General features: G+C 71.6%; 46 protein-coding genes (2 of these 46 running past the window's edge). 22 read left to right on the forward strand and 24 right to left on the reverse strand.

The window, feature by feature from the left end:
• The 3 genes in view from FB157_RS09960 to FB157_RS09970 are tightly spaced (at most 56 nt apart) and all read left to right on the forward strand, a layout consistent with a single transcriptional unit that may run on beyond the window.
• Positions 1–946 carry the 3' portion of a sodium:solute symporter gene (locus FB157_RS09960; protein WP_145878092.1) on the forward strand. Its footprint begins 515 nt before the window's first position, so 946 of the gene's 1,461 nt are visible here — the last part of the coding sequence; its start codon lies off the left edge, out of view; its stop codon occupies positions 944–946.
• A 56-nt stretch (positions 947–1,002) separates the two neighbouring features.
• Positions 1,003–1,974 (forward strand): agmatinase, encoded by a 972-nt coding sequence (gene speB / locus FB157_RS09965; RefSeq protein WP_067131203.1) that lies wholly within the window; start codon positions 1,003–1,005, stop codon positions 1,972–1,974.
• A gap of 5 nt (positions 1,975–1,979) precedes the next feature.
• Positions 1,980–3,665, forward strand: coding sequence for a thiamine pyrophosphate-binding protein (locus tag FB157_RS09970; protein ID WP_145878093.1), 1,686 nt, complete (start codon positions 1,980–1,982; stop codon positions 3,663–3,665).
• Positions 3,666–3,689: 24 nt separating this feature from the next.
• Here the strand turns inward: FB157_RS09970 and FB157_RS09975 are convergent, their stop codons facing one another.
• The 3 genes from FB157_RS09975 to FB157_RS09985 form a co-directional block, all read right to left on the reverse strand.
• Positions 3,690–5,039 carry a VanZ family protein gene (locus FB157_RS09975; protein ID WP_261386239.1) on the reverse strand — a complete coding sequence of 450 codons (1,350 nt, stop codon included), beginning with the start codon at positions 5,037–5,039 and terminating at the stop codon, positions 3,690–3,692.
• Positions 5,040–5,205: 166 nt separating this feature from the next.
• Entirely contained in the window at positions 5,206–5,559 is a 354-nt protein-coding gene (locus FB157_RS09980; RefSeq protein ID WP_145878095.1) for a peptidase inhibitor family I36 protein, read from the reverse strand.
• A 223-nt stretch (positions 5,560–5,782) separates the two neighbouring features.
• On the reverse strand, positions 5,783–8,086 hold the full coding sequence (locus tag FB157_RS09985) for a glycosyltransferase family 39 protein (protein ID WP_145878096.1): 2,304 nt from the start codon (positions 8,084–8,086) through the stop codon (positions 5,783–5,785).
• A 130-nt stretch (positions 8,087–8,216) separates the two neighbouring features.
• On the opposite strand from FB157_RS09985, the gene FB157_RS09990 reads away from it, so the two are divergent.
• The 5 genes from FB157_RS09990 to FB157_RS10010 all read left to right on the forward strand — a co-directional run bounded on the left by FB157_RS09990 (position 8,217) and on the right by FB157_RS10010 (position 16,128).
• Positions 8,217–9,140 (forward strand): serine hydrolase, encoded by a 924-nt coding sequence (locus tag FB157_RS09990; RefSeq protein ID WP_145878098.1) that lies wholly within the window; start codon positions 8,217–8,219, stop codon positions 9,138–9,140.
• A gap of 53 nt (positions 9,141–9,193) precedes the next feature.
• Entirely contained in the window at positions 9,194–10,258 is a 1,065-nt protein-coding gene (locus FB157_RS09995; protein WP_145878100.1) for an esterase-like activity of phytase family protein, read from the forward strand.
• Positions 10,259–10,350: 92 nt separating this feature from the next.
• Complete coding sequence (locus tag FB157_RS10000; RefSeq protein WP_145878101.1) at positions 10,351–14,082, forward strand: ABC transporter ATP-binding protein; 3,732 nt, start codon at positions 10,351–10,353, stop codon at positions 14,080–14,082.
• Between the two features lie 117 nt (positions 14,083–14,199).
• Entirely contained in the window at positions 14,200–14,592 is a 393-nt protein-coding gene (locus FB157_RS10005; protein WP_145878103.1) for a hypothetical protein, read from the forward strand.
• Between the two features lie 111 nt (positions 14,593–14,703).
• Positions 14,704–16,128, forward strand: coding sequence for a S28 family serine protease (locus FB157_RS10010; RefSeq protein ID WP_145878105.1), 1,425 nt, complete (start codon positions 14,704–14,706; stop codon positions 16,126–16,128).
• 48 nt (positions 16,129–16,176) lie between these two features.
• Here FB157_RS10010 and FB157_RS10015 read toward each other — a convergent pair whose 3' ends face one another.
• From FB157_RS10015 to FB157_RS10035, 5 genes are all read right to left on the reverse strand, one after another.
• Complete coding sequence (locus FB157_RS10015; RefSeq protein ID WP_261386240.1) at positions 16,177–20,322, reverse strand: trypsin-like peptidase domain-containing protein; 4,146 nt, start codon at positions 20,320–20,322, stop codon at positions 16,177–16,179.
• Positions 20,315–20,632: a CU044_2847 family protein gene (locus tag FB157_RS10020; protein WP_145878106.1), complete on the reverse strand. Its 318-nt coding sequence runs from the start codon at positions 20,630–20,632 to the stop codon at positions 20,315–20,317. Before FB157_RS10020 ends, FB157_RS10015 begins: the two co-directional genes overlap by 8 nt.
• A gap of 97 nt (positions 20,633–20,729) precedes the next feature.
• Entirely contained in the window at positions 20,730–21,377 is a 648-nt protein-coding gene (locus FB157_RS10025; protein WP_145878108.1) for a hypothetical protein, read from the reverse strand.
• Between the two features lie 147 nt (positions 21,378–21,524).
• Positions 21,525–23,360 carry a glycoside hydrolase family 3 protein gene (locus FB157_RS10030; protein ID WP_145878110.1) on the reverse strand — a complete coding sequence of 612 codons (1,836 nt, stop codon included), beginning with the start codon at positions 23,358–23,360 and terminating at the stop codon, positions 21,525–21,527.
• A 284-nt stretch (positions 23,361–23,644) separates the two neighbouring features.
• Complete coding sequence (locus FB157_RS10035; protein ID WP_145878112.1) at positions 23,645–24,511, reverse strand: haloalkane dehalogenase; 867 nt, start codon at positions 24,509–24,511, stop codon at positions 23,645–23,647.
• Between the two features lie 108 nt (positions 24,512–24,619).
• On the opposite strand from FB157_RS10035, the gene aroA reads away from it, so the two are divergent.
• Together aroA and FB157_RS10045 are read left to right on the forward strand one after the other, a co-directional pair.
• Entirely contained in the window at positions 24,620–25,855 is a 1,236-nt protein-coding gene (aroA, locus tag FB157_RS10040) for a 3-phosphoshikimate 1-carboxyvinyltransferase (protein WP_145878113.1), read from the forward strand.
• 57 nt (positions 25,856–25,912) lie between these two features.
• Positions 25,913–26,503: an alpha/beta hydrolase gene (locus tag FB157_RS10045; protein WP_145878115.1), complete on the forward strand. Its 591-nt coding sequence runs from the start codon at positions 25,913–25,915 to the stop codon at positions 26,501–26,503.
• Here the strand turns inward: FB157_RS10045 and FB157_RS10050 are convergent.
• From FB157_RS10050 to FB157_RS10070, 5 genes are all read right to left on the reverse strand, one after another.
• Positions 26,481–27,740: an MFS transporter gene (locus tag FB157_RS10050; RefSeq protein ID WP_145878117.1), complete on the reverse strand. Its 1,260-nt coding sequence runs from the start codon at positions 27,738–27,740 to the stop codon at positions 26,481–26,483. The genes FB157_RS10045 and FB157_RS10050 overlap by 23 nt on opposite strands.
• 155 nt (positions 27,741–27,895) lie before the next feature.
• Entirely contained in the window at positions 27,896–28,696 is an 801-nt protein-coding gene (locus FB157_RS10055; protein ID WP_145878119.1) for a sugar phosphate isomerase/epimerase, read from the reverse strand.
• Between the two features lie 16 nt (positions 28,697–28,712).
• Entirely contained in the window at positions 28,713–29,642 is a 930-nt protein-coding gene (locus FB157_RS10060; protein ID WP_145878122.1) for a bifunctional helix-turn-helix transcriptional regulator/GNAT family N-acetyltransferase, read from the reverse strand.
• 216 nt (positions 29,643–29,858) lie between these two features.
• Positions 29,859–30,128: a hypothetical protein gene (locus FB157_RS10065; RefSeq protein ID WP_145878124.1), complete on the reverse strand. Its 270-nt coding sequence runs from the start codon at positions 30,126–30,128 to the stop codon at positions 29,859–29,861.
• Positions 30,129–30,292: 164 nt separating this feature from the next.
• Entirely contained in the window at positions 30,293–31,339 is a 1,047-nt protein-coding gene (locus FB157_RS10070) for a LacI family DNA-binding transcriptional regulator (RefSeq protein ID WP_145878125.1), read from the reverse strand.
• 279 nt (positions 31,340–31,618) lie between these two features.
• On the opposite strand from FB157_RS10070, the gene FB157_RS10075 reads away from it, so the two are divergent.
• Entirely contained in the window at positions 31,619–32,770 is a 1,152-nt protein-coding gene (locus FB157_RS10075; protein ID WP_145878126.1) for a Gfo/Idh/MocA family protein, read from the forward strand.
• Between the two features lie 34 nt (positions 32,771–32,804).
• Here FB157_RS10075 and FB157_RS10080 read toward each other — a convergent pair whose 3' ends face one another.
• The gene (locus FB157_RS10080) at positions 32,805–34,007 is read right to left on the reverse strand and encodes an RNA-guided endonuclease TnpB family protein (RefSeq protein ID WP_186581436.1); all 1,203 of its coding nucleotides are present in this window, start codon (positions 34,005–34,007) and stop codon (positions 32,805–32,807) included.
• Between the two features lie 29 nt (positions 34,008–34,036).
• On the opposite strand from FB157_RS10080, the gene FB157_RS10085 reads away from it, so the two are divergent.
• The 3 genes from FB157_RS10085 (at position 34,037) to FB157_RS10095 (ending at position 36,264) form a co-directional block, all read left to right on the forward strand.
• The gene (locus FB157_RS10085) at positions 34,037–34,195 is read left to right on the forward strand and encodes an Arc family DNA-binding protein (RefSeq protein ID WP_145878128.1); all 159 of its coding nucleotides are present in this window, start codon (positions 34,037–34,039) and stop codon (positions 34,193–34,195) included.
• A gap of 84 nt (positions 34,196–34,279) precedes the next feature.
• Positions 34,280–35,431, forward strand: coding sequence for a dihydrodipicolinate synthase family protein (locus FB157_RS10090; RefSeq protein ID WP_145878130.1), 1,152 nt, complete (start codon positions 34,280–34,282; stop codon positions 35,429–35,431).
• Between the two features lie 32 nt (positions 35,432–35,463).
• On the forward strand, positions 35,464–36,264 hold the full coding sequence (locus tag FB157_RS10095) for a sugar phosphate isomerase/epimerase (protein WP_145878658.1): 801 nt from the start codon (positions 35,464–35,466) through the stop codon (positions 36,262–36,264).
• A gap of 48 nt (positions 36,265–36,312) precedes the next feature.
• Here FB157_RS10095 and FB157_RS10100 read toward each other — a convergent pair whose 3' ends face one another.
• From FB157_RS10100 to FB157_RS10110, 3 genes are all read right to left on the reverse strand, one after another.
• Positions 36,313–36,783, reverse strand: coding sequence for a lamin tail domain-containing protein (locus FB157_RS10100; protein WP_145878132.1), 471 nt, complete (start codon positions 36,781–36,783; stop codon positions 36,313–36,315).
• 103 nt (positions 36,784–36,886) lie between these two features.
• Positions 36,887–37,810 (reverse strand): phosphotransferase, encoded by a 924-nt coding sequence (locus tag FB157_RS10105; RefSeq protein WP_186581437.1) that lies wholly within the window; start codon positions 37,808–37,810, stop codon positions 36,887–36,889.
• A gap of 229 nt (positions 37,811–38,039) precedes the next feature.
• Positions 38,040–38,969 carry a ribokinase gene (locus FB157_RS10110; protein ID WP_145878133.1) on the reverse strand — a complete coding sequence of 310 codons (930 nt, stop codon included), beginning with the start codon at positions 38,967–38,969 and terminating at the stop codon, positions 38,040–38,042.
• Between the two features lie 133 nt (positions 38,970–39,102).
• Here FB157_RS10110 and FB157_RS10115 point away from each other — a divergent pair, with 133 nt between their 5' ends.
• Positions 39,103–41,328, forward strand: a complete 2,226-nt coding sequence (locus FB157_RS10115; RefSeq protein ID WP_186581438.1) for an ATP-dependent RecD-like DNA helicase — start codon at positions 39,103–39,105, stop codon at positions 41,326–41,328.
• Positions 41,329–41,581: 253 nt separating this feature from the next.
• Positions 41,582–42,871 carry a citrate synthase gene (locus tag FB157_RS10120; protein WP_145878135.1) on the forward strand — a complete coding sequence of 430 codons (1,290 nt, stop codon included), beginning with the start codon at positions 41,582–41,584 and terminating at the stop codon, positions 42,869–42,871.
• Between the two features lie 624 nt (positions 42,872–43,495).
• On the opposite strand, the gene FB157_RS10125 is transcribed toward FB157_RS10120, so the two are convergent.
• The 4 genes from FB157_RS10125 to FB157_RS10140 form a co-directional block, all read right to left on the reverse strand.
• Complete coding sequence (locus tag FB157_RS10125) at positions 43,496–45,775, reverse strand: cation-translocating P-type ATPase (RefSeq protein ID WP_145878137.1); 2,280 nt, start codon at positions 45,773–45,775, stop codon at positions 43,496–43,498.
• 129 nt (positions 45,776–45,904) lie between these two features.
• Positions 45,905–46,144 carry a heavy-metal-associated domain-containing protein gene (locus FB157_RS10130; protein WP_145878139.1) on the reverse strand — a complete coding sequence of 80 codons (240 nt, stop codon included), beginning with the start codon at positions 46,142–46,144 and terminating at the stop codon, positions 45,905–45,907.
• Positions 46,145–46,218: 74 nt separating this feature from the next.
• Positions 46,219–47,169, reverse strand: a complete 951-nt coding sequence (locus tag FB157_RS10135; RefSeq protein ID WP_145878142.1) for a PrsW family intramembrane metalloprotease — start codon at positions 47,167–47,169, stop codon at positions 46,219–46,221.
• An 86-nt stretch (positions 47,170–47,255) separates the two neighbouring features.
• Positions 47,256–47,894 (reverse strand): TetR/AcrR family transcriptional regulator, encoded by a 639-nt coding sequence (locus tag FB157_RS10140; RefSeq protein ID WP_261386241.1) that lies wholly within the window; start codon positions 47,892–47,894, stop codon positions 47,256–47,258.
• A gap of 160 nt (positions 47,895–48,054) precedes the next feature.
• Here FB157_RS10140 and FB157_RS10145 point away from each other — a divergent pair, with 160 nt between their 5' ends.
• Both FB157_RS10145 and FB157_RS10150 read left to right on the forward strand, forming a co-directional pair.
• Complete coding sequence (locus tag FB157_RS10145) at positions 48,055–50,271, forward strand: MMPL family transporter (RefSeq protein ID WP_145878145.1); 2,217 nt, start codon at positions 48,055–48,057, stop codon at positions 50,269–50,271.
• 30 nt (positions 50,272–50,301) lie between these two features.
• On the forward strand, positions 50,302–51,345 hold the full coding sequence (locus tag FB157_RS10150) for a zinc-dependent alcohol dehydrogenase family protein (RefSeq protein ID WP_145878147.1): 1,044 nt from the start codon (positions 50,302–50,304) through the stop codon (positions 51,343–51,345).
• On the opposite strand, the gene FB157_RS10155 is transcribed toward FB157_RS10150, so the two are convergent.
• The 3 genes from FB157_RS10155 to FB157_RS10165 all read right to left on the reverse strand — a co-directional run bounded on the left by FB157_RS10155 (position 51,326) and on the right by FB157_RS10165 (position 53,389).
• On the reverse strand, positions 51,326–51,889 hold the full coding sequence (locus FB157_RS10155) for a GNAT family N-acetyltransferase (RefSeq protein WP_145878149.1): 564 nt from the start codon (positions 51,887–51,889) through the stop codon (positions 51,326–51,328). The genes FB157_RS10150 and FB157_RS10155 overlap by 20 nt on opposite strands.
• 107 nt (positions 51,890–51,996) lie before the next feature.
• On the reverse strand, positions 51,997–52,197 hold the full coding sequence (locus tag FB157_RS10160) for an AlpA family transcriptional regulator (protein WP_145878151.1): 201 nt from the start codon (positions 52,195–52,197) through the stop codon (positions 51,997–51,999).
• A gap of 277 nt (positions 52,198–52,474) precedes the next feature.
• Positions 52,475–53,389, reverse strand: coding sequence for a sugar phosphate isomerase/epimerase (locus FB157_RS10165; protein ID WP_186581439.1), 915 nt, complete (start codon positions 53,387–53,389; stop codon positions 52,475–52,477).
• A gap of 125 nt (positions 53,390–53,514) precedes the next feature.
• On the opposite strand from FB157_RS10165, the gene iolC reads away from it, so the two are divergent.
• The 4 genes in view from iolC to iolD are tightly spaced (at most 11 nt apart) and all read left to right on the forward strand, a layout consistent with a single transcriptional unit that may run on beyond the window.
• Entirely contained in the window at positions 53,515–54,465 is a 951-nt protein-coding gene (gene iolC, locus FB157_RS10170) for a 5-dehydro-2-deoxygluconokinase (protein WP_145878155.1), read from the forward strand.
• A gap of 11 nt (positions 54,466–54,476) precedes the next feature.
• On the forward strand, positions 54,477–55,409 hold the full coding sequence (locus FB157_RS10175) for a deoxyribose-phosphate aldolase (RefSeq protein ID WP_145878663.1): 933 nt from the start codon (positions 54,477–54,479) through the stop codon (positions 55,407–55,409).
• Positions 55,410–55,416: 7 nt separating this feature from the next.
• A complete protein-coding gene (gene iolB / locus FB157_RS10180; protein ID WP_145878157.1) occupies positions 55,417–56,232 on the forward strand; it encodes a 5-deoxy-glucuronate isomerase in 816 nt (271 codons plus the stop codon).
• A protein-coding gene (iolD, locus tag FB157_RS10185; RefSeq protein WP_145878159.1) for a 3D-(3,5/4)-trihydroxycyclohexane-1,2-dione acylhydrolase (decyclizing) crosses the window boundary here: on the forward strand, positions 56,229–57,671 show its 5' portion. The gene runs 477 nt beyond the window's last position; only the first 1,443 of its 1,920 coding nucleotides appear in the window; its start codon is at positions 56,229–56,231; the stop codon falls past the right edge of the window. Before iolB ends, iolD begins: the two co-directional genes overlap by 4 nt.

Genomic DNA, 57,671 nt, shown 5'->3' on the forward strand with positions numbered 1-57,671 from the left:
CACGCTGACCGACATGGTGCAGTTCGTCGTCAAGACCGTCGGTGTGCTGCTCCTGCTCCTGCCCATCGCGGTGGTCAAGGCCGGCGGCTTCTCCGAGATGAAGGCCAAGCTGCCCACGTCGTACTTCGACCCGCTGGGCATCGGCGGCGAGACGATCTTCACGTACGTGCTGATCTACACCTTCGGCATGCTGATCGGCCAGGACATCTGGCAGCGCGTGTTCACCGCCCGCGGCGACAGGACCGCGAAGTGGGGCGGCACGGTGGCCGGGACCTACTGTCTGGCCTACGCCCTCGCCGGCGCCGTCATCGGTACGGCCGCCAAGGTCCTCTACCCCAAGCTCGGCAGCCCCGACGACGCCTTCGCGACCATCGTCAAGGACGAGCTGCCCGTGGGCGTGCGCGGCCTGGTGCTGGCCGCCGCCCTCGCCGCCGTGATGTCCACGTCCTCCGGCGCCCTGATCGCCTGCGCCACGGTCGCCAACAACGACATCTGGTCCCGGCTGCGCGGCGCGGTGCGCCCTGACGGCGAAGCGCACGACGAGGTCAAGGGCAACCGCGTCTTCATCCTGGTCATGGGTGTCGCGGTGATCGGCACCGCGATCGCGCTCAACAACGTCGTCGAGGCCCTGACGGTCGCCTACAACCTCCTGGTCGGCGGACTGCTCGTCCCGATCCTCGGCGGCCTGCTGTGGAAGCGCGGCACCGTGCAGGGGGCGCTGGCCTCCGTGACCGTCGGCGGCCTCGCCGTGATCGGCCTGATGGCGGGCTACGGCATCCTCGCCAACGAGCCCGTCTACTACGGCCTGCTCGCCTCCCTCGCCGCCTACGTCGCCGTCTCCCTGGTGACCAGGCCCACCGACGAGGCCGTCCTGACCACCTGGCGCGAGCGCCTGGCCGGACGATCTGCCGAACTCGCGTCCGAACCGGTCCCGGCTCACCAGTAGAGTCATATGGAAAGCAGTACATGCGCGACAAAGCGCAAGAAGGAAGGCATTTCACTATGAGCAGCAACGAGACGCCCCGCGGCCCCGTCGACTCCTCCCGCATCCCGCGGTACGCCGGACCCGCGACCTTCGCCCGGCTGCCCCGCCTCGACGAGGTCGGCACCGCCGACGTCGCCGTCGTGGGCGTGCCGTTCGACTCCGGCGTCTCGTACCGGCCGGGCGCCCGCTTCGGCGGCAACGCCATCCGCGAGGCGTCCCGGCTGCTGCGCCCGTACAACCCGGCGCAGGACGCCTCCCCCTTCGCTCTCGCCCAGGTCGCGGACGGCGGCGACATCGCCGTCAACCCGTTCAACATCAATGAGGCCGTCGACACCATCGAGGCCGCGGCCGACGAGCTGCTCGGCACCGGCGCCCGCCTGATGACCCTGGGCGGCGACCACACCATCGCCCTGCCGCTGCTCCGCTCGGTCGCGAAGAAGCACGGCCCGGTGGCCCTGCTCCACTTCGACGCGCACCTGGACACCTGGGACACCTACTTCGGCGCCGAGTACACCCACGGCACCCCGTTCCGCCGCGCGGTGGAGGAGGGCATCCTCGACACCGAGGCGCTCTCCCACGTCGGCACCCGCGGCCCGCTGTACGGCAAGCAGGACCTGACCGACGACGAGAAGATGGGCTTCGGCATCGTCACCTCCGCGGACATCTACCGCCGCGGCGCCGACGAGGTCGCCGACCAGCTGCGCCAGCGCATCGGCGACCGCCCGCTGTACATCTCCATCGACATCGACTGCCTGGACCCGGCCCACGCGCCCGGCACCGGCACCCCGGAGGCGGGCGGCATGACCTCCCGCGAGCTGCTGGAGATCCTGCGCGGGCTGGCGTCGTGCAACCTGGTCTCGGCGGACGTCGTCGAGGTGGCCCCCGCGTACGACCACGCGGAGATCACGTCGGTGGCGGCCTCCCACACGGCGTACGAACTGACCACCATCATGAGCCGCCAGATCGCGGCGGCGCGGAAGGACGCGTAAGCGCAGTGACTCACGACCACGACCTGGTACTCCGCCCGACGGCGGCACAGATCTCGACCGCTCTGAACCCGCCCCCCGGGCGCAACGGCGGAGACCTGGTCGTGGAGACGCTGGCCGGGCTCGGCGCGACGACGGTCTTCGGGCTGCCCGGCCAGCACGCGCTGGGCATGTTCGACGCCCTGCGCCGCTCGTCCCTGCGGTATGTGGGCCTGCGGGTGGAGAACAACGCGGGCTTCGCGGCGGACGCGTACGGCCGCGTCACCGGCGAGGCGGCCCCGCTGCTGCTCTCGACCGGCCCGGGCGCGCTGACCTCACTGGCCGCGCTGCAGGAGGCCGCCGCCGCCTCCGCCCCCGTCCTGGCGATCAGCAGCCAGATCCCGACGCCGGGCCTGGGCGGCGGCCGCCACGGCTACCTGCACGAACTCCCGGACCAGGCGGCCTCGTTCCGGGGTGTGGTGAAGTCGGTCCACACGGTGCGCACCCAGTCCCAGATCCCCTCGGCCATCGCGGCGGCCTGGCAGTCGGCGCTGACCGCCCCGCACGGGCCGGTGTGGGTGGAGATCCCGCAGGACGTGCTGCTCGCCGAGACCGCCCTGCCGGTGGTGACGGCGATGGACGCGACTCCGGAGGACCTGGTCCCGCGCCCCGAACTGACGGCGGTGGCCGCGGACCTGCTGTCCCGCGCCGCGCGCCCGGCGATCATCGCGGGCGGCGGAGTCGTGCGCTCGGACGCCTCGGGGAAGCTGAAGGCGCTGGCGGAGAAGCTGGACGCCCCCGTGGTCACCACCTTCGGCGGCAAGGGCGCCTTCCCCTGGAACCACCCCCTCTCCCTCCAGTCCTGGCTGGAGGACCGCCACACGACGGACTTCCTGGAGGACGCGGACGTCCTGCTGGTGGTCGGTTCGGGCCTCGGCGAACTCTCCTCGAACTACCACACGTTCAAGCCCCGGGGCCGGGTCGTCCAGATCGAGGCGGACCTCGGCAAGCTGGAGTCCAACCATCCGGCCCTCGGCATCCACGCGGACGCCCGGCTGGCCCTCCAGGCCCTGCTGGAGACGGTGGAGGAGCGCACGGACGCGTCGGCGCCGGAGCGCGTACGTGAGGTGCTCTCCCGGGTCGCTTCCCGCATCGCCGCCCAGGAACTGACCCTGGAACAGGACGTGTTGGCCTCGGTCCGGCGCGCCCTCCCCGCCGGCTCCCCGTCCTTCTGGGACATGACGATCCTGGCCTACTGGGCATGGTCCGCCTTCGACGCGCAGGGCCCGAACACCATGCACTCCGCACAGGGCGCCGGCGGCCTCGGCTACGGCTTCCCGGCGGCGCTCGGCGCGGCCGCCGCGGACCCCGGCCGGCCGGTCCTGGCGGTCTCGGGCGACGGCGGAGCCCTGTACTCGATCGCCGAGCTGGCCACGGCGAGGCAGTACGACCTCCCCGTGACCTGGCTGATCGTCGACGACGGTGGCTACGGCATCCTCCGCGAGTACATGACCGACGCCTTCGGTGAGGCGACGGCCACGGAACTGACCCGCCCCGACTACGTCGCCCTCGCCGAGTCCTTCGGAGTCCCCGGGGTCCGCACGACGCCGGAGAGCCTGGAGGAGGACCTGACGAAGGCACTCGCGTCCCCCGGTCCCTCGGTCGTCGTGCTCCCCGCCGTACTGCGGATGTTCGCGCCTACGCACCTGGGCTAGGGCGCCTGCGGCCCGGAGGGCGTCTCACTCGTCGTAGATCTCCCCGGTACCCGCGTCGAGGACCGTGTTCATCGGGTCGCAGCCGCTGCTGTCCTTGTCGGGCTTGCAGCCGGTCTCCAGGACACTCACGGACCACACCACGTGCCAGGGGCCCTGCCAGCCCTTGGCGCGTTCGGTCCGCAGCTCGTCGGCGTGGATCCTCAGAGTGTGGAGATCGGCACCGTTCTTCTTCCACTGCCTGGCGGCGATCGCCTCGGCCTGCTTCGCCGAGAGCAGCCGGGCCGGAAGGTCCACCTGCTTGGGGCCGAAGTCGGCCAGCAACTGGGAGACGTGGCCGGCGCGGTTGATCTGCACGTCGAGGATGCGCGGCATCGCCACCCCGCGCTCCTTGAACCGCCATGACGTGCGCCAGCCGAACTCGGCTTTCCGGCCGACCGGTTGCGTCTCGTGGAAGGAAGCCGCACCGGCCCAGGGGTAATGAGCCTGCATGTAGGAGCGGGCGATGCGGTACGCGTCCTGGGCGTCGTGGGGCGTGCCCGCGCCGGGGACCGGGAAGCTCGCCGACGTCGGCGGCTCGGAGTCCTCGAAGCTCACGTTCAGCCGGCGTCCGCCGGGCCACATCAGCTCCGCGGGGTACGTGCCGGCGATCTGTATGGACATCCAGCCGTTGTAGCCGTCGACGCCAGGGCTGACGCGTACATCGCCCACGTGGTACCGGTCGCCGAAGGCCGCACGGATGACGCGCTCGGCGGTCTCCCGCTCGTCGCCGTGCGCGTCACGCACGCTGGAACCGTCCACGTGGTTCGCGGTGATCGCGGTCTGGAAGACGACCGGCCCGGCCACGGCGCACACCACGGCCACGATCAGCGTGGGCGTGGCCCACGCACGCCACGCGACCCGGCCCCGCACCAGCACCAGCCCGGCAGCCACGCCCAGGACGCCGCCACCGGCGTTCATCTCCACGTCGGCGCTGTCACAGATACCACTCACGAACGGGGCGAGGGCCTGGGCGAGTTCGATGAGACAGGGCAGTGCGAGGACACCGACGAGCACGGGAAGCGGACGCCGCAGCGCCAGGACACCGAACAGGCCGAGCGGGACGAACATCGCCAGGTTCCACAGACCCTGCGTGGTGTACAGCGGCTCGGTGATCTCGTGGTTGATCACACACTCGGCCCGTCCCGCCTCGCCACCACGTAGCGCGAGGGTGACGCCGAGGACACCGGTCAGACAGAACGCCAGTGGCAGCCACCACACCGCGTGATCCACTTCGCGGCGCCGGGCCACAGCCCACACGGCCAGCCCCATGACAGCGGCGACGACGGTGAGTCCGGCAAGGAACCCCATGTCGTCGCCGAAGACAGCTTCGAACAACTTGCTCTTCCCCCGTGAAGCGCCACCGGTCCGGCCGGTGGCGCGCGCTCCGGCGACCTGGTCAGGGTGTCGGGCGGCGAATTGACCAGACTTTCGAAATCGACCCTACCTTGCAGTAGTTGTCGCCGGAGCGCCTGAGCGAAGGGGTGGGGCTGGTGGCCCGGGATCAGCAGGCGCCGGGGCCCACCCCGTCGATGCGGCCGCCGAAGTCTCCGTAGTACTGGGAGCGCCAGTCGCCGTTGAAGACGTCCCGCTTCTCGGTCGGGTCCCAGTTGATGAAGCAGGCACGGGTGGAGGCGACGAAGGAGCCCACGTTGTCATGGAGGTTGGGCGGCATGTCGCGGTAGCCGCTGCGGGCCGTCCACTCCCAGTAGTCCCCGCCGAAGCCCTCTCCGCTCCAGAAGCACACCGAGCCGTCGGGGCAGGAGGGAGCGGCGGCCTGGGCCGCGGCGGTCTGGGTGGGCAGGAGGAGGGCGGTCAGGGCGAGAGCGGCGGCCAGGGACCAGGAGCGAAACTTCACGGGCCTCTCCAGAAAAGGGAGTTGGGATACCTCGGCGGTCGTGCCGAGCTGCCGCCATGCTCCTGTTCCGGGACGGGGACACGCCCGGGCCCAAGATCGACATCACTGGTGTGGGCGAACAAATAGGACTATTGGCACTGTACGTTTTTCCGGCTCGGCCGAACGGCCCCCTGACCGGGGGACGGTCAGGGGGCCGTTCGACTGTGGAGCCGTGCCGCTCGTGTCAGCTGACGTCCGACGGGTCCAGGCGGTACAGCGTCGCCCGGTCACTCTGCGAGGAGGACTTCGAGGACGCGGAGTTGGCGGACGAGGAGCTGGAGGACGACGACTTCGATGCCGTGCTCCGGCCGTACGCGCTCTCCTTCACCGCCGTACCGTGCTTCTTCACCCACTTCGTCACCTCGGAGCTGAGGCTGCTGCCCCCGCCGGGCCCGCCGCCCATGCCGCCGCCGATCTGGACGTAGTGCAGTTCGCCCTTCTTCACCAGCTCCTTGAGCTTGGCGACGGTCATCGCGTTGTCGGAGCCGGTGAAGCCCCACATGGAGATGACGGGCACGTTGCTGCTCAGCTCGATCTGCGCGGCGCTCTGCGAGTTGGACACCGCGAGCAGCCACTCGGCGCCGTCCCGGTGCTTCTTCAGGTACGAGATCAGCTCGCTGTCCGCCCCGCCCATGCCGCCGCCGGGCCCACCGCCCATGCCGCCACCGCCGAATCCAGCGCCCCCGCCGGGCAGTTCACCCTGCCCGGCGCCGCCCTCGGCCGGGCCGCCGCTCGTACCGGGGCCGCCCGGCGGCATACCGCCCATCTGGCCGTTGCCCCCAGGAGCCTGGCCGCTCTGGCCGTTCTGCCCGCTCGGGGCACCGGGCAGCTCGCCGTTCCCGCCGCCGGGCATCATCTCGCCGCCGCCCGGGAAGCCGCCGCTCGCCCCGCCGTTCCGGCCGCCCTGCTGAGCGCCGCCGCCCGGCAGCTCGCCGTTGCCGGGGCCACCGTTGCCGCCCCCGCCCGGCCCACCGCCGAAGCCGCTCCCCGTCGACGGTCCCGCCGTCGGGTTCGTACCGCCCATGCGGCCACCGCCCGAACCCGCCGGCACCGACCAGGCGTACGCCGCCGGACCGGCCACCGCCGCGACGACCGCAGCGACGACGGAAGCCGCGAGCAGCCGCGCCCGGTCGCCGCTCCGGAAGAGGAACAGGCCCACGATCGCCGCCGCCATGACCGCACCGGTCACCGGCCACAGCCAGGTGTTCCAGCCGGCGGCCCGGCGCAGCAGCACGATCGCCCAGACGGCGGTGACGCCGAGCGCGACCGGGAGCACCCACGCCCACCGCCTGTCGTCCCGGAACGCCCGCAGCAGCATCACGCCGCCGCCTCCGCACAGCGCCGCGATGCCGGGCGCGAGCGCGGTCGTGTAGTACGGGTGCATGGTGCCCTCGGCCATGCTGAAGGTAAGGAAGTGCAGCACGGTCCAGCCGCCCCACAGCACCAGCGCAGCGCGGGTGAGGTCGGTGCGCGGGGCGCGGCCGCACAGGAGCAGGCCGGCGACGAGCGCGACCGCGGAGAAGGGCAGCAGCCAGGAGATCTGCCCGCCGAGGATGTCGTTGAACATCCGGCCGAGGCCCGCGGAGCCGGAGAAGCCGCCGCCTCCGCCGCCCCCGCCTCCGCCGTTGCCCTCGCCGCCGAGGACCCGGCCGAGGCCGTTGTAGCCCATGATCAGGTTCCAGGCCGTGCCGTCCGTCGAGCCGCCGATGTAGGGGCGCTCGGAGGCCGGGACCAGGGAGACCGCCGCCGCCCACCAGAAGCTGGACACCGCCAGGGCCACAGCCGCGAGCAGCAGGTTGACGATCCGCTTCACCAGCGGGAGCCGGGCCGCGTACAGGTACACCGCGAAGACCGCGGGCAGCGCGATGTAGCCCTGCAGCATCTTGGTGTTGAAGGCGAGGCCGAAGCAGACCGCCGAGCCGAGCAGCGGCAGCAGCCGGCCGCCCGTCACCGCGCGCAGGGCCAGGGCCGCACCGCCGACCATCAGCAGGACCAGCAGCGTGTCCGGGTTGTTGTCCCGGTTGATCGCCACGGTGATGGGGGTCGACGCCAGGACCAGCGCGGCCAGTGCGGCCGCTCCGTGCCCCCACACCCGCTTCACGGACGTGTGCAGGATCCAGATCGTCGCCAGCGCGGCCACGATCATGGGCGCCATCATCTGCCAGGTGCCGAAGCCGAAGACGCGGCAGGACAGGCCCATGACCATGAGGGCGAGCGGTGGTTTGTCGACGGTGAGGAAGTTGCCCGCGTCCAGCGAGCCGAAGAACCACGCCTTCCAGCTCTGCGTACCGCTGAGCACGGCCGCGCTGTAGAAGCTGTTGAGGCTGGAGCCGGAGAGGTTCCAGGAGTAGAGCACCGCCGCCAGGATCATGATCGCGATCAGGGCGGGCAGTGACCAGCGCGGCGCGGCGGCCGCAGCCGCGGTCGCGGGCGGAGGTTCGGCGGTCACGGCCGTCGGGTGGGCGAGGGGATCGGTGGCTGAGGTCACGGCCGCATCGTGCCGAGCGGGGGTGGGTGCGCGCTGTGCCGGACCTGGCTCCTTCCTGTGAATAGGCAAAGGGCGGGTCAACCCCGAACGCGTGTGCAACTTTCGGTCGCCTCTGCGTGTCAACAGGGGTATGAATCCCCGCACATTCAGTCGCGTCGGCGCGCTCGCAGCCGCTCTCGGCGCCGTGGTGCTCATACCGGCCGTCACCGCCGCCGTCCCGGCCGCGGCGGCGCCGCCCGCCGTCAGCTGCACGTCCAGCAAGGCGGGCCTCGCCACCAAGCTGCAGAAGGACATCACGGCGGCGCTCGCGAACCGCAAGGGCACCGTCGCGGTCGGCCTGTACGACCGCACCACCAAGACGACCTGCACCCTGCGCGCGACCAGCGCCTACGACTCGGCCAGCACGGTCAAGGTCACCGTCCTCGCCACGCTGCTGTGGGACGCGAAGAAGCACGACCGGTATCTGACGAAGACCGAGCAGTCGCTCGCCACGGCCATGATCACCCAGTCGGACAACGCCGCGACCAGCACGCTGTGGAAGCAGCTGGGCCTGACGAAGATCAAGGGCTTCCTGTCCGCCGCCGGTATGACGAAGACCACGCCCGGCGCGGACGGCTACTGGGGTCTGACCCAGGAGAACGTCACCGACGAGCAGAAGCTGCTCAAGCTCGTCACCGCCAAGAACACCGTGCTGAGCGACAACTCCCGTGCCTACATCCTGAAGTTGATGGGCCAGGTCATCTCCGACCAGCGCTGGGGCACGCCCGCCGGTGCGCCGTCCACCGTGTCCGTGCACGTCAAGAACGGCTGGCTGCAGCGCTCCACGCACGGCTGGCGGGTCCACAGCCTGGGCACCTTCAACGGCGCCGGCCACGACTACATGATGAGCGTGCTGACGCAGGACAACAGCACCATGGACTACGGCGTCACCACCATCCAGAACGTCGCCAAGGCCATCCACAAGGACCTGGTGCCGACGACGTCCGGCATCGCCCGCTACACCCCGACCAGCACGCCGAGCGAGGCGTTCGTGGCGGCGCCCCCGCGGGGCTGACGCTTCACGAGGCGGTCTCCCGCCGGTCACCGGTCCGCCCTACGGTGGCGCCCATGCGCCTGAGAACCGTACTCGCGACCCTTACCGCCGGCCTGGCGGCGGTCACTTGCCTGACCGCCGCCGGGCCCGCCGGTGCCGCCAACTCCACGGACGGCCACGCCTGTTCGCCGACCGTCTCCATCGACCGCTTCTCCGACGCGCTCGACAAGACGACGTACCAGGGCACGTTCGTCGGCAACTTCTCCGCGCTCGCGGTGGACCGGGACGGCTCCCTCGCCGCGCTGGAGGACCGCTCCTCCCTCTTCGGCCTGGACCCGAAGACCCTGCAGCCGGTCTCGGCCGTCCACCTCGCCGACGAGAAGGGCGCCGACCTCGACTCCGAGGGGCTCGTCATCGACCTCCCCCACTCTCGGCCTCGCTCGAGCGGGGGGACCCCCATCGGCACCCTGCTGATCTCCTCGGAGACCGAGCCGTCCGTCCGCCGCTACTCCCGGGACGGGAAGATCCTCGACCGCCTCCCGGTCCCGTCCTCCCTCCTGGTCGCCCCGGCCGGCCGCGCCACCGCCAACCAGACCTTCGAGGGCCTGACGATGCTGCCCGGCGGCCGCACCCTGCTGGCCTCCATGGAGTCCTCGATCTCGGGCGACACCGCGGGCATCGTCCGCTTCCAGACCTGGACCCGCCACCACGGCGGCTTCCGGCTCGCCGCCCAGTACGCCTACCGCACCGACGCCGGCCTCGGTGTCCCGGAGGTCCAGGCCACCCCCGACGGCCGCCTCCTCGTCCTGGAGCGCGGCTTCACCCCGGGCGTCGGCAACACGGTCCGCCTCTACGAGGCCGACCTGCGCCACGCCACGGACACCAGCACCGTCGAAATCCTTACCGGCCAGCCGGACGTACAACTGATAAGGAAGACTCTCCTCGCGGACATCGCCACCTGTCCGGCCCTCGGCGCGACGGCGAAGCAGCCCCAGCCGAACCCCCTCCTCGACAACATCGAGGGCATGACGATCACGGGGCGTGACCACACCGGCCGCCTGAAGGTCCTGCTGGTCAGTGACGACAACCAGAACCAGGCCCAGACGACCCGGTTCTACTACCTGCGGGTACGTGCCTGACGTGCGCCGTCGTTTTGTTGCAGCGGGATGAAATCCGTCCCTGTTGACGTTGGAGCCTTCCGGAAGAGCAGATCTCAACGGGAGGCACCGGCGTGGCAGTGCAACGGGGATGGGCACGACGTCTGGCGGGCTATGCCTGGCGGTATCCGAAGGACGTGCTCCTCGCCCTCGGGTCCTCCCTGGCCGGTATGGCCGTGCTGGCCGTGGTCCCGCTGATCACCAAGGTGATCATCGACGACGTCATCGGTGACCGCAGCCGCTCCATGGGCCCGTGGGCCGGAGCGCTGGTCGGTGCCGCCGTCCTCGTCTACGCCTTCACCTACATCCGCCGCTACTACGGCGGGCGGCTCGCCCTCGACGTCCAGCACGACCTGCGGACCGAGATGTACGACACGATCACCCGCCTCGACGGCCGCCGCCAGGACGAGCTGTCCACCGGGCAGGTGGTCGGCCGGGCCACCAGCGACCTCCAGCTGATCCAGGGCCTGCTCTTCATGCTCCCGATGACCATCGGGAACGTCCTGCTCTTCCTGATCTCCCTGGCGATCATGGCCTGGCTGTCGCTGCCGCTGACCCTGGTCGCCCTGGCCGTGGCCCCGGCCCTCGGCTGGATCGCCCGGCGCAGCCGCAGCCGGCTCCATCCCGCCACCTGGTACGCCCAGGCCCAGGCCGCCGCCGTGGCCGGTGTCGTCGACGGCGCCGTGAGCGGCGTACGCGTGGTGAAGGGCTTCGGGCAGGAGGAGCAGGAGACCGGGAAGCTGCGCGAGGTCGGGCGGCGCCTGTTCGCCGGACGGCTGCGGACCATACGCCTGAACAGCAAGTTCACCCCCGCCCTCCAGGCCGTCCCGGCCCTCGGGCAGGTCGCCATGCTGGCCCTCGGCGGCTGGCTCGCGGTCCGCGGGCACATCACCCTCGGCACCTTCGTCGCCTTCTCCACCTATCTCGCCCAGCTGGTCGGACCGGTCCGCATGCTCGCCATGGTGCTCACCGTCGGCCAGCAGGCCCGCGCCGGCACCGAGCGCGTCCTGGAGCTGATCGACACCGAGCCGACCCTGAAGGACGGCACGAAGACCCTCCCCGCCGACGCGCCCGCCACCGTCGAGTTCGACGAGGTGTCCTTCGGGTACGCGAGCGCGCCCGGCAGGACGAGCCCGGTGCTCGAAGGGCTCAGCTTCGAGATCCGGCCGGGGGAGACCCTGGCCGTCGTCGGCTCCTCCGGCTCCGGCAAGTCCACCCTCTCCCTGCTCCTGCCGCGCTTCTACGACGTCACCCACGGAGCCGTCCTGATCGGCGGGCACGACGTGCGCGAGCTGACCATGGACTCGCTCCGCGCGGCGATCGGGCTGGTGCCCGAGGATTCGTTCCTCTTCTCCGACACCGTCCGCAACAACATCGCCTACGGCCGCCCGGACTCCACCCAGGAGGAGATCGAGGCCGCCGCCCGCGCCGCCCAGGCGGACCGTTTCATCGCCGAGCTGCCCAAGGGCTACGACACCAAGGTCGGCGAACAGGGCCTGACCCTCTCCGGCGGCCAGCGCCAGCGCCTCGCCCTCGCCCGCGCCCTGCTCACCGACCCGCGCCTGCTGGTCCTGGACGACGCGACCTCGGCCGTGGACGCCCGCGTGGAGCACGAGATCCACGAGGCGCTCAAGCACGTCATGGAGGGCCGCACCACCCTTCTCATCGCACACCGCCGCTCCACGCTGGGCCTGGCCGACCGCATCGCCGTCCTGGACGGCGGCCGGCTCGCCGACCTCGGCACGCACGAGGAGCTCCAGGAGCGCTCCGCCCTCTACCGCCGTCTGCTGACCGACCCGGACGAGCTGGGCGGGGTCTCCCCGGGCCACGCCCGCCCGGTCCAGCCGCAGGAGGACATGTCCGTCCGCGAGGAGCTGGACGCCGAGTTCGACGCCGAGCGCGGGGTCACCCCGCGGCTGTGGACCGGTGACCGCGAGCCCAAGGACCTGGCGCTCTCCGGCACCCCGGCCACCCCCGAACTCCTCGCCCAGGTCGAGGCACTGCCCGCGGCCACCGACACCCCCGACATCGACGAAGCGCGCGCGGTGCGCCCCGAGAAGTCGTACGGCCTGCGCCGTCTGCTCCGCGGATTCGGCACCCCCCTTCTCGTCAGCCTGCTGCTGGTCGCCGTGGACGCGGGTGCCGGCCTGCTGCTGCCGGTGCTGATCCGGCACGGCATCGACCAGGGCGTCACGAAGGCGGCCCTCGGCGCGGTGTGGGCGGCCTCCCTGCTGGGCCTGTTCACCGTGCTGGTGCAGTGGGCCGCGCAGATCGGTGAGACCCGGATGACCGGCCGTACCGGCGAACGCGTCCTGTACTCGCTGCGCCTGAAGATCTTCGCCCAGCTCCAGCGGCTCGGCCTCGACTACTACGAGCGCGAGCTGACCGGCCGGATCATGACGCGGATGACGACGGACGTCGACGCCCTCTCGACCTTCCTGCAGACCGGCCTGGTCACGGCGTTCGTCTCGGTCGTCACCTTCTTCGGCATCATGGGCGTCCTGCTGGTGCTCGACGTCCAGCTCGCCCTGGTCGTCTTCGCCACCCTGCCCCCGCTGATCGTGGCCACCTTCTTCTTCCGCCGGGCGAGCGTGAAGGCGTACGAACTCGCCCGTGAGCGGGTGTCGTTGGTCAACGCCGACCTCCAGGAGTCGGTGGCCGGGCTCAGGATCGTGCAGGCGTTCCGGCGCGAGCGGGACGGCGGGCGGCGGTTCGCCGAGCGCAGCGACAGCTATCGCCAGGCCCGTATCCGGGGCCAGTGGCTGATATCGGTCTACTTCCCGTTCGTGCAGCTGCTGTCGTCGGTGGCCGCGGCGGGCGTCCTGATCGCGGGTGCGGGCCGTATCGAGGCGGCCACGCTCACCACCGGCGCGCTGGTCGCCTACCTCCTCTACATCGACCTGTTCTTCGCCCCGGTCCAGCAGCTCTCCCAGGTCTTCGACGGCTACCAGCAGGCCACGGTCTCGCTGGGCCGCATCCAGGAGCTGCTGCGCGAGCCGACCTCCACGGAGTCCGCCGACGAACCCCTCGAGGTCCGCGCCCTGCGCGGCGACATCGCCTTCGAGGACCTGCACTTCGCCTACGGTGACGAGGAGGAGGCCCTGACCGGCATAGACCTGACGATCCCGGCCGGCCAGACCGTCGCCTTCGTCGGCGAGACGGGCGCCGGCAAGTCGACCCTGGTCAAGCTGGTGGCCCGGTTCTACGACCCCACCTCCGGCCGGGTCACGGCCGACGGCACGGACCTGCGCACCCTGGACCTGACCTCGTACCGGCACCGCCTCGGTGTGGTCCCGCAGGAGGCCTACCTCTTCCCGGGCACCGTCCGCGACGCCATCGCCTACGGCCGCCCCGACGCCACCGACGCCGAGGTCGAGGCGGCGGCACGGGCGGTCGGCGCGCACGAGATGATCGCCACGCTCGAGGGCGGCTACCTCCACGAGGTCGCCGAGCGCGGCCGCAACCTCTCGGCCGGCCAGCGCCAGCTGATCGCGCTCGCCCGCGCCGAACTGGTCGACCCCGACGTCCTTCTCCTCGACGAGGCCACGGCCGCCCTGGACCTGGCCACCGAGGCCCTGGTCAACCAGGCCACCGACCGCCTGGCGGGCCGCCGTACGACCCTGGTGGTCGCCCACCGGCTGACCACGGCCGCCCGCGCCGACCGGGTGGTGGTCATGGACCACGGCCGGGTGGCGGAGGACGGCACCCACGACGAACTCCTCGCTCTCGGCGGCCAGTACGCCGAGCTGTGGCGGACCTTCGTGGGCGAGTCCGAGCCGGAGGAGCCGGTGGGAGTGGCGCACTGAGGCAGGCATCCGGTCGCCCGTCCTTCTGACGGCCGTGCAACCATCCGACACATGTCGTGCGTCCGTACATCAGTACGGTCATCGGCCATGCATGACGGCGGTACGGGGAGGACGACAGTGGACAGTGGTGCGATACGCCGACGCCTGGCGATGGGTGCGGCCGTGCTGGCCGGGTCCATCGGGCTCGCACTGGCGGTGCCCGGCACCGCCAGTGCGGCCGTGGACGGGTCCTGCGCCGGGCGCGAGGTGAGAACCCTGCCCTTCAGCACCGGCACCGTGCACGTCTTCAAGCGCAACGGCTACGTCTGTGCCGTCACCATCGCCCGGAAGCCCGGCGTCAAGCGCGTGATGTCGGTGAGCGTGCAGGCCCGCGGCAACCGCCCGGTCGTGGACAAGGGCCGGTACAAGCACCGCGCGGGCCCGGTGACGGTCCACGCGGGCGAGCGCTGCGTGTGGGTGAAGGGCACGGTGAGCGGGGATTCGGTCAGCTCTGGCTGGATCCTCTGCTGACCGCGTACCGAAATCCTGTGCTGATCGCGAACACCACCCAATACCCCCTGGTGTGACGGAAGTTGCTCCGATAGCTTCCGGCGCACATCTGTCTCACAGGGGAGAGTGCGCATGCGCAAGGCGCTCAGATGGCTGCTGGCGCTCACGGTGTTCATAGGCACGCTGAGCACAGCGGGCGCGGCCACCGCCGCACAGTCCGAGCCCACCGACATCAAGGACCGGCTCCTGTCGATACCCGGCATGAGCCTGGTCCAGGAGAAGCCGTACCCCGGGTACCGCTACTTCGTCCTGAACTACACCCAGCCGGTCGACCACCGGCACCCGGACCGCGGGACCTTCCAGCAGCGCATCACCGTGCTGCACAAGGACGTTTCGCGCCCCACGGTCTTCTACACCAGCGGCTACAACGTCTCCACGAACCCGTCCCGCCGCGAGCCCACGCAGATCGTGGACGGCAACCAGGTCTCACTGGAGTACCGCTTCTTCACGCCCTCCCGCCCCGACCCGGCGGACTGGTCCAAGCTGGACATCTGGCAGGCGGCGAGCGACCAGCACCGCGTCTACGAGGCGCTGAAGCCGGTCTACTCGGCCAACTGGCTGGCCACCGGCGGCTCCAAGGGCGGCATGACGGCCACCTACTACGAGCGCTTCTACCCCCGTGACATGGACGGCGTGGTGGCCTACGTGGCCCCCAACGACGTCGTCAACGACGAGGACTCGGCCTACGACCGCTTCTTCGCCAAGGTCGGCACCAAGGAGTGCCGGGACCGCCTGAACGCGGTCCAGCGCGAGGCGCTGGTACGCCGGGAGCCGCTGGAGGCGAAGTACGCGAAGTTCGCCGCTGACGGGGGCTACACCTTCGACACCATCGGCGGCCTGGACAAGGCGTACGAGGCGGTCGTCCTCGACTACGTCTGGGGCTTCTGGCAGTACAGCCTGCTGAAGGACTGCGACTCCGTCCCGGCGAACGCGGCGACCGCGACGGACGACGAGATCTGGAACTCGGTCGACACGATCTCGGGCTTCTCCGCCTACACCGACCAGGGCCTGGAGCAGTACACCCCGTACTACTACCAGGCGGGCACCCAGTTGGGCGCTCCGACGATCCACTTCCCTTACATCGAAGGGAAGTTGATTCGCTACGGCTACCAGCCCCCGCGCAACTTCGTACCCCGCTCCATCCCGATGCGCTTCCAGCCCGGGGCGATGCGGAACGTCGACACGTGGGTCCGCCACCACGCGCACCACATGCTGTTCGTCTACGGCCAGAACGACCCCTGGGGCTCGGAACGCTTCCGCCTCGGCAAGGGTGCCCGTGACTCGTACGTCTTCACGGCCCCCGGGCTGAACCACGGGGCGAACGTGGCGGGCCTGGTGCCCGAGGAGAAGGCACTGGCTACGGCACGGATCCTGGAGTGGGCGGGGGTTGCGTCGACCGCGGTCGAGAAGGACCCGTCTGCGGCGAAGCCGCTGGCGCGGTACGACGCGAAGCTGGATGCGCGGGGTGTGGAGCGGGAGCCCGCTCTGCGCCCCTGACCGGCGCTCCACCAGCCGCGACGGCGGAGTTCTGCTTCGTCGTCGCGGCTATTTCCTGGTCGGGCAGACATGGCCCACTGAGTGACCGGGCAGATAGGCGGTGTGTTCCTCCGGGGTGAGGTCCCGGTTGACGACGCGGCAGATCTGGTGGATCGCCGCGGAAGGTGCCAGGAGGTTCGTGTTCCACAGGCGGGCAGTCTTGTCGGCGCTGCCCGTGGCGACGGTCCTGCCGTCCGGGCTGAACGCAACGGACTGCACGGTGTTCTCGTGTCCGTACTCGGTCGCGCGTGGTTCTCCGGTGGCCACGTTCCAGAACATCATGGTCCAGTCGCTGCTGCCCGTGGCGAGGGTGCGGCCGTCGGGGCTGAACGCAACGGAGTTCACCCAGTCGTCGTGCCCGATCAGGGTGCTGCGGGGCTTTCCGGTCGCCACGTTCCACAGCCGGGCCGTGTAGTCGAGGCTGCCCGTGGCCAGGGTGCGGCCGTCGGGGCTGAAGGCCACGGCGTAGACCTGGTCGTTGTGGCCTTTCAGGATGGCCCGGGTCTTGCCGGTGGTGGTGTCCCACAACCGTGCCGTGGCGTCGGCGCCGGCAGTGGCGAGGGTGTGGCCGTCGGGGCTGAAGGCCACGGCGTAGACCTGGTCGTTGTGGCCTATCAGGATCGTGCGGGTCTTGCCGGTGGTGATGTCCCACAGCCGTGCCGTGCGGTCGACGCCGGCGGTGGCGAGGGTGTGGCCGTCGGGGCTGAACGCCACCGACTGCACGCCGGAGGGGTGCTTCAGGACGCCGCGAGCCCGGCCGGTGACGGTGTCCCACAGCCGGGCCGTGGTGTCACCGGCGGTCGCGACGAGGCGGCCGTCGGGGCTGAAGGCCACGGCGTTGACCTGGCTGTCGTGGCCTTTCAGGATCGTGCGGGTCTTGCCGGTGGTGATGTCCCACAGCCGTGCCGTGCGGTCGACGCCGGCGGTGGCGAGGGTGTGGCCGTCGGGACTGAACGCCACCGACGTCACCCCGTTGGTGTGGCCGATCAGGGTGGTGCGGGTTGCACCGTGCGTGCTCCACAGCCCCACGGTGTTGTCGCGGCTGCCGGTGGCGAGGGTGTTGCCGTCGGGGCTGAACGCGACCCCGTACACCATGTTGGTGTGCCCGACCAGCTCGAGCCGGGTCGCACCTGTGGCGACGTCCCACAACCGGGCCGTGCGGTCGACGCCGGCGGTGGCGAGGGTGCGGCCGTCGGGACTGAAGGCCACCGCGTACACCAGGTCGCTGTGTCCGGACAGTACGACGAGTGCCTTTCGGGTCGACACGTCCCACAGCAGCGCCGTGGTGTCCCAGCTGCCGGTGGCCAGGGTACGGCCGTCGGGGCTGAAGGCCACCGACTGCACCGCGTTGGTGTGTCCCCTCAGGATGCCGCGCTGCTCGCCCGTGGCGACGTCCCAGAGGCGGGCCGTGGCGTCCCAGCCGGCGGAGGCGAGGGTGTGGCTGTCCGGGCTGAAGGCAACCGACCACACCTGGTCCGTATGCCCATTCAGGATTCTGCGGGTCTTCAGGGTGGCGATGTCCCACAGCCGAACGGTGTGATCGCTGCTGCCCGTGGCGAGGGTCCGGCCGTCGGGGCTGAACGCCACCGAGGTCACCCAGCTGGAGTGTCCCCTCAGGATGCCGCGGGTCCTGCCGGTGGCGACGTCCCACAGCCGTGCCGTCGCGTCGGTGCCGGCGCTGGCGAGGGTGCGGCCGTCGGGGCTGAACGCCACGGAGGTCACCGAGTCCGTGTGCCCTCTCAGGATGGCCCGGGTCCTCCCCGTGGCGACGTCCCACAGCCGAACGGTCCTGTCGCTGCTGGCGCTGGCGAGGGTGCGGCCGTCGGGGCTGAACGCCACGCTCGACACCAAGTTGGTGTGCCCGGACAGGCGCCGGTGCAACGGTAGATCGGCGGCGGAGCGCAGGCTGGCGAGGGACTCGGGCGTAGGGCTGATCCGGTATGCCTCGACGGCCAGCAACGAGGAAAGTTCGGGATTGGTCGCGGACAGCGTGTCGGACTGCGTGGCCAGCTGCCGGGACAGCGCTGCCTGCCGTTCCGCGACGGCCGTCCGCCACTGCCAGAGCGCCCCCGCGCCGCCCAGAAGCGCCAGTACCAGCAACGTCGCCAGCACGGTGATGAGGCGTCTGCGCCGCTGAGCGATCGCGCCTTGGCGCTGCCGGCTCGCGCTGAGGAACTCCGTGATGTCGTCCGGCAGACCACGACGCTGCGACCACTCCAGGCCCTCGGCGAGCGCCGTCCCGGCGAGCAGGTCTCCTGGATCGTGCTTCTCGGCCCAGTGGAGCTGGCGTTCACGGGTGCGTTCGAGCCACTCGTGGAAACGGTGATCCTGGCGTACCCACTCCCGCAGGGCACCCCAGTCGCGGATGAGGGCGTCGTGAATCAGCTCCGCCACCGGCTCACCCGGTGGGGCATCGGGGCGATGAGGGTCGCGGAGCGTCTGTGTGGTGATGATGCGATGGCGGGCGAGAGCGGCGATGACGGTGCCGACGTCGCCGTCAGGGGCATTGTCCGGGCCGGCCGCGAGGTCGCGCAGCTCGTCGAGCGGCACCTGCGCACGGACGGCGGGGATACGGCGTCCGGGGTCCGCCGGGTGCACCAGCGAGGTGAGGATGCGCCGGGCGATCTGCTGCTGATCGGCGGACAGCTTGTCCAGGGCGCTGTCGCACCACGTGGTCAGACTTCCGGTGACCGCCCCGATGCGCCGGTACGCCTCATGGGTGAGGTAGCCGTCCTTCCGGCGCGACCACAGCTGCTTGAGTGTCAACTCCAGCAGCGGCAGCACGGTGACCGGAGCCAGCCGAGCAGCCATCGCTTCGGGGCTGCTCTCCAGGACGTCACTGATGATCTGTTCAGGCAGCCCCGGCTGGAAGCGGAGTCCCGCTTTCTCGGCGGGGAGCACGATGATGTCGTGCAGGTCGCGCTGGGTCAGCGCGCCCGGCACGTTGAGCAGCCCGGGTGTCGCGGTTTCCAGCAACTTGGGTGCAAGCGCTGCCAGTTGGGGATAGAAGTCGTCGCGCATGACCAGGATCACGCTGAGCCTGGTGGGCGCGTCGGCGGCCGCGGCGATGTCGTCGATGACGGCCAGGAAGTCCTGCGGCCGGCCGTCGGTGCTCTGGACCAGAAGTTCTTCGAACTGGTCGATGACCAGGAGAATGCGCTCGTGGTCAGGCTCGCTCGCCAGCTTCTGTTCGACCGCCGCCGTGATCCCGTCACTCGCCGCCCCGGGCAGCCCGGCACGCTCGATCTCCGTCGGCAGATCCTGCCGGGGCCGCGCCAGCACCGGCAGCCACCGGTCGCTCCCCACCACCTCCCCCTCCGCCAGCGCCCGCAGCACACCCGCCTGGATCAACGACGACTTGCCCGAGCCGGACGGCCCGAGCAGCAGTGTCAGCCGCCGTCCCAGGGCCAGGTTCGCCACGACCTGCCGTACCGCGTCCCCGCGCCCCTCGAACCACTGGGCGTGCTGCGCGGTGAACGGCTCCAGCCCCCGGTACGGGCAGACCTCCTGCGCCGCCAGCTCGGGCCGGACCTCCCGTAGGACCTCGGTCGGGGTGGCGTACGCGATGTCCTGTCCCCGCCCCCACTCGTCGGGCGCCGTGATCTCGGTGAGCATGCCGATGACCAGGCCGGTCACCTTGTCCAGAACGGGCCCGCCGCTGAACCCGGTGGTGAGGTCGTTCGCGTCGGTCAGCTGGAGATGCGCGCCCCTGCCCGCCGAGGCCGGCAGCAGATCGGCCACCTCGCCGCGGCCCCAGTGCCCCTCCCGCGGAGCCTGGGCGGGGAAGCCGAACGACCGGACCTGATGCCCGCCGCACCCCTCCGCCGAGCCCAGCGGCAACACCCGTGTGCCAGGCGGCGCGCCGCTCAGCCGGACGAAGGCCACGTCCTCGTCCTCCGGTGCGCGCCACGAGTCGGGGAGGACCTGTCCTTCCAGGCTGTCCGCACCACCCGCCGCACGAGGGAAGGCCAGTAGCACCCGCTCGCCCGGCCCGGAGTTCGCCGCCCGCACCACGTGCGCACACGTGACCAGGACATCCTCGGCCACCAGGAAAGCCGCCCCCGCCACGCTCCCGTCCGGCCCGAGGATCTGCGCCACCGCCCTGGGCAGATCCGAGGACGGGCCCGCGTCCGCCCCGCTCCCGGAGCTAGCCACCGTTGCCCGTCCACGCCACGGTCACCTGCAGATGGCAGTTCGCGCTGCTCTTGGTGATCACCGCCCCGGCCTCGACCGCGAGGTTCACGCCGAACTCGACCGTGATCGAGTCGGGCCGGGCCTTGCGCAGTTGGTCGAGGGCGACCTGCGCCACCCGGGTGACCGGCTCCAGAGCGTCCTGCAGAGTCTCCGGCACCTCGCGGATGGCGTCCCCGACGCGCCCGGCCTTCACCGGCCCGTCCACCCCGGCCGCCCCCTCGACCAGCACCCAGCCCCCGCCCTCCAACGGAATCCGGGTCAGAGGTGTCACGCCTCCTCCTCCGCTCGCGCGCCCACCAGGGATCACAGCCAGCATCCGGCACCGGTGGCATATGCCGCAGCTCGAGCTGGGCCGTACGAAGGAGACGTCACACCGGCCGGGCGCACCCCACCGGCCGCCTCCCGCCCAACTCGACGTAGAGCACCGTCGGCGCAGGGCACTCGGACCGCTCGGTGACCGCCTTCGCGACCTCGTACTGCGGCTTCCGGTGTCCCGACCCGTCGCACGCCGTCTCCCGCACCTGGCCGCCGCCGGAGTCGTAGAGGCAGTCGCCGGGGATCGTGCGGGGGCCGCCGCCGGCGCCCGGGTCGCCGGGGTGCGGGGGCTCCAGGTTGCGCATGCAGGCGTAGCCCTGAGGGATCGCGCCGTCGCCGTCCTCGTCGTCCCGCGGTCGCTGTTCGCTGATGTGCAGCACGAAGTCGGTGGTCGGCGGGCACAGCGGGCCGTCGGCGGTCGTGCCGTCGTAGCGGGCGACGACCCGGGCGGCGGCCCGCTCGCCGGTGCAGGGGACCTCGGTGAAGCTGGTGGTGCCGAAGGAGCTGCACTCGCCGACCGCGAGGAACTGGGCGCCGTAGCCGGAGGGGAGGGCGGTGGCGGGCCGGGCGTTGCCCACCGGGGCGTCCGCGTGGCCCTGGCAGCCGCTGAGCAGGCTGGTCAGGACGGCCGCCAGGACGGCGAGGGCAGGGGTGGGTGGCAGGAGGCGGTACGCCGTCCGTGCGGCACCCTTCCCGCGCATCGCCAACCCCCCCCAGACACCCCCCTGTCCGGGCACTGCCAACCCCCAGACACCCCCGCCCAGCGTGGCCCCGGCGCTGGGGCCACGTCAGGCGAACAGTAGGGTTTCAGCCCTTTGGGTGCGTTGTGCCCCGTGTGCGACGTACGTCTAGTACGTCAGCCCGTGGCCGAGGGGGTACAGCACCTGGGTCGGATCGTCCGCCCGCTGCACCGGCACCGGGAGCCTGCCCCGCGGGTTCACCCGTCCGGCGATCACCCGCGCGGCGGCCCGCAGTTCGACGTCGGTCCAGGAGTAGGTCGCCAAGTAGGCCTTGGCGGAGGGGAGCTGGGCCACGTCGTAGGGGTTGCGGATGGCGACGGCCGCCACCGGGGTACCGGTGGCGAGAAGTTGCTCGGCCAGGGTCTGCTGGGTGCTGCCCGCCGTCACGTTGTACGTCCCGACGACCACCGCGTCCGCGTCCCGCGCCGCCGCCACCGCCTTGGCGATGGTCGTCGCGGAGGGTGCGGTCCCGGTGGACAGGGCCGTGGCGGCGAAGCCCAGTTCGGTGAGGGCGGTGGCCAGGACCGAGGTGGGCGGGCCGGTGGTGCCGGACGGGGAGGCCGGGTCGGCGCCGACGACCAGGATCCTGTGCTGGGTGCGGGGGTCCAGCGGGAGGACGTCGTCCTCGTTGACCAGCAGGGTCGTGGTTCGTTCGGCGATCCGGTCCGCCGTGGCCAGGTGGGATGCGGTGCCCACCGTGCGGTCGACGGCGGACCGGGGGACGTACGCGCCGTCGAGCAGTCCGAGGTGGGCCTTCAGGCGGAGGATGCGAAGGATCGATTCGTCCAGCCGGGTCTCGGTCAGCTCGCCGTCGCGGACGGCGTTCAGCACCGCGTGCCAGGCCACGTCGATCGAGGGCGGGTTGAGCAGCTGGTCGACGCCGGCCTTCAGGGCCAGCACCGGCACCCGGTCGTCACCGTACTTGGTGCGCACGCCCTCCATGCCGAGGGAGTCGGTGACCACGACCCCGTCGTAGCCGAGTTCGCCGCGCAGGATGCCGGTGAGGATCGGGTGGGACAGGGTCGCCGGGTCGCCGGAGTCGTCGAGCGCCGGGAACTGGATGTGGGCCGTCATGATCGAGTCGATGCCCGCGGCGATCGCCGCCCGGAAGGGGACGGCGTCCAGCTTCTCCCACAGGTCACGGCTGTGCGTGATGACCGGGAAGCCGGTGTGGCTGTCGACGGCGGTGTCGCCGTGTCCCGGGAAGTGCTTGGCGGTCGCCGCGACCCGGGAGGTCTGATAGCCCCCCACCTCGGCCGCCACCAGGGCCGCCACCGCGTCCGGGTCGGCCCCGAAGGACCGTACGCCGATGACCGGGTTGGCCGGGTTGACGTTCACGTCGGCATCGGGGGAGTAGTCCTGGTTGATGCCCATGGCGCGCAGCTCCGCACCGGAGATGCGGCCGAGGGTGCGGGCGTCGGAACGGGAGCGGCCCGCGCCGATCGCCATCGCGCCCGGGAACAGCGTGGCCGGCTTGCCCACCCTGCACACTATTCCGTGCTCCTGGTCGGTGGCGATGAGCAGCGGCAGGCCGCGGGGCAGCTCCAGGGAGGCCTGCTGGATGCCGTTGGACAGGTCGGCGATCTGCCGGGGGTCGCGGGTGTTGTGGGCCCAGGTGAAGTAGATGATCCCGCCGACCCGGTACTTCTCGATCAGTTCGGCGGCCGTGCGGACGCCGAGCTCCTTGAGGTTGGCGTCGATGTCGGCCTGGTCGGGGGCGGTGGCGGAGTGGCCGTAGACCCGCATCACGAAGAGCTGGCCGACCTTCTCCTCCAGGCTCATGCGGGAGATCAGGGCGCGCAGAGCGCGGTCGTTCGAGGTGACGGCGTGGGCGGCGCCGGCCGGTACGGTCAGCGCGGCGGTGAGGCCCGCGGTCGCGGCGAGGACGGCCCGTCTGGACGGCCGTGCGGTGTTTCCCGTGCTTCCCGTGCTGGTGTGGTGCACGTGCGCTCCTTCCAGAGGAGAACCGCTGAAGGAAACTTCCGAGGAGTCACCAATATCCGGGAAGTTTCTTTCCGTCAAGGGACTGCACAGTAAGCCAGGATGAGGCCGCCATCGGCGCTTGGGAGGGGGGCGCGCCGATGGCGGTGGGCTGTCGGGCGTGATGCGGCGGAGAGGGTGCGTCGGCGTTCGCGGCCTGCGGCGAGGGCCGACACCGCACCACGGACTCGTCCGGCAGCTCGCGGGTTGGACGGGTGCGGGCGGCGGTGGGTTCCCCTGACGGGAGGTCAGCGCAGTCCGTGCCGGTCGGCCCAGGAGGAGACGGCCGCCGCGATCTCGGCCGGCCGGTCCTCCGTGGCGTGGTGGCCGGCCGGGCCGCAGTGCACCGTCTCCAGGCCCGCCAGGTGGGTGGCGCACCACCCGGCGGTCTCCGGGCCGATCAGCAGGGTCGGTGAGCCCTCGAAGGTCAGCAGCAGCTTGGGCGTGTCGGGGCTCTTGGCCAGCCAGGCGTCGTAGGCCTCGATGCGGGCCACGAGGTCGGCGGGTTCGCCGCCCAGCGGCAGCTGGCGCGCCCACGAGAGCAGGGGGCGGCGGCTGTCGGGGGTGGGGTAGGGCGCGAGGTAGGCCTCCACCTCGGCTTCGGGCAGAGGGGTGAGGACGCCGCCGGAGTAGGCCTGCCGGACGAAGAGGTTCTCGTCCAGCATCCGCTCGCCCTGCGCCGAGCGGATCGTCTCGGCGCGCCTGCGGGCCTGCGGGCTCAGCTCCTCCCAGGCCATCGGCTTGACGATGGTCTCGAAGAAGGCGATGCCGCGCACCCGCCCGGGGTGCCGCGCGGCCCAGTCGAAGGCGAGCGCGCCGCCCCAGTCGTGGCCCACCAGGACCACGTCGTCCAGGCCGAGCGCGTCGAACCAGGCGTCCAGGTAACGGGCGTGGTCGGCGAAGCGGTGAGTGATGTCCGGCTTGCCCGAGCGGCCCATGCCGATCAGGTCGGGGGCGAGCAGGCGGCCGGCGCCGATGCCGGGCAGCACCTTGCGCCAGGTGTGCGAGGAGGCGGGGTTGCCGTGCAGGAAGACGAAGGGAGTACCGCTTCCGGACTCCTCGTGATGGATGGCCGAGTCGAGGACTGGAGTCGTGGGCATACGAATACCGTACATGGATATTATGTCCATGGCTATTATCTGGCGAGGGCTGCCCGCGACGCGCGCGGTCCACCCCCTGGACATTCCGCCCATCCGCCCGCGCGACGGACCATCATGACGGCCATGCCCGCAGTCGACATCCCCGGTTCCAAGTCCATCACCGCCCGCGCGCTCTTCCTCGCGGCCGCCGCCGACGGCGTCAGCACCCTCGTACGGCCCCTGCGCTCCGACGACACCGAGGGCTTCGCCGAGGGCCTGGTCCGGCTCGGCTACCGGGTGGGCCGCACCCCGGACGCCTGGCAGGTGGACGGCCGCCCGCAGGGCCCGGCGCTGGCCGAGGCCGACGTGTACTGCCGCGACGGCGCCACCACCGCCCGTTTCCTGCCCACCCTGGCCGCCGCGGGCCACGGCACCTACCGCTTCGACGCCTCCCCGCAGATGCGCCGGCGCCCCCTCGGCCCGCTCACCCGGGCCCTGCGCGACCTCGGCGTCGACCTGCGGCACGAGGAGGCCGAGGGCCACCACCCGCTCACCGTCCGGGCGGCCGGGGTCGAGGGCGGCGAGGTCGTGCTGGACGCCGGCCAGTCCTCCCAGTACCTCACCGCGCTGCTCCTGCTCGGCCCGCTGACCCGGGGCGGCCTGCGGATCCGGGTGACCGACCTGGTCTCGGTGCCGTACGTGGAGATCACGCTGGCGATGATGCGGGCGTTCGGCGTCGAGGTGGTCCGGGACGGCCAGGTCTTCGACGTCCCGGCCGGCGGCTACCGGGCCACCACCTACGCCATCGAGCCGGACGCCTCGACCGCGAGCTACTTCTTCGCCGCGGCGGCCGTCACCCCGGGCCGCGAGGTGACCGTGCCGGGCCTCGGTTCGGGGGCACTCCAGGGCGACCTGCGGTTCGTCGAGGTGCTGCGCCGGATGGGCGCGGAGGTGGACGTGGCCGCGGACCGGACGACCGTACGCGGCACGGGAGTTCTGCGCGGTCTGACCGTCAACATGCGGGACGTCTCCGACACCATGCCGACCCTCGCCGCGATCGCACCCTTCGCCTCAGGACCGGTCCGCATCGAGGACGTGGCCAACACACGGGTCAAGGAGTGCGACCGGCTGGAGGCCTGCGCGGAGAACCTGCGCCGGCTCGGCGTGGACGTGGCGACCGGCCCCGACTGGATCGAGATCCGGCCCGGCACGCCCCTGCCGGACGTCGGCATCAAGTCGTACGGCGACCACCGCATCGTGATGTCCTTCGCGGTGACCGGACTGCGCACGCCCGGGCTGTCGTACGACGATCCCGGCTGCGTACGGAAGACGTTCCCGGGCTTCCACGAGGCGTTCGCGGAACTGGCCGCGACCACCTGACGGGACGGTGGCCGTCTTCGCTGGACCGCGGGGAAGGGCTCGGAAATCATCGGACGCATGACCACGCGCTCGTATCTCGTCCTGCACGGCTGGCAGAACCGCCGGCCCGGGGGCCACTGGCAGCACTGGCTCGCCGACCGGCTCACCGCCCTCGGGCACCGGGTGACCTACCCGCAGCTGCCCGACCCGGACGACCCGGACCTCGAGGCGTGGCTCGGTGAACTGGCCCGGCACCTGGAGGAGCTGGACGAGTCGGGCGAGCGGGTCGTCGTGGCGCACAGCCTTTCCGCCGTGCTGTGGCTGCACGCCGCGGCCCGGGGAATGAAGGAACAGCGGTACGCGGACCGGGTGCTGCTCGTCGCGCCGCCGTCCGCATCCGTTCTCGTCCGGTACCCGGAGGTGGCTGGCTTCGCGCCGCCCGTCCCCGGCTTCGTCCTGCCCGGCCGGACCCGGCTCGTCGCGGGCGACGACGACCCGTACTGCCCCGAGGGCGCCGGCCCCGCCTTCGGTGCGCCGCTCGGCATCCCCACCGACATCGTCCCGGGCGCCGCACACCTCGACCTGGACGCCGGTTACGGCTCCTGGCCGGCCGTGCTCGACTGGTGCCTGGGCGACCCGGCACCGCTCACGGCACGTCCACAGCAGTAGGACCGTCCGCCGGCCCGGCTTCCCCGGAGCGCAGTTCCGGGGTCGACGCCGCGACCGCGCCCACCGCCAGGACGCACATCAGGCCGCCGGTGACCAGGGCGGTCGCCCCCGAGCTCCAGCCGGCGACCAGGCCGCCCCGGACGTTGCCGAGGCTGGGGCCCGCCTGGCCGACGATCGCCTCGGCCGCCGTGACCCGGCCGAGCAGCGCGTCCGGGGTGAGGGTCTGCACGATCGTGGACCGGGAGACGACCGACGTGGCGTCCGCCGCCCCGGCCACGACGAGCAGGGCGACGCCGATCCAGGGGTTGTCCGACAGACCGAAGGCCACCAGGGCCGCACCCCAGGTGCCGGACGCGCACAGCATCACCGCGCCCGGGCGGCCGTGCCGGGTCAGCGAGCCGGACAGCGCCGTGGCCGTGACACCGCCCACCGCGAGGGCCGACAGGAGCAGGCCGAGGGTGCGCGGACTGTTCCCGAACCGCTCGGCGTTGACCAGCGGGAACAGGCTGACCGGGAAGGACAGCACGGTGGCCGCGAGGTCGGTGATCAGCGCGCCCCGCACCACCCGGTGCCCGGCCAGGAACCGCAGCCCGTCCAGCACCCCGTGCAGCCCCGCCCGCGACGGCTCGCCCTCCGGCGGCAGCGCGGGCAGCCCGAAGGCGCCGTAGAAGGCGACACCGAAGCTGAGCGCGTCCAGCAGATAGCAGGCGCCGATGCCCAGCCAGCCCAGCAGCACACCGGCCAGGGCCGGGCCGAGCAGGAACATCGTCTGGCCGGTGATCTGGTTCAGGGCGAGACCGGCGGCCACCTGGTCCTTGGGCAGCAGCCGCGGCACGAAGACCCCGGCCGCCGGGGCGCCGAGCGCACCGAAGCCCGATTGGACGGCGACCAGTGCGAGCACCGCCGCCACCGGGACATGTCCGGTGAAGCCCTGCACCGCCAGCAGCAGCGAGCAGACGGACTGGCCCACGGTGGCCGTCAGGTAGATCCGCCGCCGGTCGGCGCGGTCCACCCGGGCCCCCGCGAACAGCCCGAACACCACCAGCGGCAACGCCTGCGCCAGCCCGACCGCACCGGTCCACGCCGTGCTGCGGGTCATGTCCCACACCTGGTACATGACCGTCACCAGAGTCATGGACCCACCGAGCAGCGACACGGTCCGCCCGGCCAGCAGCCGCCGGAAGACGGGCGAGGTGCGCAGCGGCCGCACGTCGATGAGCGAGCGGGCGAGGCTCATGAGAGGGAACGCGGGCAGGCGAGGGCACGGAGCGCGGGCTGCGGAATCACCGGGGGAGGGTATGCGGGCGCCCTCCGGCCCGGCCAGCGAATTATCCGGCCCGGCCCGTCAGGACACCGTTGCCCGGATCCGGTCCCCCCGCTGCGCCGAACAGGCTAAGCAGCCTCTCCCAGCAGCCGTACGAGGTGGTCCCGGCCCGCGCTCAGCAGGCCCGGAAGCGGGGCCGCCGACTCGTACCACCGCTTCTCGTACTCCCAGCACAGCCAGCCGTCCCAGCCGTGGCGGGAGAGGACGTCCACGCACTCGGTGAGCGGGAGGACGCCCGCGCCGAGCGGCAGCGGGGCGGTGTCCTCGGCCGAGGCGATGTCCTTGACCTGGACGTATCCGAGGTGCGGGGCGAGGGCCGCATAGCTTTCCGAGGGCTGCTCGCCGCCCAGCCAGGTGTGCATCACGTCCCACAGCGCGCCCACCTGCCGGTGGCCGACCGGGCCGAGGACACGGATCGCGTCGGCGCCGGTGCGGTGCGAGTCGTGGGTCTCCAGCAGGATCCGCACACCGAGCGCGGAGGCGTCCTCGGCGGCGGCGCCCAGCCGCCGGGCCGCGACGGCGTCGGACTCCTCGCGGGGCCGGTCCGGGTCGGCGCCGGGGAAGACCCGGACGAACGGGGCGCCCAGGTCGTGCGCCAGCTGGAGGAGTTGACGGATCTCGTCGAGGACGGGGGTGTCGTCGCCGGGCGCGGCGACGCGCGTGTACCCGGCGAGGCTCAGCACCTCGACCCCGGCCCCCTTGAACAGCGCGGCCGTCTCGGCCCGCTCGGCGGCGGTGAGGCCCGGGTGCACCGGCTCCTCCGGATGGGCGCGCAGTTCGATGCCGTGGTATCCGTGCGCGGTCGCGAGCGCCAGGACCTCAGGGACGGGCAGGCCGGGGACACCGAGAGTGGAGAACGCCAGCTTCATGCTCGGACCCTACTCGTCACACGCCCGATCCGTGCAGATCCAACCGCCAGTCCTGCCCCAGCAGATCCTTGCCGAAGGAGCGGTGCGGCCGCTCGGCGACGAGCACGAAGCCGTGCCGCTGGTAGAGGTGCCGGGCGCTGCTGAGCACGTCGTTGGTCCACAGCACCAGGTCGCGGTAGCCGACCCCGCGCGCGAAGTCGACCACGGCCCGCACCAGCCGGTCGCCGATCCCGTGCCCGCGCGCGTCGGGCTCCACCAGGAGCAGCCGCAGCCGAGCGGTGGCGGGCACGTCGTCCCGCACGCAGATCACGCACCCCACCGGCCGCCCCTCCAGCTCCGCGATCCACACCCGCTCCAGATGCGGGTCGTGGTCCTGGGCGAAGTCGGCGACGATCTTCGCCACCAGTCCCTCGTAGTCGGCGTTCCAGCCGTACTCGGCCGCGTACAGGGCGGCGTTTCGCTGCACGATCCAGCCGAGGTCACCGGGCTCCGGCTCCCGCAGGACGACCTCACCCGGCGTCGCCTTCCCGCCCCCGAGGATGTCCCGGACGGTCCGCATCGCCTCCGCCAGCCGCGGCCGGTCCTCCGGGGCCACGGTGTCCAGCAGCGCCCGCACCGACTCCTGCGCCCGCTCGTCCAGCAGTGCGGCGGCCTCGCGCCCGGGCGCGGTGAGCGTGACGCTCCTGCGGCGCGGATCCGCCGCGGAGGTCCCGCGCTCGATCAGCCCCGCCTCCTCGAACTTGTTCAGGATGCGGCTCAGATAGCCGGCGTCCAGCGCGAGCCGGGCGCGCAGGTCGGCCGCGTCCAGATGCCGCTCGTGCGCGAGTTCGTACAGGACCCGGGACTCGGTGAGGGTGTACGGCGCGTACAGATGACGGCCGTAGTCGAGGGCGCCGATGACGCCCGTGTAGAAGCGGTTGAAGGCGCGGACGTCCTGGACGGTCATGATCGCCCCCGGATACTTGACTCAGTCAGAGATACCGTCCTCCGAGGCTAAGCCCACAACACGGCGCCGTCCACCAGCCCCGGCCCGATCCAGCCCCGCGGCAAAGGCACCGCCGACCACCTCGGGACCGCCGACCATCTCGGGACCGCCGAGCACCTCGGGACCGAAGAAGAGGCGCTCCTGCCGCGGAAGCTCATCGGCGCGCGCACGCCGGACTCACAACGGTGTCTCCCGTACCGCGACGGCGTCGACCCCCGCGGCTCGCAGCTGCCGCGCGAGCAACTCGGTCTCCGCAAGCGTGCCGCCGTACTCCCCGGCCACCACCTGCTCGACGAGGGCCCGGATCTCCGTCAGCCCGACGCCGAGCCGCTCCCGGGCACGCGCATGACGGCCGGCCTCCGCGCCGAGGGCTCCAGGCGCAGAACGGCCCGCCCGTGCTCCGTGAGCATCCGCTCCCGCATCCCGGCCGGAAGTTCCCTCCCGCACGCGGCCATCCCGCTCCCGCAGGCCGGGCACGCCGTCCCGGTGTCCCACCGCGGCGTGTCGTCGTCCAGCAGTACCTGCACGCCGTGCCACTGTGCGGTGGCACGGCAGGACGTGCAGGGCACCGAGCCCTCGAGTGATTCGACGATCACCGGCGCCCTCCGCGCTCAGCCCCGCGGCACGCCGGTGGAACCCCGCACCATCAACTCCCCGCGCACCGAGGCGATCCCGCCCGGCGGCGGCTCCTCGCGGCCCATCGCGATCCGTCCCGCACGGGCTCCCGCCTCGGACAGCGGCAACCGCACCGTCGTGAGAGAGGGCACCGCGTCGATGGCGAACGGGAGGTCGTCGAAGCCGGCCACGGACACGTCCTCGGGGATCCGCAGCCCCGATTCGCGCAGTGCGGCACACGCGCCCAGTGCGACGGAGTCGTTCGCGGCCACGATCGCCGTCAGGGAGGGGTCCCGGCGCAGCAGCTCCAGTGTGGCCTCGTGTCCGGACCGGCGGTCGTAGCGGCCGTGGACCGTCCAGCGAGGGTCGTTCTCCATGCCCGCCGCCGCCAGCGCGGCCCGGTGGCCCTCCAGGCGGTGCCGGGTGGTGGTCCGCTCCTCGGGGCCCGCGATGTAGCCGAGCCGGCGGTGGCCGAGGCCGATGAGGTGGTCGGTGAGTGCGCGGGCGCCCCCGCGGTTGTCGAAGGTCAGCGCGATGGCCCCGGTGTCCGGCGCCGGCGGCCGCCCGCACAGCACCACCCGGGTCCCGGCCTCAGCCAGCTTCCGCAGCTTCGCCGCCACCGCCTCCGCGTGCGGCGCGTTCTCCACGGCCCCGCCGGTCAGCACCACGGCCGCGGCCCGCTGTCGCTGCAGCAGGGTCAGGTAGGTCAGTTCACGCTCCGGCGAACCTCCGGTGTTGCAGACGACCGCGAGCCGTTCGCCGCCCGCCCGGCCGCCCGGGCCCCCGATCTCCCCCTGGATCGCACTCGCCATGATCCCGAAGAAGGGGTCCGCGATGTCGTTCACGAGGATGCCGACGAGGTCGGAGGTGGCCGCGGCGAGTGCGCTGGCGGGGCCGTTGAGGACGTAGTCCAGCTCGTCCACGGCCCGCAGCACCCGCTCCCGCGTGGAGGCGGCCACCGGGTAGTTCCCGTTCAGCACGCGCGACACCGTCGCGGGGGAGACCTGCGCGCGGGCCGCCACATCCGCCAAGGTCACCGTCATCTGTCGTCCTCCGGTCGCGCATCTGATCGCGCATTGGTGCTCATACGTCCACGTAGACAGGCCGCGCCCGGCCACGGTTCCGTGCGGTGTCGAGCAGACCCTAAGGCCAACCAGCCGAGTTGTTCGCCCCCTCGAACAACTCGAAGAGGACACGGTCTTGTACGGACCACGGTCCAGAGGCTAGCTTCTCCGGATAGAAAGCGCTTGCTGCCGTGTGTTGGACGCTGACGACGCTGCTGATGCCGACCCGGGCGCCCGTCGCCCACGAAGGGGACTGACGTGACACGCAAGACGGTGCGTATCGCCATGAACGGCGTGACCGGGCGCATGGGCTACCGCCAGCACCTCGTCCGGTCGATCCTCGCCCTGCGCGAACAGGGCGGCCTCGACCTCGGCGAGGGCACCGTGCTGTGGCCCGAGCCGGTCCTGCTCGGCCGCCGCGAGCACGCCCTGCGGGAGATCGCCGACCGGCACGGCCTCGAGCACGTCTCCACCGACGTGGACGCGGTCCTCGCCGACCCGGCCGTCGACATCTACTTCGACTCCCAGGTCACCCCGGCACGGGAGGAGTCGGTCAGGAAGGCGATCGCGGCCGGCAAGCACATCTACACCGAGAAGCCCACCGCCACGGGACTGGAGGGCGCCCTGGAGCTGGCCCGGCTGGCCGACGCGAAGGGCGTCAGGCACGGCGTGGTCCAGGACAAGATCTTCCTCCCCGGCCTCCGCAAGCTGAAGCGCCTGATCGACGGCGGCTTCTTCGGGCGGATCCTGTCCGTCCGGGGCGAGTTCGGCTACTGGGTCTTCGAGGGTGACTGGCAGCCGGCCCAGCGCCCCTCGTGGAACTACCGCGCCGAGGACGGCGGCGGCATCGTCGTCGACATGTTCCCGCACTGGGAGTACGTGCTCCACGAGCTGTTCGGGCGGGTGACCTCCGTCCAGGCCCTGGCCACCACCCACATCCCGCAGCGCTGGGACGAACACGGCAAGCCCTACGACGCGACCGCCGACGACGCCGCCTACGGCGTCTTCGAGCTGGAGGGCGGCGCGATCGCCCAGATCAACTCCTCCTGGGCGGTCCGCGTCAACCGCGACGAGCTGGTGGAGTTCCAGGTGGACGGCACCGAGGGCTCGGCCGTCGCCGGCCTGCGCAACTGCCGCGCCCAGCACCGCAGCGCGACCCCCAAGCCGGTCTGGAACCCGGACGTCCCCGCCACCGAGGTCTTCCGCGACCAGTGGCAGGAGGTGCCGGACAACGCCGAGTTCGACAACGGATTCAAGGCCCAGTGGGAGCTGTTCCTCAAGCACGTCTACGCCGACGCCCCGTACCACTGGGACCTCTTGGCCGGCGCCCGTGGCGTCCAGCTCGCCGAGCTGGGCCTGAAGTCCTCGGCCGAGGGCCGCCGCATCGACGTACCGGAGATCTCCCTTTGACCGCTCCGCTCCCAGAAGGGAGGGGATTCCTGGCTCAGGCTGCCTCCGGGAGCAGCGCTCCCGGAGGTCTTATGCCCTCGACACCAGCCGGGTTCAGACCTGCCCGGATGAGCATCACGCGGGCGGAGTTCTTGTCTCTGGGGGAGACGGCTCCGCACGCGGTGCAGGTGTAGGTACGTTCCGAAAGAGGAAGTGCGTGCTTGGTTCTCGCTCCGCACGATGCGCAGTCCATGGTGGTGTGCGCGGGGTGCACGAGTCGGATGTGCCGTCCGTGCTTGCGCCCCATCTCGATCAGGGCGCGCTTGGTGGCGCCGATAGCGGCGTCGGCGGCCTTGCGGGCCAGGGAAGACTTGGCGAGGAACTTCGGGCGGAAGTCCTCGACGGCGATGGCGTCGTGGTCGGTCACGGCCCTCTTCGCCCACTTGCGGCCCGTGTCCTGCCGCTGCCGGGCGATCTTCGCGTAGGTCTTCGCTCGCCACTTCTTCGCCTCGCGGTAGCCCTTCGAGGCGGCCTGGCCCTTCTTGGGTTTGCGGCGGGCCATCATCCGGTCGTACCGGGCCAGTTTCTTGTGGGCCTTCTTCCCGTGCTCGGGGTGCGGGAGGTCGTGGGCGTCGGAGGTGGTGGTCGCGGTCTGCTTCACGCCCCAGTCCACGCCGAGCACCCGGCCGGTCTTGGGCAGCGGCTGCACCACGGTGGGGACCACGAACGAGCAGTACCAGTGCCCGACGCCGTCCTGGTACACGCGCACCGAGGAGGGCGCGGCGGGCAGGTCCCGCGACCACACCACAGTCAACACGACCCCGCCCGACAGATGCAGACGCCCGCCCTTCAGCCGGAAACCGCGCTTCGTGTAGTTCAGTGTCGGCAAGGCTTCGTGCTTCTTCTTGCACTGCGGCATCCCTGCCCGGCGGTGCATCGGCAGCCGTTCCTTGATGTCCCTCTGTGCCTTCGCGCGGGACTTGCCGAAGTCCCGGATGAGCTGTTGCTGCGGTACCGAAGAACCCTCAGCCAACCATGGTGTCGTCGAGCGGGCCTCGGTGAGCATCTTGTCCAGTCGGGCCGGGCCGCAAGTCTCGCCCTCTGCGTAGGCCTTCATCGACCGGGCCACGCACTCGTTCCAGAGCCACCGGCACCGGTCCCACTCCGCGCGAAGGGCCGCGCGAGCTGTCGACGACGCACGAAGCCGGTAGGTGTACCGGACGTGCCCAGCCTCCCCTACCGTCAGTGGTGTCATCATGACACCACGCTAGCACTACAGTTGAGGTCATGGACCATGAAGTACGCATCACGCTCAGACTGCCTGCCGACATTCACGAATGGCTCGTCGCTCAGGCCAAGTCCGCCCGTCGCTCACTCAACTCCGAGATCGTGTACCGCTTGGAGGGGGAGCGCGCCTCTGGTGAGGCGGACAGTGAATCGCCCTGACGGCAACCCGCCTTTCCCTGCTTTGCCCCACACGGGTCCGACTCCCACCCGGCCTGAAGGCCGGACCATCCTGGGGGGTTCCCTGTGACCATCCAGCTCCCGGACTCCAAAGGAACGTTGAGGACGTACGAGCCCCGCCAGGAGCCGCTCGCCCTCACTCCCGGCACCCCCTTCACCTCCCGCACGGTCTTCTCGGCGGCCCACGTCGTCGCCGACCCGTACGCCGACGTGTCCCCCGACTCACCCGCCGCCGTCGACTGGGACGCCACCCTCGCCTTCCGCCGCCACCTGTGGTCCCACGGGCTGGGGGTCGCCGAGGCGATGGACACCGCCCAGCGCGGGATGGGCCTGGACTGGGCGGGCGCGGCCGAGTTGATCCGCCGGTCCGCGGCCGAGGCGCACGGCGTGGGCGGCCGGATCGCCTGCGGCGTCGGCACCGACCAGATCGCCGGCGGCACCCTCGCCGAGATCCGCGCCGCCTACGAGGAGCAGCTGGCGGTCGTGGAGGAGGCGGGCGCGCAGGCCGTCCTGATGGCGTCGCGGGCACTCGCGGCCGCCGCCCGCGGCCCCGAGGACTACCTGGAGACCTACGGCCATCTGCTCCGCCAGGCCGCCGAGCCGGTGATCCTGCACTGGCTCGGCCCGATGTTCGACCCCGCCCTGGAGGGCTACTGGGGCTCACCGGACCTCGACGCGGCCACCGGCACCTTCCTGGAGGTCATCGCCGCGCACCCGGACAAGGTCGACGGCATCAAGGTCTCCCTGCTGGACGCCCGGCGGGAGATCGACCTGCGCCGCCGCCTCCCGCAGGGGGTGCGCTGCTACACGGGGGACGACTTCGACTACCCGGAGCTGATCGCGGGCGACGAGTCGGGCTTCAGCCACGCCCTGCTCGGCATCTTCGACCCGCTGGGCCCGCTGGCGGCCGAGGCGGTGCGGGTCCTGGACACGGGGGACACGGGCGGCTTCCGCGCGCTGCTCGATCCGACGGTCGGCCTGTCCCGCCACCTCTTCCGGGCCCCGACCCGCTTCTACAAGACCGGAGTCGTGTTCCTGGCCTGGCTGGCGGGCCACCAGTCCCACTTCGCGATGGTCGGCGGCCTCCAGTCGGCCCGCTCCCTGCCGCACTTCGCCCGCGCCTACGAACTCGCCGACGGCCTCGGCCTGTTCCCTGACCCGAAACTGGCCGAGGAACGCATGAAGAACCTGCTGTCGCTGTACGGGGTGAACCAGTGAGCACCGGACTCGAACGCTTCTCCATCAACCAGATGACGGTCAGGCAGCTGTCCCTCCCCGAACTGGTGGACGCCTGTGCGCAGTCGGGCGTGCCCGGGGTCGGGCTGTGGCGCGAGCCGGTCCGGTCGTACGGCGTGCCGAAGACCGCCAAGCTCGTCCGGGACGCGGGCCTGTCGGTGACGACCCTGTGCCGGGGCGGTTTCCTCACGGCGATCGACCCGGCCGAGCGGGGGCAGGCCCTGGCCGACAACCGCCGGGCGATCGACGAGGCGGCCGTGCTCGGCACGGACACACTCGTCCTGGTCTCGGGCGGCCTGCCCGCCGGCTCGCGCGATCTGCACGGCGCCCGCGAACGCGTCGCCGACGCACTGGCGGAACTGGGCCCTCATGCCGAATCCCACGGCGTACGCCTCGCCATCGAACCCCTGCATCCCATGTACGCGTCCGACCGCTGCGTGGTCTCCACCCTCGCCCAGGCCCTGGACCTCGCCGAGCGTTTCCCGGCGCATCAGGTGGGCGTGGCCGTGGACACGTACCACATCTGGTGGGACGACCGGGCCCCCGCCCAGATCGCCCGCGCCGGCGCGGGCGGCCGCATCCACACCTTCCAGCTCGCCGACTGGACCACCCCCCTGCCCGAGGGCGTCCTCAACGGCCGGGGCCAGATCGGCGACGGGTCGATCGACATGCGGGAGTGGAAGGGCTACGTGGAGGCGGCCGGTTACACCGGACCGATCGAGGTCGAGCTGTTCAGCGAACGGTTGTGGGCGCGGGACGGGCGGGAGGTGCTGGCGGAGACGGCGGAGCGGTTCGTGACGCACGTCGCCGGTTGAGCGCCGAGGGACCCCCGCCGGGGTGGCAGGGGTCCGGCCCGGCGGTTCTCAGCTCTCGTTGTGGCAGTTGTACGGGTTGGGATCGTCGAAGTCGTGCCCGGCGAAGCAGCTCTTGAAGTCGTAGCCGTTGGGCTTGAACAGGAACGCCATGTCCTGGGTGTTGTTCCAGATGTAGTTGCCGCTGCCCCAGTACAGGTGGCCGGCGGTGTTGGTGCCTCGGCCGGTGTGCAGCTTGACCGTCCTGCCCGCGCCGATCCTGTACGACGGCAGCACGTAGCGGTGCCCGGCCGTGTCCTCGACCGACCAGCCCTTCAGCTGCACCGCGGAGGAGGTGCCGTTGTGGATGTTGATCCACTCGTTGTTCAGACTCGTGTTCGAGCGGGTGTCACTGCCCGGGCTGTCGTACTGCCAGCCGCCGAAGTGAACGGTCTTCGGATCGGTGGCGGCATGGGCCGGAGCGGTGGCAAGGGCACCGGCGGCCACGACTGCAGCGGCGACCAACACGGGGTACGTCTTCATGGGGTCCCTCCCTGAGCATCCAGAAACCCCTGCTCAGCGTTGCGACGCGCGGGAGCTGGGGCGGCTGACATGGTGACACACACCACCCACGTGATCCCATGGGTCACACCGTGCCGAACCACGCCTCGGCGAGCGAGGGCAGCGTCTCCCCGGCAGGTACGGGCAGTTCCTTCAGGTACCAGGGGAGATCGCTGTACACGTGCAGCAGTGTGTACGCGAGCAGTTGGGACGGGTCGAAGGTGTGGCCGTACGCCCCGGCCAGCCGGGCCAGCAGGCCGGGATCGGCGCGGGTGACGAACAGGCCGACGCCCACGAAGTCGTACGCACGGTCACCGATCATGGCCGGTTCGAAGTCGAAGAGCCCGGTCAGGCGCCAGCCGTCGGGATCGACGAGGAAGTGCTGCCGCATGACCTCGGTGTGCAGCAGGGAGGGGTGCGGGGCGCGCGGCAGGCAGACCGAGGCGAGGAAGTCCGGGATCTGCTCCAGCCAGGCGTCCGGCAGCCGTCTGGCGCGCTGCCGTGCCACGGCGTCGGCGGTACGGCGGTCCACGAAGGCGCCCCAGTCCCCGGGGCCGAGGACGTCCGTGAGGGGACCGGGGCCGAGGGAGTGCAGCACCGCCAGGGTCTCGCCGATCTCGGCGACGAGCCGCTCGCGGTGGCTCCGCGGCACCCGGTCCCACACCTCGGCCAGGTTCTCACCACGGAGGCGGGACATCAGGACGTACCGCCAGCCGTTCTCGTACGCGCCGAAGCCGCGCACCTGCGGTGTCGGCACCGGCAACCGGCCCTCGAGGTGGGTGAGGACGCGCCCTTCGGCGACGCCGTCCCCTGCGGATGCTCCGGGGAACAGCTTGAGAACATGCTCTTCACCCACGGCGTAGACGGGCAGCGAGCCGTCCGGGAACCGGGTCAGCGGTGCGCCGGCCAGACCGAGGCGGGCGCAGAGGTCCTCCGCTCCCGGGCGCATCACCGTCTCGTCGGGGACGACCGCGTCCCGCTCCTCGTCCGTTTCCACCGGAGGCAGCATGACCGCGACCGTAGGCGGGCGGGTCCCGGGGAGCAACGGGATTCCAGGGTCCCGGCAGGGCGGAAAAAATCTCGCGGGGTCGTACAACCCTTTCCCCACATGGTGTGTCGTACCGTGCGTCAGGACTTCTGGGGGGGGGATTCCGGGGGGGATCCGGGGGGTTCTGATACGGAGGGGAAAGCCGAGGGGGCGTACCCGGTCGACGGACCGGGTACGCCCCCTCGAAAAGTCAGCCGGGGGTCCGGGCGCCGGCCCGGCGCAGCGAGCCGACCTCCGCGGCCGTCGGGTACGACCCCTGGGCGCCCCGCTTCGTCACCGCCGTCGCACCGACGCGGGCCGCGTAGGCCGCGGCCTCGGCCAGGGCGGAGCCCGAGCCCAGCTGCCAGGCCAGGGCCGCCGTGAACGCGTCGCCCGCCCCGGTCGTGTCCACCGCGTCCACCTGCACCGACGGCACCCGGGTCACACCGGAGGAGTCGGCCACCAGCGCCCCCTGCGCGCCCAATGTCACGACCACCGAGCGCGGGCCCCTGGCCAGCAGCAGCCGCGCCCAGTCCGCGGGCTCCTCGCTCACGCCCGGGTCGCCGAGGAGCACCCGCGCCTCGTGCTCGTTGACGATCAGCGGGTCGCATGCGGCCAGCACCTCCGTGGGCAGCGGGCGCGGCGGGGACGGGTTCAGCACGAACCGGCTGCCCTCGGGGAGGTTCCGCACGACCTCCACGACCGTCTCCAGCGGGATCTCCAGCTGCGCCGACACCACCCGCGAGCCGAGCAGGAGGCTGACGGCGGCCCGGACGTCGGCCGGGGTCAGGCGGGCGTTGGCGCCGGGGGACACCACGATGCTGTTGTCCCCGGAGGGGTCGACGGTGATGAGCGCGACGCCCGTCGGCGCCCCGCCCACCAGCACGCCCACCGGGTCCGCCCCGGCCGCCCGCAGTGAGTCGAGCAGCAGCCGGCCGTGGTCGTCGTCGCCGACCCGGGCCAGCAGCGCCGTACGCGCCCCGAGCCGGGCGGCCGCGACCGCCTGGTTGGCACCCTTGCCGCCCGGGTGGACGGCGAGGTCGCCGCCGAGCACCGTTTCGCCGGCGGCCGGCCGCCGCTCGACGCCGATCACCAGGTCGGCGTTGGCCGAACCCACGACCAGGAGGTCGTAGTCGTACATCAACTGTCTCCCAACACGGGTGCGTTCGAATGTCATGAGCCGGGACTCGGACGGACGACCGTGGAGTCGGCGGCCCGGTAGGGGGTGTCCACGAGTTTTCCCCACTGTCGGAGCCGGGCGGTAGCGTCGGATCATGTCCAATCTGGCGGTGGTCGAAGGGGTCCTGGAGCGGATCACGTACGCCAACGAGGAGAACGGCTACACGGTCGCCCGGGTCGACACCGGCCGGGGCGGCGGCGATCTCCTCACGGTGGTGGGTGCGCTGCTCGGAGCCCAGGTCGGCGAATCCCTCCGCATGGAGGGCCGCTGGGGCTCCCACCCCCAGTACGGCAAGCAGTTCACGGTGGAGAACTACACGACGGTCCTGCCGGCCACCGTCCAGGGCATCCGCCGCTACCTCGGATCCGGTCTGGTCAAGGGCATCGGCCCGGTCTTCGCCGACCGCATCACCCAGCACTTCGGCCTGGACACCCTGCAGATCATCGAGGAGGAGCCGAAGCGGCTGATCGAGGTCCCCGGCCTCGGCCCCAAGCGGACGAAGAAGATCGCCGACGCCTGGGAGGAGCAGAAGGCGATCAAGGAGGTCATGCTCTTCCTCCAGACCGTCGAGGTCTCCACGTCCATCGCGGTGCGGATCTACAAGAAGTACGGCGACGCGTCGATCTCGGTCGTGCGGAACGAGCCCTACCGGCTGGCCGCAGACGTCTGGGGCATCGGCTTCCTCACCGCCGACAAGATCGCCCAGTCGGTCGGCATCCCGCACGACAGCCCGGAGCGGGTGAAGGCGGGCCTCCAGTACGCGCTGTCCCAGTCCGCCGACCAGGGCCACTGCTTCCTGCCGGAGGAGCGGCTGATCGCGGACGCGGTCAAGCTGCTCCAGGTCGACACCGGGCTGGTCATCGAATGCCTCGCCGAGCTGGCCGAACCGGCCCAGGAGGGCGCGGATCCCGGGGTCGTGCGGGAGAAGGTGCCCGGCCCCGACGGGGAGGCGGAGCCCGTCACCGCCGTCTACCTCGTGCCCTTCCACCGTGCCGAACTCTCCCTCTCCGCCCGGCTGTTGCGCCTGCTGCGGACGCCGGAGGACCGGATGCCGGCCTTCCGGGACGTGAACTGGGGCAAGGCGCTTGGCTGGTTGAGGTCCCGCACCGGAGCCGACCTCGCCCCCGAGCAGGAGGCCGCCGTCCGGCTCGCGCTGACCGAGAAGGTCGCCGTGCTCACCGGCGGGCCCGGCTGCGGCAAGTCCTTCACGGTCCGCTCGATCGTGGAACTGGCCCGCGCCAGGCAGGCCAAGGTGCTGCTGGCCGCCCCCACCGGCCGCGCCGCCAAACGGCTCGCCGAACTGACGGGCGCCGAGGCCTCCACGGTCCACCGGCTGCTGGAGCTGAAGCCCGGCGGTGACGCGGCCTACGACCGGGACCGCCCGCTGGACGCCGACCTGGTCGTCGTGGACGAGGCGTCCATGCTGGACCTGCTGCTCGCCAACAAGCTGGTGAAGGCGGTGCCGCCGGGGGCCCATCTGCTGTTCGTCGGGGACGTCGACCAGCTGCCCAGCGTCGGCGCCGGGGAAGTGCTGCGCGACCTGCTGGCCGAGGGCGGCCCGGTCCCGGCCGTGCGGCTCACCCGGGTCTTCCGGCAGGCCCAGCAGTCCGGGGTGGTCACCAACGCGCACCGCATCAACGCCGGGCAGCATCCGCTCACCGACGGCCTGAAGGACTTCTTCCTCTTCGTGCAGGACGACACCGAGGAGGCCGGCCGGCTCACCGTGGACGTGGCCGCCCGGCGCGTTCCGGCCAGGTTCGGGCTCGACCCGCGCCGGGACGTCCAGGTGCTCGCGCCCATGCACCGCGGCCCGGCCGGTGCCGCCACCCTCAACGGCCTGCTCCAGCAGGCCATCACGCCCGGCCGGCCCGACCTGCCGGAGAAGCGGTTCGGCGGCCGGGTCTTCCGCGTCGGCGACAAGGTCACCCAGATCCGCAACAATTACGAGAAGGGCAAGAACGGAGTCTTCAACGGCACCGTGGGCGTGGTCACCTCGCTCGATCCGGTCGAGCAGCGACTGACGGTGCTGACGGACGAGGACGAGGAGGTTCCGTACGAATTCGACGAACTGGATGAACTGGCTCACGCGTACGCGGTGACGATCCACCGTTCACAGGGGAGTGAATATCCCGCCGTGGTGATCCCCGTCACCACGGGGGCATGGATGATGCTTCAGCGGAACCTCCTGTACACGGCGGTGACACGGGCCAAGCGACTGGTCGTCCTCGTCGGTTCACGCAAGGCGATCGGGCAGGCGGTGCGCACGGTCTCGGCCGGACGGCGCTGCACGGCACTGGATTTCAGGCTCAGGGGCTCCTGACCGGCCCCTGAGCAGGGGCGGCGGCAGGGATGGAGAGTCGCGTCACAAAAAATGATCGATCAAACGAGTCGCAAAGGTCACAGAGCACTTCCAGATGCCGGTCGGAGGGGGCAGGATGAGCAGGTTGGCGGCACTGAGTGCCGCCAATAGGCCCAATGGTCGACCCCGAGTGCACTCTCCTGAGCCAAATGGGGGATGGTAGAGACAGTCAGGGCACCTCGAAGATGAGGCACTACGTCGGGTGAGGGAAGACGTGAGCGACAACTCTGTAGTACTGCGGTACGGCGACGGCGAGTACACCTACCCGGTGGTCGACAGCACCGTCGGTGACAAGGGCTTCGACATCGGGAAGCTCCGCGCCCAGACCGGTCTGGTGACTCTGGACAGCGGTTACGGCAACACGGCCGCCTATAAATCCGCCGTCACCTACCTGGACGGCGAAGCGGGCATCCTCCGCTACCGCGGCTACCCCATCGAGCAGCTCGCCGAGCGCTCCACCTTCCTCGAGGTGGCGTACCTGCTCATCAACGGTGAACTCCCGACCGTCGACGAGCTGAGCACGTTCAAGAACGACATCACGCGGCACACCCTGCTGCACGAGGACGTCAAGAACTTCTACAGGGGCTTCCCGCGCGACGCCCACCCGATGGCCATGCTGTCGTCGGTCGTCTCGGCGCTGTCCACCTTCTACCAGGACAGCCACAACCCGTTCGACGAGAAGCAGCGCAACCTCTCCACGATCCGCCTGCTCGCCAAGCTTCCGACGATCGCGGCGTACGCGTACAAGAAGTCGATCGGTCACCCGTTCGTCTACCCGCGCAACGACCTCGGCTACGTCGAGAACTTCCTGCGCATGACCTTCTCGGTCCCGGCGCAGGAGTACGACCTGGACCCGGTCGTCGTCTCCGCGCTCGACAAGCTGCTGATCCTGCACGCGGACCACGAGCAGAACTGTTCGACCTCCACGGTCCGCCTGGTCGGCTCCTCGCAGGCCAACATGTTCGCGTCGATCTCGGCCGGCATCTCCGCCCTGTGGGGCCCGCTGCACGGTGGCGCCAACCAGTCCGTCCTGGAGATGCTCGAGGGCATCCAGGAGGCCGGCGGCGACGTGGACTCCTTCATCCGCAAGGTGAAGAACAAGGAGGACGGCGTCCGCCTGATGGGCTTCGGCCACCGGGTCTACAAGAACTTCGACCCGCGCGCCAAGATCATCAAGGCCGCCGCGCACGACGTCCTCTCCGCTCTCGGCAAGTCCGACGAGCTGCTGGACATCGCGCTCAAGCTGGAGGAGCACGCGCTCTCCGACGACTACTTCGTCTCGCGCAGCCTCTACCCGAACGTGGACTTCTACACCGGCCTGATCTACCGCGCCATGGGCTTCCCGACCGAGATGTTCACGGTCCTGTTCGCCCTCGGCCGCCTGCCGGGCTGGATCGCCCAGTGGACCGAGATGATCAAGGAGCCGGGCTCCCGCATCGGCCGCCCGCGCCAGATCTACACGGGCGTGGTCGAGCGCGACTTCGTTCCGGTCGAGGAGCGCTGAACGTACTGAGTGTGAGGGCCTGCTCGTCGGGCGGGCCCTGAACCAGTGCTGAGCGGGTTGCGAGGCAGGTCGCTGCCGAGCAGGAGAACAGCAGAAGGCGCCCTGAGCCGTCAGTCCCCCCACGGGCCGACGACCAGGGCGCCTTCCCATGTCCCGGTGCGGATTCCCCCCACGGGATCCGGCCGGGCGCTCGGAGAGGACAGCGCCTGAATCGCTGTCTGAGCACAACGAGCAAAACCCGTCGTACTCCAGTGATGCGGTGCGATCTGCCGGGACAACGCACGCTGGGAGGGCCGCTCAAAGCTTCCCGGTGTGCGTGCCCCGGCAACGCATCTCTGAGGAAGTCCCCCAAGACATCCCCAGATGCCAGTCAGCGCCCCCCAAGACGCTGTTCTGACATCGCCAACTTAGACCTTCGAACCCCTTCGATGGTTACGTTCGCGTCACTGTGATCTGCGTCTCTTGCATATGTCCCTTAGGTGCGCAAGAGCCCCGATACGACGATCGAGGCCCAAGCGTAAGGAAGATGCGCGAGCCTTGTGAAGAGCTTATGTGAGGCTCGCGCCCGACTCTAGAGGCACTCTTACTTCAGCTCCACCTAACCCCCGGTAACACCGGTGGGCTTCAGCGGAACCGGCGCAGTCGCAGGCTGTTGGTCACCACGAAGACCGAGGAGAAGGCCATCGCCGCCCCCGCGATCATCGGGTTCAGCAGGCCCGCGGCGGCCAGCGGCAGCGCGGCCACGTTGTAGCCGAAGGCCCACACCAGGTTGCCCTTGATCGTGGCGAGGGTGCGCCGGGAGAGCCGGATGGCGTCCGCGGCCACCCTGAGGTCCCCGCGGACCAGGGTCAGGTCGCCGGCCTCGATCGCCGCGTCCGTCCCGGTGCCCATGGCGAGCCCCAGGTCGGCGGTGGCGAGCGCGGCCGCGTCGTTGACGCCGTCGCCGACCATCGCCACGGCGCGTCCCTCGCGCTGCAGCCGCCGTACGACGTCCACCTTCTCCTCGGGGAGCACCTCGGCGATCACCTCGTCGATGCCGACGGTGCGCGCGACCGCCTCGGCGACGGTCCGGTTGTCCCCGGTGAGCAGCACCGGCGTGAGCCCGAGGGCGCGCAGCTCGCGCACCGCCGCGGCGCTGGTCTCCTTGACCGCGTCGGCGACGGCGAGGACTCCGCGGGCCCGCCCGTCCCAGCCGACCGTGACGGCCGTACGGCCGTCCTGCTCGGCCTGGCGCCCGGCCCGGGCCAACTCCTCCGGGAGGACGTCGAACAGCCGCCCCACGGCCACCTCGCGGCCTTCCACGCGCCCGCGTACGCCCCGCCCGGGGACGTTCTCGAAGTGTTCGACCTGGGGGAGCGTGCCGGCCCTCCCCGGCTCTCGGCTTCGCTCGAGCGGAGGGATCCCCGTCTCGGCGCCCGCTGCGATCGCCCGCGCGACGGGGTGCTCGGAGGCGTGCTCCAGGGCCCCGGCGAGCCTCAGCACCTCCTTCTCGTCCTCGCCGTCGGCGACGTACACCGCCTGGAGGGTCATCCGGCCGGTGGTGACCGTGCCGGTCTTGTCCAGGACGACAGTGTCGACGCGGCGCGTGGACTCCAGCACCTCGGGTCCCTTGATGAGGATGCCGAGCTGGGCGCCGCGGCCGGTGCCGACCATCAGCGCCGTCGGCGTGGCGAGGCCGAGCGCGCAGGGGCAGGCGATGATCAGCACGGAGACGGCGGCCGTGAACGCGGCGGAGGTGTCCCCGGTGGCCGCCAGCCAGACGCCGAACGTGCCGAGCGCGATGAGGATGACGACGGGGACGAAGACGGCGGAGATCCGGTCGGCGAGCCGCTGCACCTCGGCCTTGCCGTTCTGTGCGTCCTCGACCAGCTTCGCCATCCGGGCGAGCTGGGTGTCCGCGCCGACCCGGGTCGCCTCCACCACCAGCCGGCCGCCCGCGTTGACCGTGGCGCCGGTGACCTGGTCGCCGGGGCCTACGTCCATCGGCACCGACTCGCCGGTCAGCATGGCCGCGTCCACCGCGGAGAGGCCCTGGACGACCCTGCCGTCGGTGGCGATCTTCTCCCCGGGCCGCACCACGAACCGGTCGCCCACGGCCAGTGAGGCCACCGGCACACGCACCTCGCGCCCGTCCCGCAGGACGGCGACGTCCTTCGCGCCCAGCTCCATCAGGGCCTTCAGGGCCGCGCCCGCGCGACGCTTGGAGCGGGCCTCCAGATAGCGGCCGAGGAGGATCAGCGCGACGACTCCGGCGGCGACCTCCAGGTAGATGGTGGAGGCCGCGTCCATCCGCGAGACGGTGAGGCGGAACTCGTCGTGCATGCCGGTCATGCCCGCGTCGCCGAAGAACAGCGCCCACAGCGACCAGCCGAACGCGGCCAGCGTGCCGACGGAGACGAGGGTGTCCATCGTGGCGGCACCGTGCCGGGCGTTGGTCCAGGCGGCCCGGTGGAAGGGCAGGCCGCCCCAGACGACGACCGGCGCGGCGAGCGTGAGCGAGAGCCACTGCCAGTTGTCGAACTGCAGCGCCGGGATCATGGCGAGCAGGACGACGGGGGCGGCCAGCAGCACGGAGACGAGCAGGCGGCGGCGGAGGGCGGTGAGTTCCGGGTCGCGCCCGGCGGCTTCCCGGACCTCGGGTTCGGGCTCCGGCGGCGCGGGCTCCTCGGCGGTGTAGCCGGTCTTCACGACGGTCGCGATCAGGTCGGAGACCTGGACGCCCTCGGCGTAGCTGACCTTCGCCTTCTCCGTCGCGTAGTTCACGGTGGCGCTCACGCCGTCCATGCGGTTGAGCTTCTTCTCCACCCGTGCGGCGCAGGAGGCGCAGGTCATCCCGCCGATGAGCAGCTCGACCTCGGACGTGCTGCCTATCTCGCTCGCTGTCTGTGTGGTGGTGCTGGTCATGTCCGGACTCCAGACATCGGACCGGACCGTGCGGATCCAGTATCAGCTGGTCGGCACGGCCCGGTCGGTGAAAGTTTTCGGGGCTCGCGCCCGGTGTGAGGGGCGGGCCCGGTCGCTCGGGTCGTGCGCTCAGGCCCTGCCGGCCAGCTCGAAGCCCGCCTCGTCCACGGCGGCACGGACGGCCTCGTCGTCGAGCGGGGCCTCGGAGACGACGGTCACCTCGCCGGTCGACGCGACGGCCTTGACCGAGCTGACGCCGGGAATCTGGGAGATCTCGCCGGAGACGGAACCCTCGCAGTGGCCACAGCTCATGCCGGTCACCTTGTAGACAGCGGTGACGGAGCCCGAAGTGTCGGTCTGGGCGGTCATGTCGTTACTCCTCGTCGTGGCGTGTGCGGCCGGTGGGGCCCACGGGGGAGTCCCACGTTTCTCAGACTATACCCCTAGGGGGTATTTCTCCAAGAGGTGCCCCGGTGTGCCAGTGACCGCACCCAGGCGATGCCGGCCACGGCGACGAGCATCAGACCGCCGACCGAGAACAGGGTGAACAGGTGCTCCTGCACGGCGCTGGGCCGCGGGATGTACCCCTGTGCGAACAGCTCCGGTGCCAGGCCGGTGCCCGACAGCCGGGCCACCAGCCAGATCGCGATGCCGTGTGTGGCGTCCCACAGAGCGTGCAGCACGGAGACGCCCAGCCAGGCACCGACGACCGGCGCGGCGAGCCGGAAGTGCCCGTTCGGGCGGCGGCGGGCGAGCAGGGCACCGCCCGCGATCGCCGTCCACAGGCCGTTTCCGAAGGGGGCGAGCACCCCGCGCAGGATCTCCGTCTCCAGCAGCGTCCTGAGGTCGATGCCGTCGGCGGAGACGGCCGCGGCGAACGCGTACCCGCAACTCTCCAGGGCCGCGAAGCCGAAGCCGACGGCCGCGCCGAGCACCAGCCCGGCCCGCATCCCGCGGATGCCCGGCTGCCGGCGCAGCACGAACGCCAGCGCGCCGAGCTTGGCCGCCTCCTCGGTCAGACCGGTGACGGTGAACATCCCCGGGGAGGGGCGGAGCAGGTACGACTCCGTCAGCGAGGCGCCGAGCACGCCGAGCCCGCCGCCCGCCAGTGCGCAGCCGAGGATCGCGCTGACGCCCAGGTCCCGGCCGTGCCGCTCGTACGCCCACAGCACGAACACGACGGGGACCAGGAAGCCGCCGAGCAGGATGAGGGTCGGCAGCGGTGCGGTGTTCCGGGTCGCGTACGTCACCAGCGCGGTCAGCGCCCACAGGGTGAGCCCGCCGCCCAGGCAGCGCTTCCACAGGCCGGCGCCGATGCGCGGGTACGGCGGCGGGGGCTGCTGGGGGCCGGGAATGCGGGCCCGGGGCGTACCGGGCGGCGGCGAGTGGGTCACGTCGGTCCCCTAGAGCTCCTGCTGGGCGATTTATCCGCACTCTAGGCAGATGTTCCCAGGGGTGCAGTCCGGGGACCGCCGCGGGGTCACGCGCTGCCGAGCCGGTCGCCCACCAGGGGCTGCAGGTAGCGGATCAGGACGTCCTTGATCTCCTGGACGTAGGCCGCACGCTCGGCGCCCTCGTGGGCGAGGACCAGCTCCAGGCCCGCCTTGTAGATGCCGAGGCAGACGTGGGCCGTGCGCGTGACGTCGGCCGGGCCGGCCTCGGGCAGGAGGGAGCCGAGCAGGCCCTCGATGCGGCCGATCACGGTGGCGTGCAGCTGGTCGTGGGCCTCTGCGATCCTGCCGGGCACGTCGGGGCCGTGCATCAGTGCGAAGAAGACCGGGTGCTCGGTGTTGAAGGTGATGAACCGGTCGACGGCCGCGCCGATGGCCTCCTCCAGGGAGGTGGCGGGGTCGACCGGGGTCAGCACCTCGCCGTACGTCTCCTGCATCTGGTGCATGAGCCGGTCGCCCAGCTCGACGGCGAGCGCTTCCTTGTTCGGGAAGAACTGGTAGAGCGTGCCCGGCGAGACACCCGCCTCGCGGGCGATGGCGTTGGTGCTGGCGGCCGTGTAGCCGGTGGTGCAGAAGACCCGGGCGGCGGCCTGGAGCAGCTGCGCGATACGGCGTTCACCGCGTGCCTGACGACGGCGCGGCTGCTCCTTCTCCGAGGTGTCGGACACGCGATATCCCCAGCCCTTCGAAGGCGATTGACAAACGCGAGCGGTCGCTCGCATTCTTGAGAAACGCGAGCGATCTCTCGTGTTTGCCAGTTTATGGCAATGACCGATCCATGCTGCCTGCCTGCACAGACATGGGTCAGGGTGAAGGGGACACCGCACGATGACCGAAGTCAACAAGGCGCCGCACCCGGGGGACGGACCGCCCCGCGTCGGGGGCTGGACACGTTTCGTGACTGCCCGCCCGCGCCTGTCGTTGCTGGTGGCCCTGGTGCTCACCGCACTCGCCGTGGTGGCCGGCAGCGGTGTCGCGGACCGTCTGGGCAGCGGCGGCTGGGAGGACCCGGCCGCCGAGTCGACGTACGCGACCAAGGCACTGGAGCGCGAGTTCCCCGACTCCCAGCCCAACCTGCTGCTCCTGGTGGACTCCGGCCGCGCCTCCGTGGACGACCCGGCGGTCGCCGCCCGGGCCCGCGCCCTGGCCGAGCGGCTGGCCACCGAGCAGGGCGTGACCGGCGTCGGCTCCTACTGGCAGTCGAAGTCGCCCGCCATGCGCGCCAAGGACGGCCACGAGGCGCTCATCGCCGCCCGCATCACCGGCGACGAGAACGCGATGGGCAAGACCCTGGACCGCATAGCGCCCCACTACCGGGGCACGCACGGCCCGGTCCGGGTGAAGGTCGGCGGCATCGTCGCGGTACGGCACGAGATGCAGACGATCATCAAGGAGGACCTCACCCGAGCCGAGATGATCGCCCTGCCCATCACCCTGATTCTGCTGGTGATGGTCTTCGGCAGCGCGATCGCGGCCCTGCTGCCGCTGGGCATCGGCATCGTCGCCATCCTCGGCACGAACGCGGTGCTGCGCGGTCTGACGTCCTTCACCGACGTCTCCGTCTTCGCGCTGAACCTCACCACGGCCCTCGGTCTCGGCCTCGCCATCGACTACGCCCTGTTCATCGTCCGCCGCTACCGCGAGGAACTCTCCACCGGAGCCGACCCGCTGACCGCCGTGGGCACGACCCTGCGCACGGCCGGCCGCACGGTCCTGTTCTCCGCCCTCACCGTCGCGGTCTCCCTGGCCGCCATGATGGTCTTCCCGCAGTACTTCCTGCGGTCCTTCGCCTACGCCGGCATCGCCGTGGTCCTGCTCGCCGCCGCAGCCGCGCTGATCCTGCTCCCGGCCGCCCTGCTCCTGCTCGGCCACCGGGTCAACTCCCTCGACCTGCGCCGCCTCCTGAGCCGCGGCCGGGAGCCGAAGGCCGCAGGCACCGAAGGCACCGCCTGGGCCCGCGCCGCCACGCTGGTGATGCGCCGCGCCCCCCTCTTCGCGCTCGGCACGACCGCCCTGCTGGTACTCCTCGGACTGCCCTTCCTGGGCGTGAAGTTCGGCACCGCCGACGACCGTCAGCTGCCCTCGGGCGCCGAGTCGCACGTGGTGCAGCAGCACCTCCGGGACGGCTTCCCGGGCACCCCCGGCGGCGGTCTGGAGATCCTCGCCGAGGGCAAGGCCGACGAGACCCAGTACGCGGACTACAAGCAGCGGGTGGCCGCCCTGCCCGAGGTGGTCCGCGTCGACGGCCCGCTGGTCAAGGGCTACACGGCCTACTTCACGGTGCAGCCGAAGGGCGAGGCCGTCGACACCGCCGCCCAGAACCTGGTCGGCGACCTGCGCTCGCTCAAGGCTCCCTTCGACACCAAGGTGACCGGCACGGCGGCCGTCCTGGTCGACTCCAAGCACGCGATAGGCCAACGCCTGCCCTGGGCGGGTGCGTTCATCGCGATCGTCACCCTGCTGCTCGTCTTCCTGCTCACCGGCAGCGTGCTGATACCCCTGCAGGCGGTCGTGCTCAACGCGCTCAGCCTGACCGCGATGTTCGGTGCGGTGGTCTGGGTGTTCCAGGACGGCCACCTCTCCGGAGCGCTCGGCTTCACCAGCCCCGGCTCGATCGAGACCACCCTGCCCGTCCTGATGTTCTGCGTGGCCTTCGGCCTCTCCATGGACTACGGCGTGTTCCTGCTCTCCCGCATCAAGGAGGAGTACGAGCGCACCGGAGACCACAACGAGGCGGTCCGCCACGGACTGCAGCGCACCGGCGGGCTGATCACCGCGGCGGCGGTCATCCTCGCGGTGGTGATGGTCGCCATCGGCACCTCCCGGGTGACCAACACCAAGATGCTGGGCCTCGGCATCGCCCTCGCGGTGCTGATGGACGCGATGGTCGTCCGCAGCCTCCTGGTCCCGGCGATCATGCGGCTCACGGGCCGCGCCACCTGGTGGGCCCCGGCCCCGCTGCGCCGCTTCCACCAGCGGTTCGGACTCAGTGAGGGCGAACCGGCCGTGCCGGCAGAGGAGGAGAAGGAGCCGGCGGGGGTGTGAGGCCCGTGGCTTCCATGTCAGGGTGAGCGCATGAGAGCCGTGGTGTTCGAGCAGTACGGAAAGCCGGCCGAGGTGCGGGAGGTGCCGGACCCGGAGCCCGCCGAGCACGGGGTGGTGGTGCGGGTCGAGGCGACCGGGCTGTGCCGCAGCGACTGGCACGGCTGGATGGGGCACGACCCGGACATCACGCTCCCGCACGTGCCGGGGCACGAACTCGCCGGTGTCGTGGAGGCGGTGGGGACCCGGGTCACCGGCTGGCGGCCCGGCGACCGGGTCACCGTGCCGTTCGTCTGCGCCTGCGGCACCTGCCCCTCCTGCGCGGCCGGCGACCAGCAGGTGTGCGAGCGCCAGACCCAGCCCGGCTTCCACCACTGGGGCTCCTTCGCCCAGTACGTGGCCCTCGACCACGCCGATGTGAACCTGGTCGCCGTCCCGGACGGGATGACGTACGCCACGGCCGCCGCCCTCGGCTGCCGCTTCGCCACCGCCTTCCGCGCGGTGGTGCGGCAGGGCCGGGTGGCGGCGGGGGAGTGGGTCGCGGTGCACGGCTGCGGCGGGGTCGGGCTGTCGGCGGTGATGATCGCCGCGGCCTCGGGGGCGCGGGTGGTCGCCGTCGACGTGTCGCCCCGGGCCCTGGACCTGGCACGGAAGTTCGGGGCGGCCGAGTGCGTGGACGCGACCCGCGTGCCCGGCACCGCGGCCGCCGTCCAGGAGCTGACCGGCGGTGGCGCCCATCTCTCCCTCGACGCCCTCGGCTCGCCCGCCACCTGCGCGGCCTCCGTCGACTCCCTGCGCCGTCGCGGCCGGCACGTCCAGGTGGGCCTGCTGCCGTCGGCGGACGGCACCACTCCCGTCCCGCTGGCCCGCGCCATCGCCCTGGAGCTCGAACTCCTCGGCAGCCACGGCATGGCCGCCCACGCCTATCCGGGCATGCTGGAGCTGGTCGGGTCCGGGGTGCTGCGTCCGGACCTGCTCATCACGCGCACGATCGCGCTCGACGCGGTCCCCGAGGCCCTGGCGGCGCTGGGGACGGCGCCGGGCGCGGGTGTGACGGTCATCGAGCCGTGGAGTTGAGCGCGGCCCACTCGCGGTCCAGGATCGACATGATCACCTCGTCGGTCCACGCACCGTCCTGCCGCTGTATCTCCCGCCGGACGCCCTCGACCACGAACCCGACCTTCTCGTAGACGTGCAGGGCCCGGCGGTTGTGGGCGTAGGCGCCCAACTCGATCCGGTGCAGGCCGAGTTCCCCGAAGCCGTGGCCGACGATCAGCCGGGCCGCCTCGGTGCCGATGCCGCGGCCGCGGCCCCTCGGGCCGATCAGCGTGCGGAAGGTGCAGCTGCGGGCGGCCGGGTCGTACTCGTACAGGACGACCTCGCCGAGGACTTCGCCGGTCGCGGGGTCGGTGACGGCCAGGTCGAGACGGTCGGGGGCGGTGGCCCGGGAGCCGTACCAGGACCGCACCCGCTCCGGGGTCAGGTCGGTGGACGCCGCGTAGGTGAAGCGGACCACCTCGGGGTCTTCGATGATCTCCCACATGACCTCGGCGTCGGCCTCGGTGAAGGGGCGCAGGACGGTCCTGTGGCCGGTCAGGACGGGTTTGACGGAGAAGCTCATGAGGCGACTGTGCCCCACGCGGAAGGTGGGGCACAGGTGATTTTCCGGAGGCCAAGCCCCAAAGGCCAAGTCCCCGGGGCCACGTCCGAAAGGCCGGGTCCGGGAGGTCAGTCCATTCTTCGGCCCCGGTTGCCCGGCCGGGAGGCGACCCAGGCGCGGACGGTGTCGGCGTGCCAGTAGGGCTTGCCGCCCTCCACGTGGTCGGGCGGAGGCAGCAGGCCGTGCTTGCGGTAGGACCGTACGGTGTCCGGCTGCACCCGGATGTGCGCCGCGATCTCCTTGTAGGACCAGAGTCCTCGGTCGGTCATGAGTTGCACCTCCCTGCGCGCGCCGCGGCGGCGGCCGGGGCGGCCGTCGGGGGAGCCGGGCGCTGCGCCGGCGATCACCAAGCCTGTGCCCGGTGAACGACGCAGAGTGACCGCGGGAAAGCGGCTGTTGGCCGGGTGTGACCGAGAACCCGCATAGGCGCGACATCTGTGACAGGAAGAGGGTGTTTGTGACACGCCCGCAGCAAAAGGTGTGCGTCGGCGCGAAGGCCGGGCCGCGCCTCCTAGGGGCGCGAAGCTGTCTCCTCCGTAGGCGCTCTCACGCCCCGCACGACCGGAGGAACGCCCGGGTCCGCCGAGCGATGGGCAGCGGAGCGTCCGGCTCGCACGGGTACATGTCCTGTTCGACGATCCCGAACAGCTCCGCCCCCAGCTTCTGCGCGGCCTCCAGTACCGGCCCCAGCGCGGGCACCCCGGACGGCGGCTCGCACATCACGCCCTGGGCGACCGCCGGCCCGAACGGCGTCCCCTTGGCCCGTACGTCGGCGAGGATCTCCGGGTCGACCTGCTTCAGGTGCAGGTACCCGATCCGCTCGCCGTACGTCTCGATCAGCTTGACGCTGTCCCCGCCGCAGTAGGCGTAGTGCCCGGTGTCCAGGCACAGCGAGACCAGGCCGGAGTCGGTGCCGTCGAGGAAGCGGGTGACGTTCTCCTCGCTGTCGATGTGGGTGTCGGCGTGCGGGTGGACCACGATCGACAGGCCGTAGCGCTCCCGCACCTCGTGGCCGAGACGCTCGGTCAGTGAGGTGAGATTCCGCCACTGCTCGGGGGTCAGCGTGTCGGGCTCCAGCACCTCGCCGGTCTTGTCGTCCCGCCAGAAGGAGGGGATGACGACCAGGTGGCGGGCGCCCATCGCCTGGGTGAGGGCGGCGATGTCGGAGACGTGTGCCCAGGTCTCGTCCCAGACCGCCGTGCCGTGGTGCAGGCCGGTGAAGACCGTGCCGGCCGACACCTTCAGGCCACGCCGGCCGGTCTCCTCGGTGAGCACGGCCGGGTCGGTCGGCAGATAGCCGTAGGGGCCCAGCTCGATCCACTCGTAGCCCGAGTCGGCGACCTCGTCCAGGAAGCGCTGCCAGGGGACCTGCCGCGGGTCGTCCGGGAACCAGACGCCCCAGGAGTCGGGCGCCGATCCGATCCGGATACGGGAAAGTGAGGAGGGTGACAACGCCGTCATGGTCGTCAGCGTGCGGGGTGGTGGAAAGCGGTGTCAAGCTCTGGTCCGAATGTCTGGACAAAACATTGACAGGGCTCGGCGGACAGGACTAGAAATCCGGGGAGAGCCGTGACGAAGGGAAGCCGATGGCGTACGACCTGATCACCATGGGGCGGATCGGAGTGGACCTCTATCCACTGCAAACCGGTGTCCCGCTCGCCCAGGTGTCGTCCTTCGGCAAGTTCCTCGGCGGGTCGGCGACGAACGTGGCGGTGGCCGCCGCCAGGCTCGGCCGGCGGACCGCCGTGATCACCCGCACGGGCGACGACCCGTTCGGCGCCTATCTGCACGAGGCCCTGCGCGGCTTCGGCGTCGACGACCGCTGGGTCGCCCCGGTGCCCGGACTGCCCACGCCGGTCACCTTCTGCGAGGTCTTCCCGCCGGACGACTTCCCGCTGTACTTCTACCGGCAGCCCAAGGCGCCGGACCTGGAGATCGACGCCCACGACCTGGATCTGGACGCGATCCGCGAGGCAGGCATCTTCTGGGTCACCGGCACCGGCCTGAGCGAGGAGCCCAGCCGTACGGCGACCCTCGCGGCCCTCGCCCACCGCGCGAAGTGCGGCACGACGGTCTTCGACCTCGACTGGCGGCCGATGTTCTGGCACGACCCGGCCTCGGCCCGTCCCTTCTACGCCGAGGCGCTGCGCCACACCACCGTGGCCGTCGGCAACCTGGACGAGGTGGAGGTCGCCACCGGAGTGCGCGAACCCCACGCCGCGGCCCGCGCGCTGCTGGACGCCGGGGTCGAGGTCGCCGTGGTCAAGCAGGGACCCAAGGGCGTCCTCGCCGTCAACAGCAGGGGCGAGTCCGCCGAGGTCCCGCCGCTCCCCGTCAACGTCCTCAACGGGCTCGGCGCGGGTGACGCCTTCGGCGGCTCCCTCTGCAACGGCCTGCTGGCAGGCTGGGACCTGGAGACGATCATGCGACACGCCAACGCGGCCGGCGCCATCGTGGCCTCCCGCCTGGAGTGCTCCTCCGCGATGCCCACCCCCGACGAGGTGGCCGCCGCGCTCGAGGCCGGAGCGGTCCTGTGAGGGCGGGCAGGGTGGCGGGCACCCACCACGAGGGCGGGGACGGCAGCCGGACGCCGCGCGTCGACGTCGCCGAGCTGGTCCACACCCGCACCCACCACCCCGAGGCGATCGCCGAGGCCGCGCTGCGCCGGGCCCGCCGCCCGCTGCTGAACGAGAACGGCCGGCTGATGATCGTCGCCGCCGACCACCCGGCCCGCGGCGCACTCGGCGTCGGCGACCGCAAGCTCGCCATGGCCAACCGTGCCGACCTGCTGGAACGCCTGTGCCTCGCACTGTCCCGGCCCGGCGTCGACGGCGTCCTCGCCACCGCGGACATCCTGGACGACCTGCTCCTGCTCGGCGCCCTCGACCACAAGGTCGTCATGGGCTCCATGAACCGCGGCGGCCTGCAGGGTGCCAGCTTCGAGCTGGACGACCGCTTCACCGGGCACCGGCCCGAGGACATCCAGCGCCTCGGCTTCGACGCCGGCAAGCTGCTGCTGCGCATCGACTACGACGACCCCGGCTCCCTGACCACCCTGGAGTCCACCGCCAGGGCCGTCGACGCGATGGCCGCGCTCCGGCTCCCGGTCTTCGTGGAGCCGTTCATCAGCCGGCGCGGCCCCGACGGGCGGCTCCGCAACGACCTGAGTGCCGAGGCGGTCACCAAGTCCATCGCCATCGCCTCGGGCCTCGGCGGCTCCTCGGCCTACACCTGGCTGAAGGTGCCGGTCACCGAGAACCCCGACGACATGGCCCGGGTCATGGAGGCCTCCACCCTGCCGGCCGTGCTGCTCGGCGGCGACATCGGCGACTCGCCCGAGGAGCAGGTGGCCGCGTACGAGAAGTGGCGCGGGGCGCTGCAATTGCCCACCGTGCGCGGCCTGGTGGTCGGCCGCTCGCTGCTGTACCCGGCGGACGGCGACGTGGCCGCCGCCGTGGACACCGCCGTAGGACTGCTGTGAGGGCCGCATGACCAGTACCGACCTGCACCTGTCCCGGGGCGCCACCGCGAACGCCCGGTACGCCGTCGACATCGACCCCGACCGGGCCGGCTGGACGCACAGCAGCCTGCGCATCGTGGAGTTGTCACCGGGCGGTACACATACGTTCACCACCGGGGACAGTGAGTGGATCGTGCTTCCGCTGCACGGCGGATGTACCGTGCGGATCGCGGAAGAAGAATTTCAACTCCTGGGCCGGGAAAGCGTGTTCGCGGGGGTCTCCGACTTCGCGTACGTGCCCCGGGACGCCCAGGTCCTGATCGCCTCCGGCGCGGGAGGCCGCTTCGCCCTGGCAGGAGCGAAGTGCGAGCGACGACTCCCCGCCCGCTACGGCCCCGCGCCGGAGGTCCCCGTCGAGGAGCGCGGCAGCGGCACCTGCGCCCGCCGGGTGCGCAACTTCGCCTCCGCCGACTCCTTCGACTGCGACAAGCTGATCGCCGTCGAGGTGATCACACCGGGCGGCAACTGGTCCTCGTACCCGCCGCACAAGCACGACGAGCACCGGCCGGGCGAGGAGTCCGAGCTGGAGGAGATCTACTACTTCGAGATCGACGGCCCGAACGGCTTCGGCTACCAGCGTGTGTTCCCCTCGCGCGAGGGCGGGACCGACGTCCTCGCCGAGGTCCGCTCCGGTGACGCCGTCCTCGTCCCCGACGGCTGGCACGGCCCGTCGATCGCCCAGCCCGGGCACGACATGTACTACCTGAACGTCATGTCCGGACCGGGTGAGACGCGCGAGTGGCGGATCTGCTTCCACCCGGACCACAGGGAGGTTTACCGATGACGACCTCGACGACGAGGCTCACGGTCGCGCAGGCGCTCGTCCGCTTCCTCGCCGCCCAGTACACGGAACGCGACGGCCGGCGGCAGCGGCTGATCGGCGCGGTCTGGGGCATCTTCGGGCACGGCAACGTGGCCGGCCTCGGCCAGGCGCTGATCGAGTACGCCACCGTGCCCAGAGGGGGGACGTCCCCCACAGCCCCCGTCATGCCGTTCCACCAGGGCCGCAACGAGCAGTCCATGGTGCATGCGGCGGTCGGCTACGCCCGCCAGTCGAACCGCCTGTCCACCCACGCCGTGACCACCTCCATCGGCCCGGGCGCGACCAACCTGGTCACCGGTGCCGCGCTGGCCACCGTCAACCACCTCCCGGTGCTGCTGCTGCCCGGCGACGTCTTCGCCACCCGCCCCGCCGACCCGGTCCTGCAGCAGCTGGAGGTGCCGTACGCGGGCGACGTGTCGGTCAACGACACCCTGCGCCCGGTGTCCAGGTACTTCGACCGGATCACCCGGCCCGAGGCCCTCATCCCGAGCGCCCTGCAGGCCATGCGGGTCCTCACCGACCCCGTGGAGACCGGCGCGGTCACCCTCGCCCTGCCGCAGGACGTGCAGGCCGAGGCGTACGACTGGCCCGAGGAGTTCTTCGCCGAGCGCGTGTGGACCGTGCGGCGCCCGGGCGCGGACCCGACCGAACTCGCCGAGGCCGTGCGGGCGGTCCGGGCCGCGCGGCGCCCGCTCGTCGTCGCGGGCGGCGGAGTCCACCACAGCCGCGCCGAGGAGACCCTCGCGGAGTTCGCGGAGGCCACCCGGATACCGGTCGCCTCCACCCAGGCCGGCAAGGGCTCGCTGCGCCACGACCACCCGCAGGACGTGGGCGGTGTCGGCCACACGGGCAGCGCCACCGCCGACGAGCTGGCCCGCACCGCGGACCTGGTGATCGGTGTGGGCACCCGCTACACCGACTTCACCACCGCTTCCGGCACCCTCTTCGAGAACCCGGACGTGCGTTTCCTCAACCTCAACATCGCGCCCTTCGACGGCCACAAGCTGGCCGGGCTGCCGCTGGTCGCGGACGCCCGCAGCGGCCTGGGCGAGCTGACCGAGGCGCTGGTGATGCACGAGCACCGGGTCGCCGACGCCTACGTCACCGAGTACACCGAGGACAAGGAACGCTGGGAGCAGCGCGTCGACGCCTGCTTCGAGGCGGACGAGCCGGACGTCAGGCCGACCCAGCCGCAGGTCCTCGGCGCCCTGGACGCCCTGGTGGACGAGTCCGACATCATCATCAACGCGGCCGGCTCGCTCCCCGGCGACCTGCACAAGCTGTGGCGGGCGCGCTCGCGCGACCAGTACCACCTGGAGTACGGCTACTCCTGCATGGGCTACGAGATCCCGGCCGCGATCGGTGTGAAGCTCGCCGCGCCCGAGCGGCACGTGTGGGCG

This window comes from Streptomyces sp. BK340, from assembly GCF_007827595.1.
Lineage (GTDB): Bacteria > Actinomycetota > Actinomycetes > Streptomycetales > Streptomycetaceae > Streptomyces.

Bases quoted from the DNA above. Each gene is read 5' to 3' on its own strand.
- speB (WP_067131203.1), top strand. From the start codon at position 1,003: ATGAGCAGCAACGAGACGCCCCGCGGCCCCGTCGACTCCTCCCGCATC.
- FB157_RS09990 (WP_145878098.1), top strand. From the start codon at position 8,217: ATGAATCCCCGCACATTCAGTCGCGTCGGCGCGCTCGCAGCCGCTCTC.
- FB157_RS09995 (WP_145878100.1), top strand. From the start codon at position 9,194: ATGCGCCTGAGAACCGTACTCGCGACCCTTACCGCCGGCCTGGCGGCG.
- FB157_RS10010 (WP_145878105.1), top strand. From the start codon at position 14,704: ATGCGCAAGGCGCTCAGATGGCTGCTGGCGCTCACGGTGTTCATAGGC.
- FB157_RS10025 (WP_145878108.1), bottom strand. From the start codon at position 21,377: ATGCGCGGGAAGGGTGCCGCACGGACGGCGTACCGCCTCCTGCCACCC.
- FB157_RS10035 (WP_145878112.1), bottom strand. From the start codon at position 24,511: ATGTACGGTATTCGTATGCCCACGACTCCAGTCCTCGACTCGGCCATC.
- aroA (WP_145878113.1), top strand. From the start codon at position 24,620: ATGCCCGCAGTCGACATCCCCGGTTCCAAGTCCATCACCGCCCGCGCG.
- FB157_RS10045 (WP_145878115.1), top strand. From the start codon at position 25,913: ATGACCACGCGCTCGTATCTCGTCCTGCACGGCTGGCAGAACCGCCGG.
- FB157_RS10050 (WP_145878117.1), bottom strand. From the start codon at position 27,740: ATGAGCCTCGCCCGCTCGCTCATCGACGTGCGGCCGCTGCGCACCTCG.
- FB157_RS10055 (WP_145878119.1), bottom strand. From the start codon at position 28,696: ATGAAGCTGGCGTTCTCCACTCTCGGTGTCCCCGGCCTGCCCGTCCCT.
- FB157_RS10060 (WP_145878122.1), bottom strand. From the start codon at position 29,642: ATGACCGTCCAGGACGTCCGCGCCTTCAACCGCTTCTACACGGGCGTC.
- FB157_RS10070 (WP_145878125.1), bottom strand. From the start codon at position 31,339: ATGACGGTGACCTTGGCGGATGTGGCGGCCCGCGCGCAGGTCTCCCCC.
- FB157_RS10080 (WP_186581436.1), bottom strand. From the start codon at position 34,007: ATGATGACACCACTGACGGTAGGGGAGGCTGGGCACGTCCGGTACACC.
- FB157_RS10085 (WP_145878128.1), top strand. From the start codon at position 34,037: ATGGACCATGAAGTACGCATCACGCTCAGACTGCCTGCCGACATTCAC.
- FB157_RS10095 (WP_145878658.1), top strand. From the start codon at position 35,464: ATGACGGTCAGGCAGCTGTCCCTCCCCGAACTGGTGGACGCCTGTGCG.
- FB157_RS10100 (WP_145878132.1), bottom strand. From the start codon at position 36,783: ATGAAGACGTACCCCGTGTTGGTCGCCGCTGCAGTCGTGGCCGCCGGT.
- FB157_RS10105 (WP_186581437.1), bottom strand. From the start codon at position 37,810: ATGCTGCCTCCGGTGGAAACGGACGAGGAGCGGGACGCGGTCGTCCCC.
- FB157_RS10110 (WP_145878133.1), bottom strand. From the start codon at position 38,969: ATGTACGACTACGACCTCCTGGTCGTGGGTTCGGCCAACGCCGACCTG.
- FB157_RS10115 (WP_186581438.1), top strand. From the start codon at position 39,103: ATGTCCAATCTGGCGGTGGTCGAAGGGGTCCTGGAGCGGATCACGTAC.
- FB157_RS10125 (WP_145878137.1), bottom strand. From the start codon at position 45,775: ATGACCAGCACCACCACACAGACAGCGAGCGAGATAGGCAGCACGTCC.
- FB157_RS10130 (WP_145878139.1), bottom strand. From the start codon at position 46,144: ATGACCGCCCAGACCGACACTTCGGGCTCCGTCACCGCTGTCTACAAG.
- FB157_RS10145 (WP_145878145.1), top strand. From the start codon at position 48,055: ATGACCGAAGTCAACAAGGCGCCGCACCCGGGGGACGGACCGCCCCGC.
- FB157_RS10150 (WP_145878147.1), top strand. From the start codon at position 50,302: ATGAGAGCCGTGGTGTTCGAGCAGTACGGAAAGCCGGCCGAGGTGCGG.
- FB157_RS10155 (WP_145878149.1), bottom strand. From the start codon at position 51,889: ATGAGCTTCTCCGTCAAACCCGTCCTGACCGGCCACAGGACCGTCCTG.
- FB157_RS10160 (WP_145878151.1), bottom strand. From the start codon at position 52,197: ATGACCGACCGAGGACTCTGGTCCTACAAGGAGATCGCGGCGCACATC.
- FB157_RS10165 (WP_186581439.1), bottom strand. From the start codon at position 53,389: ATGACGGCGTTGTCACCCTCCTCACTTTCCCGTATCCGGATCGGATCG.
- iolC (WP_145878155.1), top strand. From the start codon at position 53,515: ATGGCGTACGACCTGATCACCATGGGGCGGATCGGAGTGGACCTCTAT.
- iolB (WP_145878157.1), top strand. From the start codon at position 55,417: ATGACCAGTACCGACCTGCACCTGTCCCGGGGCGCCACCGCGAACGCC.